This window comes from Ornithinimicrobium sp., assembly GCF_030537745.1.
Classification (GTDB): domain Bacteria; phylum Actinomycetota; class Actinomycetes; order Actinomycetales; family Dermatophilaceae; genus Ornithinicoccus.
On the sequence record NZ_JAUNVI010000009.1, the window covers coordinates 1 to 50,723 of the forward strand.

Annotated in this window: 53 protein-coding genes; 38 read left to right on the forward strand and 15 right to left on the reverse strand. The window is 68.9% G+C overall.

Translation table 11 applies throughout. The features are described from left to right. The 6 genes from ftsH to Q4P07_RS14340 form a co-directional block, all read left to right on the forward strand. Nucleotides 1-1,442: ATP-dependent zinc metalloprotease FtsH (gene ftsH / locus Q4P07_RS03480; RefSeq protein WP_303373504.1), on the forward strand; the 1,442-nt coding region annotated here is incomplete at its 5' end. Nucleotides 1,443-1,481: 39 nt separating this feature from the next. Next, a complete protein-coding gene (folE, locus tag Q4P07_RS03485) occupies nucleotides 1,482-2,069 on the forward strand; it encodes a GTP cyclohydrolase I FolE (RefSeq protein WP_303373505.1) in 588 nt (195 codons plus the stop codon). A gap of 8 nt (nucleotides 2,070-2,077) precedes the next feature. Beyond that, nucleotides 2,078-2,935: a dihydropteroate synthase gene (folP, locus tag Q4P07_RS03490; protein ID WP_303373506.1), complete on the forward strand. Its 858-nt coding sequence runs from the start codon at nucleotides 2,078-2,080 to the stop codon at nucleotides 2,933-2,935. Then, entirely contained in the window at nucleotides 2,925-3,806 is an 882-nt protein-coding gene (gene folK / locus Q4P07_RS03495; protein WP_303373507.1) for a 2-amino-4-hydroxy-6-hydroxymethyldihydropteridine diphosphokinase, read from the forward strand. The genes folP and folK overlap by 11 nt, the downstream gene beginning before the upstream one ends. Beyond that, the gene (locus Q4P07_RS03500; protein ID WP_303373508.1) at nucleotides 3,803-4,303 is read left to right on the forward strand and encodes a DUF3180 domain-containing protein; all 501 of its coding nucleotides are present in this window, start codon (nucleotides 3,803-3,805) and stop codon (nucleotides 4,301-4,303) included. Before folK ends, Q4P07_RS03500 begins: the two co-directional genes overlap by 4 nt. Before the next feature lie 54 nt (nucleotides 4,304-4,357). Further along, entirely contained in the window at nucleotides 4,358-5,494 is a 1,137-nt protein-coding gene (locus tag Q4P07_RS14340) for a methyltransferase domain-containing protein (RefSeq protein ID WP_368660242.1), read from the forward strand. Nucleotides 5,495-5,547: 53 nt separating this feature from the next. Here the strand turns inward: Q4P07_RS14340 and Q4P07_RS03515 are convergent, their stop codons facing one another. Continuing rightward, entirely contained in the window at nucleotides 5,548-6,651 is a 1,104-nt protein-coding gene (locus tag Q4P07_RS03515) for an NADH-quinone oxidoreductase subunit D (RefSeq protein WP_303373565.1), read from the reverse strand. Between the two features lie 72 nt (nucleotides 6,652-6,723). Continuing rightward, nucleotides 6,724-7,791 carry an SAM-dependent methyltransferase gene (locus tag Q4P07_RS03520; protein WP_303373509.1) on the reverse strand — a complete coding sequence of 356 codons (1,068 nt, stop codon included), beginning with the start codon at nucleotides 7,789-7,791 and terminating at the stop codon, nucleotides 6,724-6,726. Nucleotides 7,792-7,916: 125 nt separating this feature from the next. Here Q4P07_RS03520 and Q4P07_RS03525 point away from each other — a divergent pair, with 125 nt between their 5' ends. From Q4P07_RS03525 to Q4P07_RS03545, 5 genes are all read left to right on the forward strand, one after another. Continuing rightward, nucleotides 7,917-9,536, forward strand: coding sequence for a DNA-3-methyladenine glycosylase 2 family protein (locus tag Q4P07_RS03525; RefSeq protein WP_303373510.1), 1,620 nt, complete (start codon nucleotides 7,917-7,919; stop codon nucleotides 9,534-9,536). Beyond that, nucleotides 9,533-10,036 carry a methylated-DNA--[protein]-cysteine S-methyltransferase gene (locus Q4P07_RS03530; protein WP_303373511.1) on the forward strand — a complete coding sequence of 168 codons (504 nt, stop codon included), beginning with the start codon at nucleotides 9,533-9,535 and terminating at the stop codon, nucleotides 10,034-10,036. Before Q4P07_RS03525 ends, Q4P07_RS03530 begins: the two co-directional genes overlap by 4 nt. Before the next feature lie 75 nt (nucleotides 10,037-10,111). Continuing rightward, nucleotides 10,112-11,578, forward strand: coding sequence for a lysine--tRNA ligase (gene lysS, locus Q4P07_RS03535; RefSeq protein WP_303373566.1), 1,467 nt, complete (start codon nucleotides 10,112-10,114; stop codon nucleotides 11,576-11,578). Continuing rightward, nucleotides 11,578-11,784, forward strand: coding sequence for a hypothetical protein (locus tag Q4P07_RS03540; RefSeq protein ID WP_303373512.1), 207 nt, complete (start codon nucleotides 11,578-11,580; stop codon nucleotides 11,782-11,784). The genes lysS and Q4P07_RS03540 overlap by 1 nt, the downstream gene beginning before the upstream one ends. 139 nt (nucleotides 11,785-11,923) lie before the next feature. Next, nucleotides 11,924-12,259 carry an Lsr2 family protein gene (locus Q4P07_RS03545; protein WP_303373513.1) on the forward strand — a complete coding sequence of 112 codons (336 nt, stop codon included), beginning with the start codon at nucleotides 11,924-11,926 and terminating at the stop codon, nucleotides 12,257-12,259. A gap of 96 nt (nucleotides 12,260-12,355) precedes the next feature. Here the strand turns inward: Q4P07_RS03545 and ligD are convergent, their stop codons facing one another. Together ligD and Q4P07_RS03555 are read right to left on the reverse strand one after the other, a co-directional pair. Then, nucleotides 12,356-13,204, reverse strand: coding sequence for a non-homologous end-joining DNA ligase (ligD, locus tag Q4P07_RS03550; RefSeq protein WP_303373514.1), 849 nt, complete (start codon nucleotides 13,202-13,204; stop codon nucleotides 12,356-12,358). Next, entirely contained in the window at nucleotides 13,201-14,184 is a 984-nt protein-coding gene (locus Q4P07_RS03555) for a DNA ligase (RefSeq protein WP_303373515.1), read from the reverse strand. Before Q4P07_RS03555 ends, ligD begins: the two co-directional genes overlap by 4 nt. Before the next feature lie 18 nt (nucleotides 14,185-14,202). Here Q4P07_RS03555 and Q4P07_RS03560 point away from each other — a divergent pair, with 18 nt between their 5' ends. Beyond that, nucleotides 14,203-15,117, forward strand: a complete 915-nt coding sequence (locus tag Q4P07_RS03560) for a Ku protein (protein WP_303373516.1) — start codon at nucleotides 14,203-14,205, stop codon at nucleotides 15,115-15,117. Nucleotides 15,118-15,189: 72 nt separating this feature from the next. On the opposite strand, the gene Q4P07_RS03565 is transcribed toward Q4P07_RS03560, so the two are convergent. Then, nucleotides 15,190-15,852 carry a hypothetical protein gene (locus Q4P07_RS03565; RefSeq protein WP_303373517.1) on the reverse strand — a complete coding sequence of 221 codons (663 nt, stop codon included), beginning with the start codon at nucleotides 15,850-15,852 and terminating at the stop codon, nucleotides 15,190-15,192. A gap of 202 nt (nucleotides 15,853-16,054) precedes the next feature. Here Q4P07_RS03565 and Q4P07_RS03570 point away from each other — a divergent pair, with 202 nt between their 5' ends. Together Q4P07_RS03570 and Q4P07_RS03575 are read left to right on the forward strand one after the other, a co-directional pair. After that, nucleotides 16,055-18,580, forward strand: a complete 2,526-nt coding sequence (locus Q4P07_RS03570) for an ATP-dependent Clp protease ATP-binding subunit (RefSeq protein ID WP_303373518.1) — start codon at nucleotides 16,055-16,057, stop codon at nucleotides 18,578-18,580. Between the two features lie 102 nt (nucleotides 18,581-18,682). Then, nucleotides 18,683-19,732, forward strand: a complete 1,050-nt coding sequence (locus Q4P07_RS03575; protein ID WP_303373519.1) for a peptidoglycan bridge formation glycyltransferase FemA/FemB family protein — start codon at nucleotides 18,683-18,685, stop codon at nucleotides 19,730-19,732. A 62-nt stretch (nucleotides 19,733-19,794) separates the two neighbouring features. Here the strand turns inward: Q4P07_RS03575 and Q4P07_RS03580 are convergent, their stop codons facing one another. Together Q4P07_RS03580 and Q4P07_RS03585 are read right to left on the reverse strand one after the other, a co-directional pair. Next, nucleotides 19,795-20,841: a lipid II:glycine glycyltransferase FemX gene (locus tag Q4P07_RS03580; protein ID WP_303373520.1), complete on the reverse strand. Its 1,047-nt coding sequence runs from the start codon at nucleotides 20,839-20,841 to the stop codon at nucleotides 19,795-19,797. Nucleotides 20,842-20,867: 26 nt separating this feature from the next. Then, nucleotides 20,868-21,917 carry a peptidoglycan bridge formation glycyltransferase FemA/FemB family protein gene (locus Q4P07_RS03585; RefSeq protein WP_303373521.1) on the reverse strand — a complete coding sequence of 350 codons (1,050 nt, stop codon included), beginning with the start codon at nucleotides 21,915-21,917 and terminating at the stop codon, nucleotides 20,868-20,870. 32 nt (nucleotides 21,918-21,949) lie between these two features. Here Q4P07_RS03585 and Q4P07_RS03590 point away from each other — a divergent pair, with 32 nt between their 5' ends. Next, nucleotides 21,950-23,086 (forward strand): peptidoglycan bridge formation glycyltransferase FemA/FemB family protein, encoded by a 1,137-nt coding sequence (locus Q4P07_RS03590; RefSeq protein ID WP_303373522.1) that lies wholly within the window; start codon nucleotides 21,950-21,952, stop codon nucleotides 23,084-23,086. A gap of 10 nt (nucleotides 23,087-23,096) precedes the next feature. Further along, nucleotides 23,097-23,939 (forward strand): prolipoprotein diacylglyceryl transferase, encoded by an 843-nt coding sequence (lgt, locus tag Q4P07_RS03595; RefSeq protein WP_303373523.1) that lies wholly within the window; start codon nucleotides 23,097-23,099, stop codon nucleotides 23,937-23,939. Here lgt and Q4P07_RS03600 read toward each other — a convergent pair. The 4 genes from Q4P07_RS03600 to Q4P07_RS03615 form a co-directional block, all read right to left on the reverse strand. Further along, nucleotides 23,873-24,817: an A/G-specific adenine glycosylase gene (locus tag Q4P07_RS03600; protein WP_303373524.1), complete on the reverse strand. Its 945-nt coding sequence runs from the start codon at nucleotides 24,815-24,817 to the stop codon at nucleotides 23,873-23,875. The genes lgt and Q4P07_RS03600 overlap by 67 nt on opposite strands. Further along, nucleotides 24,817-25,872, reverse strand: a complete 1,056-nt coding sequence (gene disA / locus Q4P07_RS03605; RefSeq protein ID WP_303373567.1) for a DNA integrity scanning diadenylate cyclase DisA — start codon at nucleotides 25,870-25,872, stop codon at nucleotides 24,817-24,819. Before disA ends, Q4P07_RS03600 begins: the two co-directional genes overlap by 1 nt. 220 nt (nucleotides 25,873-26,092) lie before the next feature. After that, nucleotides 26,093-27,523 carry a DNA repair protein RadA gene (gene radA / locus Q4P07_RS03610; RefSeq protein ID WP_303373525.1) on the reverse strand — a complete coding sequence of 477 codons (1,431 nt, stop codon included), beginning with the start codon at nucleotides 27,521-27,523 and terminating at the stop codon, nucleotides 26,093-26,095. Nucleotides 27,524-27,533: 10 nt separating this feature from the next. Further along, on the reverse strand, nucleotides 27,534-28,364 hold the full coding sequence (locus Q4P07_RS03615) for a hypothetical protein (protein WP_303373526.1): 831 nt from the start codon (nucleotides 28,362-28,364) through the stop codon (nucleotides 27,534-27,536). 45 nt (nucleotides 28,365-28,409) lie between these two features. Here Q4P07_RS03615 and Q4P07_RS03620 point away from each other — a divergent pair, with 45 nt between their 5' ends. The 22 genes from Q4P07_RS03620 to Q4P07_RS03725 all read left to right on the forward strand — a co-directional run bounded on the left by Q4P07_RS03620 (nucleotide 28,410) and on the right by Q4P07_RS03725 (nucleotide 47,826). Continuing rightward, on the forward strand, nucleotides 28,410-29,351 hold the full coding sequence (locus Q4P07_RS03620) for a Ppx/GppA phosphatase family protein (RefSeq protein WP_303373527.1): 942 nt from the start codon (nucleotides 28,410-28,412) through the stop codon (nucleotides 29,349-29,351). After that, nucleotides 29,348-30,169, forward strand: coding sequence for a sugar phosphate isomerase/epimerase (locus Q4P07_RS03625; RefSeq protein WP_303373528.1), 822 nt, complete (start codon nucleotides 29,348-29,350; stop codon nucleotides 30,167-30,169). Before Q4P07_RS03620 ends, Q4P07_RS03625 begins: the two co-directional genes overlap by 4 nt. A 58-nt stretch (nucleotides 30,170-30,227) precedes the next feature. After that, nucleotides 30,228-31,193, forward strand: coding sequence for a proline dehydrogenase family protein (locus Q4P07_RS03630; RefSeq protein ID WP_303373529.1), 966 nt, complete (start codon nucleotides 30,228-30,230; stop codon nucleotides 31,191-31,193). 1 nt (nucleotide 31,194) lies between these two features. Next, nucleotides 31,195-32,004: a pyrroline-5-carboxylate reductase gene (gene proC / locus Q4P07_RS03635; RefSeq protein WP_303373530.1), complete on the forward strand. Its 810-nt coding sequence runs from the start codon at nucleotides 31,195-31,197 to the stop codon at nucleotides 32,002-32,004. Nucleotides 32,005-32,110: 106 nt separating this feature from the next. Continuing rightward, nucleotides 32,111-32,650, forward strand: a complete 540-nt coding sequence (locus Q4P07_RS03640; protein WP_303373531.1) for a GNAT family N-acetyltransferase — start codon at nucleotides 32,111-32,113, stop codon at nucleotides 32,648-32,650. 57 nt (nucleotides 32,651-32,707) lie between these two features. Further along, entirely contained in the window at nucleotides 32,708-33,895 is a 1,188-nt protein-coding gene (locus Q4P07_RS03645; RefSeq protein WP_303373532.1) for an acetoin utilization protein AcuC, read from the forward strand. Nucleotides 33,896-34,084: 189 nt separating this feature from the next. After that, a complete protein-coding gene (locus tag Q4P07_RS03650) occupies nucleotides 34,085-34,285 on the forward strand; it encodes a helix-turn-helix domain-containing protein (protein ID WP_303373533.1) in 201 nt (66 codons plus the stop codon). A 152-nt stretch (nucleotides 34,286-34,437) separates the two neighbouring features. Further along, complete coding sequence (locus Q4P07_RS03655; RefSeq protein WP_005504750.1) at nucleotides 34,438-34,536, forward strand: AURKAIP1/COX24 domain-containing protein; 99 nt, start codon at nucleotides 34,438-34,440, stop codon at nucleotides 34,534-34,536. Nucleotides 34,537-34,551: 15 nt separating this feature from the next. After that, nucleotides 34,552-34,923, forward strand: coding sequence for a glutaredoxin family protein (locus Q4P07_RS03660; protein ID WP_303373534.1), 372 nt, complete (start codon nucleotides 34,552-34,554; stop codon nucleotides 34,921-34,923). Nucleotides 34,924-35,078: 155 nt separating this feature from the next. Then, a complete protein-coding gene (locus tag Q4P07_RS03665) occupies nucleotides 35,079-35,738 on the forward strand; it encodes a redox-sensing transcriptional repressor Rex (RefSeq protein WP_303373535.1) in 660 nt (219 codons plus the stop codon). Then, on the forward strand, nucleotides 35,735-37,114 hold the full coding sequence (locus tag Q4P07_RS03670) for a glutamyl-tRNA reductase (protein WP_303373536.1): 1,380 nt from the start codon (nucleotides 35,735-35,737) through the stop codon (nucleotides 37,112-37,114). The genes Q4P07_RS03665 and Q4P07_RS03670 overlap by 4 nt, the downstream gene beginning before the upstream one ends. Further along, nucleotides 37,111-38,067, forward strand: a complete 957-nt coding sequence (hemC, locus tag Q4P07_RS03675; RefSeq protein WP_303373537.1) for a hydroxymethylbilane synthase — start codon at nucleotides 37,111-37,113, stop codon at nucleotides 38,065-38,067. Before Q4P07_RS03670 ends, hemC begins: the two co-directional genes overlap by 4 nt. A gap of 3 nt (nucleotides 38,068-38,070) precedes the next feature. Continuing rightward, entirely contained in the window at nucleotides 38,071-39,735 is a 1,665-nt protein-coding gene (locus Q4P07_RS03680) for a uroporphyrinogen-III synthase (protein ID WP_303373538.1), read from the forward strand. A 71-nt stretch (nucleotides 39,736-39,806) separates the two neighbouring features. Beyond that, on the forward strand, nucleotides 39,807-40,808 hold the full coding sequence (gene hemB, locus Q4P07_RS03685; protein ID WP_303373568.1) for a porphobilinogen synthase: 1,002 nt from the start codon (nucleotides 39,807-39,809) through the stop codon (nucleotides 40,806-40,808). Then, a complete protein-coding gene (gene hemL, locus Q4P07_RS03690; RefSeq protein ID WP_303373539.1) occupies nucleotides 40,808-42,142 on the forward strand; it encodes a glutamate-1-semialdehyde 2,1-aminomutase in 1,335 nt (444 codons plus the stop codon). The genes hemB and hemL overlap by 1 nt, the downstream gene beginning before the upstream one ends. Nucleotides 42,143-42,175: 33 nt before the next feature. Next, the gene (locus Q4P07_RS03695) at nucleotides 42,176-42,643 is read left to right on the forward strand and encodes a universal stress protein (RefSeq protein ID WP_303373540.1); all 468 of its coding nucleotides are present in this window, start codon (nucleotides 42,176-42,178) and stop codon (nucleotides 42,641-42,643) included. 3 nt (nucleotides 42,644-42,646) lie between these two features. Next, nucleotides 42,647-43,384, forward strand: coding sequence for a histidine phosphatase family protein (locus tag Q4P07_RS03700; protein ID WP_303373541.1), 738 nt, complete (start codon nucleotides 42,647-42,649; stop codon nucleotides 43,382-43,384). After that, nucleotides 43,384-44,007 (forward strand): TlpA disulfide reductase family protein, encoded by a 624-nt coding sequence (locus Q4P07_RS03705; RefSeq protein WP_303373542.1) that lies wholly within the window; start codon nucleotides 43,384-43,386, stop codon nucleotides 44,005-44,007. The genes Q4P07_RS03700 and Q4P07_RS03705 overlap by 1 nt, the downstream gene beginning before the upstream one ends. Next, nucleotides 44,004-44,738, forward strand: coding sequence for a cytochrome c biogenesis CcdA family protein (locus tag Q4P07_RS03710; protein WP_303373543.1), 735 nt, complete (start codon nucleotides 44,004-44,006; stop codon nucleotides 44,736-44,738). Before Q4P07_RS03705 ends, Q4P07_RS03710 begins: the two co-directional genes overlap by 4 nt. Next, nucleotides 44,739-46,538 (forward strand): cytochrome c biogenesis protein ResB, encoded by a 1,800-nt coding sequence (locus tag Q4P07_RS03715; protein WP_303373544.1) that lies wholly within the window; start codon nucleotides 44,739-44,741, stop codon nucleotides 46,536-46,538. It begins immediately after the preceding gene. Next, complete coding sequence (ccsB, locus tag Q4P07_RS03720; protein WP_303373545.1) at nucleotides 46,535-47,530, forward strand: c-type cytochrome biogenesis protein CcsB; 996 nt, start codon at nucleotides 46,535-46,537, stop codon at nucleotides 47,528-47,530. The genes Q4P07_RS03715 and ccsB overlap by 4 nt, the downstream gene beginning before the upstream one ends. Further along, on the forward strand, nucleotides 47,527-47,826 hold the full coding sequence (locus Q4P07_RS03725; protein ID WP_303373546.1) for a DUF4229 domain-containing protein: 300 nt from the start codon (nucleotides 47,527-47,529) through the stop codon (nucleotides 47,824-47,826). Before ccsB ends, Q4P07_RS03725 begins: the two co-directional genes overlap by 4 nt. Nucleotides 47,827-47,829: 3 nt before the next feature. Here Q4P07_RS03725 and Q4P07_RS03730 read toward each other — a convergent pair whose 3' ends face one another. The 4 genes from Q4P07_RS03730 to Q4P07_RS03745 all read right to left on the reverse strand — a co-directional run. Next, nucleotides 47,830-48,702, reverse strand: a complete 873-nt coding sequence (locus tag Q4P07_RS03730) for a 1,4-dihydroxy-2-naphthoate polyprenyltransferase (RefSeq protein ID WP_303373547.1) — start codon at nucleotides 48,700-48,702, stop codon at nucleotides 47,830-47,832. 12 nt (nucleotides 48,703-48,714) lie between these two features. After that, nucleotides 48,715-48,990: a PLD nuclease N-terminal domain-containing protein gene (locus tag Q4P07_RS03735; RefSeq protein ID WP_303373548.1), complete on the reverse strand. Its 276-nt coding sequence runs from the start codon at nucleotides 48,988-48,990 to the stop codon at nucleotides 48,715-48,717. Between the two features lie 20 nt (nucleotides 48,991-49,010). Continuing rightward, nucleotides 49,011-50,189 (reverse strand): AMP-binding protein, encoded by a 1,179-nt coding sequence (locus Q4P07_RS03740; protein ID WP_303373549.1) that lies wholly within the window; start codon nucleotides 50,187-50,189, stop codon nucleotides 49,011-49,013. Next, nucleotides 50,186-50,723, reverse strand: a 538-nt coding sequence (locus tag Q4P07_RS03745; protein WP_303373550.1) for a hypothetical protein, incomplete at its 5' end; no start/stop codon positions are given. The genes Q4P07_RS03745 and Q4P07_RS03740, both read right to left, overlap by 4 nt.

The window sequence follows — 50,723 nt, forward strand, 5'->3', positions numbered from 1 at the left end:
AGGTCGGCGCCAAGATCCCCAAGGGCGTGCTGCTCTACGGCCCTCCCGGCACCGGTAAGACCCTGCTGGCACGGGCGGTCGCCGGCGAGGCCGGCGTTCCCTTCTACTCCATCTCCGGATCTGACTTCGTCGAGATGTTCGTGGGGGTGGGTGCCTCGCGCGTCCGCGACCTCTTCGAGCAGGCCAAGGAGAACGCCCCCGCGATCATCTTCGTCGACGAGATCGACGCCGTCGGTCGCCATCGTGGCGCCGGTCTCGGTGGCGGTCACGACGAGCGAGAGCAGACGCTCAACCAGCTGCTCGTCGAGATGGACGGCTTCGACGTCAAGGCCAACGTCATCCTCATCGCGGCCACCAACCGCCCGGACATCCTGGACCCAGCGCTCCTGCGTCCCGGCCGTTTCGACCGGCAGATCGCGGTCGAGGCCCCGGACATGCTTGGCCGTCTGCACATCCTGCAGGTGCACGGCAAGGGCAAGCCGCTGGCGCCGGACGTCGACCTGATGGCGATCGCCCGCCGCACGCCGGGCTTCTCCGGAGCCGACCTGGCCAACGTGCTCAACGAGGCCGCGCTGCTGACCGCCCGGCAGAGCGAGAAGATCATCACCAATCTCGACCTGGACGAGGCGATCGACCGCGTCATGGCCGGCCCGCAGAAGCGGACCCGCGTGATGAGCGCCAAGGAGAAGAAGATCACTGCCTACCACGAGGGCGGCCACGCCCTGGTGGCGGCCGCGATGAACCACACCGACCCGGTGAGCAAGGTCACCATCTTGCCGCGCGGACGGGCGCTGGGTTACACCATGGTGCTGCCCACCGACGACAAATACTCCACGACCCGCAACGAGCTGCTCGACCAACTGGCCTTTGCTCTCGGCGGGCGGGTCGCCGAAGAGCTCGTCTTCCACGACCCCACCACCGGCGCCGCCAACGACATCGAGAAGGCCACCGGACTGGCCCGCAAGATGGTCACGCAGTTTGGCATGAGCGAGCGTGTCGGCGCGGTCAAGCTCGGTTCCGGCAGTTCAGAGGTCTTCCTGGGCCGGGACATGGGCCACGAACGGGACTACTCCGAGAACCTTGCCGGCATCGTCGACCAGGAGGTCCGACGCTTCATCGAAGCCGCGCACGACGAAGCCTGGCAGGCGCTCAATGACAACCGCGACATCCTCGATGCGCTCGTCCTCGAGCTGCTGGAGAAGGAGACGCTCAACCAGGCTGCGCTGGCGGAGATCTTTACGCACATCCGGCGTCGCCCGATCCGCGACGTCTGGCTCTCCTCGGACGAGCGCACCGTGCACACCGAAGGGCCCGTCCTGACCGAGGCCGAGAAGCGCGCCATGTCCAACGGGCACGGCCCCCCCGTCGATGACGAGGAACACCCACCCGCGCAGGTCATTCAGGTCCCGGAGGGCGGGTATGTCGACCCCGGCCACCCGTGATCCGTTGACTTCGCGGCGAGTCGACCTGGCCAGGAACTGATGAGCGTGTCACCCGAGGTCGACCACGCCAGGATCGAGGCGGCCGTCCGGGAGATTCTCATCGCGGTCGGTGAGGACCCCGATCGCGACGGGCTGCTCGACACTCCGGCGAGGGTCGCGCGCTCCTACGCAGAGATCTTCGCGGGACTGCGTCAGGAGCCCTCCGACGTGCTGGGCACCACCTTCGACGTCGACCATGAAGAGATGATCCTGGTCAGGGACATCGAAATGTTCAGTGTCTGCGAGCACCACCTGGTCCCCTTCCACGGAGTAGCGCACGTGGGATACATCCCCGGGCAGGACGGCCGGGTCGTGGGCTTGTCCAAGCTGGCCCGTCTCGTCGACGTCTACGCCCGACGCCCCCAGGTCCAGGAGCGTCTGACCACCCAGATCGCCGACGCGCTGGTGACCCATCTTGCTCCCGCCGGCGCGATCGTGGTCATCGAGGCTGAGCACCTGTGCATGTCGATGCGTGGCATCCGTCGTCCCGGCGCTCGCACGATCACCTCGGCCGTGCGCGGAGGGCTCGCCAACCCGGCCACTCGGGCGGAGGCGATGAGCCTCATGTTCGCCGGCAGGAACGTCTGAGCTTGCCCATGTCCGCCCTCGCCCTGCTGGCTCCGGGTCCGACGCGGATCATGGGGGTCGTCAACGTGACCCCGGACTCCTTCAGCGACGGGGGCCAGTGGTTCGACCGGGGGGCGGCGATCGCGCGCGGACGCGAGCTCGCCGCGGCTGGCGCCGACATCCTCGACGTGGGCGGGGAGTCGACCCGCCCGGGCAGCGCGCGACCCACGACCGAGGAAGAGCTCGAGCGCACGGTCCCCGTCGTCGCCGCGCTGGCGGCGGATGGCCTGACCGTGTCGATCGACACGATGCGTTCCGCGACGGCCCGCGCCTGCCTGGACGCCGGGGCAGCCATGATCAACGATGTCTCCGGTGGTCTGGCTGATCCGCAGATGCCCGGTTTCGTCGCCAGCGTCGGGGTGCCCTACGTCACCATGCACTGGCGTGGGCTCCTCACGAACCCGGATGAGGAGCCGGACTACGACGACGTGACCAACGAGGTGTGCCGCGAGCTCACCGAACGCGTCGACGTGCTTCTCGCGGCCGGCGTCCGAGCGGAGCAGCTGCTCCTCGACCCCGGCTTCGGCTTCTCCAAGAACGCTGACCACAACTGGGAGCTGCTGGCTGACCTGTCTGAGGTGATGTCCCTGGGCTATCCGGTCATCGTCGGCACTTCCCGCAAGCGTTTCCTGGGACGGCTACCCGCCCGCACCGGTGGGCAGCTCGACCACGAGGCGCCGGTGAGCGCGGCCTTCGACCGAGACCATGCCACCGCCGCCACCAGCCTGCTCGCAGCCCAGGCTGGCGCCTGGGCGGTGCGCGTCCATGACGTGCGGTCCACCCGGGAAGCGCTCGCTGTCTGGGAGATGGTCAGCCGTGCTCGCTAGGGGTGATGAGATCCGGTTGCTCGGGGTCGCTGCGCGAGGTCATCACGGCGTCCTCGACTTTGAGAAGCGGGACGGCCAGGACTTCGTCGTCGACGTCGTCATGCGGGTCGACCTGGGTCCCGCCGGGAGGACCGACGCCCTGGACCGGACGGTCAACTATGCCGAGGTCGCCGCTGATGTCGTCGACGTCATCACCGGACCGTCCTTCGACCTCATCGAGAAGGTGGCCTCGGTCATCGCGCAGCGGGTGCTGGCCCGCCCACTCGTCGAGGCGGTCGAGGTGACGGTGCACAAGCCGCAGGCGCCGGTCGGCGTCCCCTTCTCTGATGTCCAGGTCGTCGTCCGCCGGCAACGCGATGTCCCGGTCGTTATCGGGCTCGGGGCCAATCTTGATGATCCTGCGGCGGCCGTCACCGCCGCCGGCCGCCAGCTGCGTCGCATCCGTGGGGTGGCCAGGGTCCGCCTCTCGCCGCTGCACGGGAGTGCCCCGATCGGTGGACCCGATCAGCCGGACTACGTCAACGCGGTCGCGACCGCCCGCACCAGCCTCACCCCGGCCGGGCTGCTGGCGCAGCTGCACCGGATCGAGGCCGACTTCGGTCGGGTGCGCGAGGTCCGGTGGGGGGCCAGGACCCTCGATCTGGACTTGATCCAGTATGGCGATCCGCGCACCGACATGGATGTGCGCAGCGACGACCCAACACTCCTGCTCCCGCACCCCCGGGCCCATGAGCGGGCCTTCGTCCTGCGGCCATGGCTGGCCGCTGACCCGGACGCGATGCTGCGCGTCGGTGAGACAGCGGTCGCGGTGGCTGACCTTCTCCCCGCGCTCGCCGATCAGGATGTTCACCCACTGGAGGGTGCGGAGTGAATCCCACCGAGGGCATCAGGATCTCCACCGGTGTCGGCGTCGCAGTGCTGGCCAGCATGGGCAGCTGGCTGTTGCTCGCGCTGGTGCGCGTCTTTGGCGGGAGCTTTCCGGTCATCTCGTGGCTCGGGCTCGTGCCGCTGCTGGCGATCACCATGCTTGTGCTTGTCATGAGCTGGCAGGTCCGTCGCTATGTGCAGGGCAAGGGAGCGCACCGGCTGACCCCGCAGCGCGCGCGCGGCACCCTGGTCGGCGCGCAGGCTGCCGCGCTGGGAGGGGCCGCGTTGATCGGGTGGTACGTCGCGAACGCCCTCGTCCACCTGCCCGTCTCCTTCGTGCCAAGTCAGCGCGAGCAGCTGATCTGGGGACTTGTCCACGCGGCCGCCGCAGTGCTGCTCGCGATCAGTGGCTATCTCGGTCAGGCCTGGTGCAAGATCCCGCCGACCGATGGCGACGATGAGGATGGTGCGCTGACCGAGGGCGGCCTCGCCTACGGCTGAGCGTGGACGTGGCCCCGCCGGATGCTCGCGGGTCGGACGGCCTACCGTGTGCTCATGACGATGTTGCCGTCCCGCCTGGCCACCCGTTCAGAGAAGGTCGTCTGCTTTATCGTCCGGGACGAGCACCTCCTGGCCTTCGTCCACCTCGACCACCCCCTCGAGCAGACTGGAGTCCAGGTGCCTGCCGGGACCCTCAACCAGGGGGAGGACGCGGCCGGCGGCGCGCTGCGTGAGGCGACCGAGGAGAGCGGGCTTGCCGGGTTGCGGGTAGTGACCTTCCTCGGGGAGGACGATTATGACCTCAGGCCCCAGCGAGAGGAGGTCATGCACCGCAGATTCTTCCTGCTCGAGGTCGAGGAGGGAGCCCCCGTGGACCTGGCTGCGCGATGGGAGCATGCTGATCCCGATCCCACCGGCGGCGGTGCCGCGCCCCGCTGGGAGTGCTTCTGGCTCCCGTTGAGCGACGCGCACGTGCTCTCCTGCGCGCAGAGCCGCTTCGTCGGCACCGCGAGCCAGGTGATGTCAGCCGCAACGCAGAGCCAGCGCGCTCCGGTGGACAGGACCGCCGTCGAGCCGGTTGCGGGTGACCATGCCAGCACCCTCTGGCCAGGCATATCCCATCCCGAGCACAGCCTGAGGTATGTCGAACGCTTCCGCTCGATGTCCGCGCTCGGGGAGGACATCGAAGGGGAGTCGCGCCTGATCGACGTGCTGGCGCCGCGCGGCGCTCGCCTGCTGGACGCAGGGTGCGGATCGGGACGGCACGGAGGGCACCTCGCTCGTCTCGGGCACCGCGTCGTCGGTGTCGACCTGGACCCGGTGCTCATCGAGGCGGCCCGTGCCGACCATCCCAGCGCGACCTGGCTCGTCGCCGACCTAGTGACCCTCGACCTAGAGGCGCTCGGCGAGCCTGAGCCCTTTGACGGGGCGCTCCTGGCCGGCAATGTCATGGACTTCGTGTCCCCATGCCTCCGCGCGGAGGCGCTGCGCAGGATCGCGGCGCACGTAGCGCCCGGCGGCTTCGTCGTCGTCGGCTGCCGAGTGACCCGAGGCTTCACGCCAGCCGAGCTGGATTCGGCGTGCTCCGCAGCCCTGCTGAGCCTTGAGCAGCGGTTCGCCACGTGGGACCTGCAGCCCTGGACCCCCACGGCAGACTTCTGCGTCAGCGTGCTGCGCAAGGACGGCAGCTGAAGGTGGCGCGCGAGGCTGGCAGTTGACCGAGGCGAGGGACGTTAGCGCCCGGCTTACTTGTCGATATCGCCGACGACGAAGAACATCGAACCCAAGATCGCGACCATGTCCGCGACGACTGTGCCCGGCAGCAGGTCCGCCAGCACCTGCACATTGTTAAAGGAGGCGGACCGCAGCTTGAGCCGGTGCGGAGCCTTGTCGCCGCGACTGACCAGGTAGTAGCCGTTGAAGCCCAGCGGGTTTTCCCCCGCGAAGTAGTGCTCGCCCTGGGGGACCTTGAGGATCTTGGGCAGCTTGGTGTCGAAGGGGCCGGGGCCGATCTGGCGCAACCGCTCGGTGCAGGCACGCACGAGGTCGAGGCTCACGTGCACCTGTTCGTCCAGCACTTCGAGCCGCGCCAGGGCGTCGCCCTCCGTCCGAGTCACCACCCGTCCCGGGCCGCCGTCGACAAAGAGCTCTCCGTAGGTCAGGTAAGGCTCGTCGCGCCGCAGGTCGACGTCGAGCCCGGAGGCGCGCGCGATCGGCCCGGAAACGCCATAGGAGAGGACCTGCTCCATCGAGAGCGTCCCGACCCCACGTGCCCTCGCTGTGACGATCTCGTTGCCGAAGAGCATCGACTCCAACTCCGGCATCCGGCTGCGCACCTTCTCCACAGCTGTGTCCACGTTGTCGAGCCAACCGTCGGGGAGGTCGTGCAGCAGGCCGCCGACGCGCGTGCACATGTAGTGCATCCGGCCGCCGCTGAACTCCTCCATCACGGCCTGGAGCTCCTCGCGCTCGCGGAAGCTGTAGAAGATCGGGGTGATCGCGCCAAGCTCGAGCGGATAGGAGCCGAGGAACATCAGGTGGTTGAGCGCCCTGCTCAGCTCGGAGAGCAGGGTGCGGGTCCACGTCGCGCGTTCTGGCACCTCCATCTCCAGCAGGTGCTCGACGGCGAGCGCAACGCCTACCTCGTTGTTGAAGGCCGAAAGCCAATCGTGGCGGTTGGCGAGCACGATGATCTGCCGATAGTCACGGACCTCGAAGAGCTTCTCCGCTCCCCGGTGCATATAGCCGATGATCGGCTCCGCGCGGGTGATGCGCTCGCCGTCGACCGTGATGCGCAGGCGGAGCACACCGTGGGTGGCGGGGTGTTGCGGGCCGATGTTGAGGACCATCTCGGTAGTGCTCAGGCCGCCCACTCCGCCGCCGAGGGCGACGTCTAACTCGCGGGTGCTCACCGCTCCACCCTAGCCACGGACAGCCATCACCCAGTGGAACCCGCCCAGACCGCCCGGGGCGGTCAGGGCCAGAAGCGCGCTGCGTCGGGCCACCGCCTCCAGGTAGGCCGTGGGCCGGGTCCGGGCCAGCTCGTGCGGCACCGGGGACGCGGTCGTGACGTCGAGCAGGTCACGCAAGACATCCCTTTGCAGGAGGACGTGACATTGCCCTGGGTCGGTGGGCAATGTCACGTCTCTGGTGGGGGTGATGGGGGGTCCGGTGGTTGGCATGGGTGGCGTCGTGCGCGGTGCACCGGCGGGGGATAGGCCGGCGGCCAAGGAGTCGACTGCGACGTGTGCGGTCAGGTCGCAGGAGCCGTCGGGAAGGGGGAGGACCTCCCGACCGCGCCGGAAGCCGGTGAACGTGCCGTGGACGGGTCGGTCAGCGAAGGTGTGGCCGTAGTCGATGGCAATCACGAGGCCGGTCTCCACCCGGGAGAGCAGGTCGAGCCAGGCGAGGTCGCGGGGTCGACCGACCTCGGCCCGAATGACCGATGACGGCACCCAGCGCTCCAGCCAGGAGAGGTCCTCGCCCTCGACTCTGACGGCCCTCGCTTCAACGCCGTGGGGATCGACCGTGAGGACTCGCCACACCACCTGGTCCGGGGGCCCGACCAGGTCGCGCTCCACGACCGGAGCGGGGACGACATCTAGCCACTCGTGGGCGATGACGAGCGTCTTCTCGAGTCCGCGCAACTGGTCCGGCAACTGGGCACCGCCGGGAGCCACCAGCCAGCAGTCGACGTCGAGGCCGTCGGGACAAGCCACTACATCGACGCCGGTGAGGTGCAGCCCGGGTGCCTGCTGGCGAAGATGCGCGAGCAGCTCACCACGCCCTGCGGCGACGTCGACGATGCGCTCAGCGCCGTGTCGCGCAGCAAGGATGACCACGGCCTCGGCCAGGATGGCGCCGGCGCCGGGAATGCCCTGGACGGTGGTCGCGAAGTGCTCCGCCGGTGCGTGCTGACGATAGAAGCCACGGGGGCCGTAGAGAGCGTCCGCCCACGCCTCTTCCCACGGTCGTGCAGCCAGGTGCATCCGTGCAGTGTGCCAGCCGCACAGGTATGACTGATGCGCTCGACGTCCGAGTTGGCTGCACCGCCACCGGAGACCATGTCGTTTTCCTGCTAGCCAACGACGCCGGAGTGCCGCAAGATGGACCTATGGCCTCGCTTCCTGCGCACACCGATCACGCCGCCTGCGCGGCGGCGGTACGCAGTCGCGACCCCCGCTTCGACGGCTACTTCTTCACCGCTGTCCGCACGACGGGGATCTATTGCCGACCCAGCTGCCCTGCGATGACGCCTCGGGCTGACCGGATGACGTTCTTCCCGACGGCGGCCGCCGCGCAAGGAGCGGGTTTCCGCGCCTGCAAACGGTGCCGTCCCGATGCGACGCCGGGGTCGCCGGCCTGGCATGTGCGCGGTGACGCGGTGGCCAGGGCGATGCGACTTGTGGACGACGGCGTGGTCGAACGGGAGGGTGTCTCCGGGCTGGCCGCACGCCTGGGCTACTCCACGCGTCAGCTTCAGCGGCTCACGGTCGCCGAGCTCGGGGCGCCGCCCCTGGCCCTCGCGCGGGCGCGGCGCGCGCAGACGGCACGCATCCTGATCGAGACCACCGCGATGGCGATGGCCGACGTTGCCTTCGCCGCAGGCTTTTCCAGCATCCGATCCTTCAACGACACCATCCGGACCGTCTTTGCCACGACTCCGCTGGCCTTGCGGCACAGCGCGACCCGGGGCAGCCAGCGTGCCGAGGCTGGGCCCCGGGCAAAGGGTCGGGCAGACAGCGACAGCGCCCCCATTTCCATCGACCTGCGACTGCCCCTGCGTGGACCTCTCCATGTGCCGAGCCTCTTCGGCCACTTGGTCGCCACTGCCGTTCCAGGTGTCGAATCCTGGTCCGAGGGTCAACTACATCTCGCCCTGCGCCTGCCGCACGGACCCGGCACCGTGCATCTGGCGCCGCCGAGCGCACCGGGCCATGGGACCGTGCTGGCAACGCTGCGGCTGACCGACCTCCGTGACCTGACCGCCGCCATCAGCCGGTGCCGGGCGCTCCTGGACCTCGACGCGGACCCGATCGCCGTCGACGCCCATCTGCGCGAAGACGCGCACCTTGGGCGGCTCGTGGCCGATATGCCAGGCGTGCGGATCCCCGGCTCCGCAGAACCGCAGGCGCTTGCGCTCCGAGTGATTCTGGGCCAGCAGATCTCCACGGCACGGGCCGCCGACCTGGGTGACCGCCTGACCCAGGCCCTCGGCGACCCCCTGCCCCTATCGATGCGCACACACGGACTCACCCACCTCTTCCCCACCGCGGTGGCCGTGGCGGGAGCCGACGACGGGGACTACCCGGGGATGCCAGGGTCGCGCCGACGCGCACTGCGCGCCACCGCCGAGGCGATCGCCGACGGGGACCTCGTCCTCGACGCGGGTGCCGACCGTGAGCAGACGCGGGCCCGGCTGCTGGCACTGCCCGGCGTCGGGCCATGGACGGCCGACATGGTTCTGCTGCGTGGGCTCGGCGATCCCGATGCCTGGCCAAGCACCGACCTTGGTGTCCGCCACGGGGCCCGTGCGGCCGGATTGCCAGCGAAAACCGCGCTGCTGAATCACCACGCGCAGGCCTGGCGGCCCTGGCGCGGCTACGCCGCGGCACTGCTGTGGGCCAGCTCCGACCACGAAGCCGCGGGCACCCGCCTGGGTCTGGCACCCCTGACTGCCCACGCGACGTGCAAGAGTCCAGACGCCATACCCGAAAGAAGGCAAGCGCCATGACCACCTCCCATGTCGTCGTCGACAGCCCCGTAGGTCCACTCCGGCTCGTCACTGACGGAGAGCACCTCACCGGGGTCTACTTCGCCGAGCACAAGCACGCCCCGACGGAGCTTGGCGCCCACGTCGAGGTCAAGGACGCGGTGCCGGTGCTCCGTGCGACGCTCGAGCAGCTCACCGACTACTTCGCGGGTGGCCGGACCGGGTTCGACCTCCCGCTGGCCGCCACGGGCACCGACTTTCAGCGGCAGGTATGGGACCTGCTGACCACGATCCCGTACGGCCAGACCTGGTCCTACGGGCAGTTGGCCGCGGCGTTGGGCAGGCCGTCTGCCTCACGCGCCGTCGGGATGGCCAACGGTCGCAACCCGATCTCGATCGTCGTGCCCTGCCACCGCGTCGTCGGGTCCACCGGCGCGATCACCGGCTACGGCGGAGGGGTGGAACGCAAGCAGGCCCTCCTCGACCTGGAGCGGCGCACGAGCCAGACGGCGCTCTTCTGAGGCGCAAGCGCCGCCAGATACGCTGAAGCAGTGACCCCCGACCGCCAGAGCACAGAGGCCGACGTCCCCGAGCAGATGCGGGTGCGACGCGGCAAGCGCGAGGCGATGCTGGCCGAAGGCATCCCGGCGTATGCCGTGGGCGTCCCGGTGACGCACACCATCCCGCGGGTGCGCGAGCAGTGGTCGCACCTGGCCAGCGGTGAGGAGACCGCCGACCAGGTGGGGGTCGCGGGACGGGTCGTCTTCGTCCGCAACACCGGCAAACTGTGCTTCGCCACGCTCCAGGCGGGCGACGGCACGAGGTTGCAGGCGATGCTGTCACTCGCGGAGGTGGGCGAAGAAGCGCTGGCCCGCTGGAAGTCATGGGTGGACCTCGGTGACCACGTCTTCGTGGAAGGCCGGGTGATCTCCTCCCGCCGCGGTGAGCTGTCCGTCCTGGCGAACAGCTGGCAGATGGTCTCCAAGGCCTTGCGTCCATTGCCTGTCCTGCACCACGAGCTCTCCGAGGAGCAGCGGGTCCGGCAGCGCTACGTCGACCTCATCCTGCGCCAGGAAGCGCGCGACATGGTCCGGACCAAGGCGGCGGTGCTGCGCTCGATCCGAGAAACGCTCGACGGTTTCGGCTTCGTGGAGATCGAAACTCCGATCCTCAACCTCGTGCACGGTGGTGCGGCGGCCCGACCCTTCACTACGCACCTCAACGCCTTTGACCTCGACATGTCCCTGCGTATCGCGACCGAGCTTTACCTCAAGCGTGCGGTGGTGGGTGGGGTGGACAAGGTCTATGAGATCGGGCGGACCTTCCGTAATGAGGGAATCGATTCCACGCACAGCGCGGAGTTCACCATGCTCGAGTTCTATGAGGCGTATGGCGACCAGTTCTCGGCGGCCGACCGGACCAAGTCCCTGATCCTCAATGCTGCCGAAGCGGTCGGAGCGGGCACGACCCTGACTGACTATCGGGGCCAAGAAATTGATCTCTGCACCGAATGGGTGTGGCTACCGATCGTCGATGCGGTCAGCGAGGCGCTAGGACTCGAGGTCGACGCGGACGAGAATCCCGACAATGCGGCCCGCCTCCGTGAGGTCTGCGCACACAGAGAGATTGCCCTGAAGCCCGAGTGGGGTGTCGGGGAGATCATTCTGGAGATCTACGAACAGTTGGTCGAGCACACCCTTGTCCAACCCACCTTTGTCTGTGATTATCCTGAGTCCGTGCGTCCCCTGGCACGTCGGCACCGCAGCCAGCCGGGTGTGGTCGAGGCCTGGGATCTCATCATCGGCGGCGTCGAGTTGGCGCCCAGCTACACCGAGTTGGTGGACCCAGTGATTCAGCGGGAGCGCCTCGCGGCGCAGTCTGCACTGGCCGCGGGCGGAGACCCCGAGGCGATGTCTCTGGACGAGGACTTCCTTCGGGCACTTGAGTACGGCGCGCCGCCCATGGGTGGGACCGGACTCGGCGTCGATCGGCTGATCATGCTGCTGACGGGCTGCGGCATCCGCGAGACCATTCTCTTTCCGCTGCTCAAGCCGGAGGCGTGATGCCCCAGATTCTGCACGAGGGTTGGATGATCCTGGCCGCGGTGCTGCCCTCCATCGGCCTGCTCTTCCTGTTTTGGGTCATCCTCAAGCACATTGTAGAAGGCGACCGACGCGAACGTGCCGCACTTCGGGCTTGGGAGGCTGAGCACCCCAAGGCCGAGCACGACGACCGCCACGATGATGGCGACTCTTTCCCGTCGGCCTAGAATGCGAGAGACCGGACGCTGTGATAAGCCGATGACGGGCTGCAGGCTCTTTATCCACATTGTTTCACTCGGCCGCATGGGCTAGTCTTTCCGATGCCGCCAACCGTGACGGACGCGAAAGACGAAGTGGAGACATTTGATGGTCCAGCGTGTGCAGATTATCTTGGAGGATGACGTCACCGGGGGCCCCGCCGCCGAGACGGTCGAGTTTTCTCTCGACGGAGTGAACTATGAGCTTGACCTCAATGACGATAACGCCGCCAAGCTCCGCGATGAGCTGGCTGGCTGGATCGGCAACGCCCGCAGGGCAGGTGGCCGTCGTCAGACCCGTCGCCGGGCCTCGGGTGGGGCGAGCGGTGCCAAGTCCGACGATCTGGGTCGGATGCGGGAGTGGGGTCGTGCGAACGGCTTCACCGTGAGCTCTCGGGGCCGCGTCTCGCAGGAGCTGCAGGAAGCCTACGCAGCGGCGCACTGACTCTGCGCAACCTCCAGCGTCGACTGACGTGAGGAAACGGGCCGGCCTCCGAGGCCGGCCCGTTTTCGTGTCCCCGCTGGCTCTGCCTGCGCTGGCCTATACCTCGTGCAAGGTGCGCTGGGTCAGTTTCTCCCGACCAGCAGCGGCGGCTTCGACCTGCGCCCAGTCTCGGGGCAGGGCCACCTGGGGGAGGTCCCGGCCGCGCAGCGACCAGGGACAGATCGTGGTCTTGGCGGCGTTGTTCTGACTCCAGTCGAGGAAGACCTTCCCTGGGCGCAAAGATTTGGTCATCTTGGCCGTGACCAGGTCCGGGTGGGAGGTCGCGAGCTGCTCGGCCAGCGACTTGGCCACCATGCTCACCTCGTCCGCGGACCTGGTCGCCTCCAGCTCGCCGTAGAGCTGCATACCCTTGGAGCCGCTCGTCACCGGTCGGGTGGACAGGCCGACGGTCTCCAGCCGCTCGCGCACCAGGAGCGCCACCTGCGCGCACTCCAGGAGCCCGGCGCCGGGACCGGGGTCCAGGTCGATCACGAGCCGGTCGGGGGGCAGCGGGTCGCCGTCCTCACCGATCCGCCACTGCGGCACGTGGAGTTCGAGACTCCCGAGATTGACCAGGTAGACGAGGGCTGCGAGGTCGGTCACCAGGGGAAACGTGAGCGAGTCGCGGCCTCGTGAGGATACGGGCGTCGCCACCGTGACCCGAGGCAACCAGTCGGGTGCGCCAGAGGGCAGGTTCTTCTCGAAGAAGTGCGCCTTGGCCACCCCTTCTGGGAAGCGGATGCGGGTCACCGGTCGGTCTGCCAGCTCCGGGAGAATCTGGTCAGCGTGCTCGACGTAATAGGCGAGGACCTCTCCCTTGGTCGTGCCGCTGGCCGGGTAAAGCACCTTGTCCAGGTTGCTCACCCGAAGGGTGCGTCCGGCGACGCTCACGGCCTGACTGCTCATGGCTGCTCCACGAGATCCAGCGGTGTCAGATCGACGCGCACCCCTTGGTAGGAAGGTTGTCGTAGCCGCCCCACGCCGGGGGTGATCCCTAGCGAGGCGACGTCGATGACGAGCCGCGGCTCCAGCCAGGTCGATCCGAGGGACTCCGCGCGGGAGAGGGGAGCGCTGAACGGGTAGGGCGAGCGCGGCACCTCCGCCAGGCGCGCCGCCAAGGCAGCTCCCGCCGCGCCCGCGAGGCCACTGCCGACCCGCCCAAGGTAGATCAGCCGGAGCCGGCCAGCCGGGTCAAAGGACGGTCTTCCGGCCTCGTCAGTGGCGGGCAGGCCCACGTGCACGGCACCCAGCCGCTCGGTCGTTCCAGTCTGCGGTCTCCAGCCCCCGATCACCACGCTGAGCGTGTCCCGGTGGGGGAACTTCAGCCAGTCGCTGGACCTGACTCCCTCCTGATAGGTGGACGCGCGCCGCTTGCTCACCACCCCCTCGAGGCCCTGATCCGCAGTCGCTGCGAGCAACTCCCTGCCGTCGTCGTAAAAGGGCGGGACCGCCACCCCGGGCACTCCCGCCAGCAGGTCCTCGAGCGCGGACCGACGCGCCGACCAAGGGAGGTCGACCAGCTCCATCCCGTCCAGGCGCAGGAGGTCGAAGGCGACGTAGGTGGCCGGTCGTGCCGTGGCGAGCTGGGCCGCGGCCTTCGCCGAAGAGGTGTGGACGCGGTCCACCACATGACTGAAGCTGGGATGACCCCCGACCATCGCGACGGTCTCACCGTCCAGGAGTAGGTCATCCGCGACCCCCGCCAGCGCCGCCAGCTCGGGGAAGGCCACCGCGATGTCCCGCGCACTGCGCGTCAGCAGGCGAAGCTGGCCGGCGCGCACGTCCGCGAGCAGTCGGATCCCGTCCCACTTGACCTCGTGGACCCACGCCGCGCCGGTCGGCGGGCCGGTGCGAGAATCGCCGGGAGTGGCGAGCATGGGGCGCATAGGTCCATCCTGGGGGGTGTGAAAGCGATCTGGAAGGGTGCCGTCAGCTTCGGCCTCGTCAACGTCCCCGTGCGGCTCTACTCCGCCACCGAGAACCATGACCTGAGCTTCCACCAGGTCCGACGCAGCGACGGCAGCCGCATCCGCTACAAGCGGGTGGCGCAGACAGACGGTGAGGAGGTGCCCTACAAGGACATCGCCAAGGCTTACCAGACCGAGGACGGCAAGACCGTGATCCTCACTGATGAGGACATGGCCTCGCTGCCCAACCGGTCCAGCAAGGAGATCGCGGTCGAGAGTTTCGTGCCGATCGACCAGATCGACCCGATCCTCTACGACAAGGTCTACTACATCGAGCCCGACGCGATGGGCGCCAAGGCGTACGGGCTGCTGCGCGAGGCTCTCAAGGAGTCTGAGCGGGTCGCGGTCGTCACCGTCTCGGTGCGCACCCGGATGACGATGGCGGTGCTCCGGGTCGTCGAGGACGTCATCGTCCTGCAGACCTTGCTGTGGCCGGACGAAGTCAGGGACAGCGCCCAGCTCGACCACCTGGAGGAGGTCAGCGAGCCCAAGAAGGCCGAGGTCGCGATGGCCCGGATGCTCATCGAGTCGATGTCCGGGGACTTCGAGCCGAAGGGTCACGTCGACGACTTCAAGGTGGCCGTGGAGGAGTTGGTGCAGAGCAAGATCGAGGGCGGGCAGGTCACCGAGGCGCCCGACGTCGAAGAGGAGGCGGACTCCGGCGAAGTGGTGGACCTGCTGGCAGCCCTGCAGCGCTCGGTCGACCGGGCCAAGGCGGGCAGGGGCGAGGACACTTCGTCCTCGACCGCCACCACCAAGGCTGGCGCTAAGCCGGCGGCCAAGAAGGCTCCGGCGAAAACCGCCGCCAAGGCGGCCACCAAGCGCGCTCCGGCGAAGAAGAAGGCCGGCTGACCGCGAAGAGCCGCTCAGCTGCCTGCTCAGATCCTGCTCAGGGGCAGGTCGGATCTGCTCAGGTGCGCGTGCTCAGGGGGCGGTGGTCGCCGCCGCTTGGTCCTTGCTCGCCTGCTTCGGAGAGCAACCTAGCGACTTGTCCAGACCCTGCGCCGCGATCGTCAACGCCGAGCGCAGGTCGTCGGTGACCTCGGGCGTCGTGACCTTGAACGCCTCAGCGACCAGCGTGTAGGGGATCTGTTGAGAGCGGTCTGTCGCCTTCGGTGCCGTGCAACTGGTCAGTCCGGTCACCAGGCCGGGGGAGATGAAGGAGCGGCCCAGGTAGTCCGGGCCCGGCTGGACCCCCTGCGCAGCCTCCGCCCGCTGTCCGGCAGTGGCCCGCCCCTCCTCGCCGAGCGCGATGGTGAGGCGGACGATCGGCTCTTGCTCGTCCTTGCCGCCCGAGAGCACCTCGCACACCCAGGCTTTCTCGTCGTCCTGGACGGTCAGGCTGCGGGGCGTGACCGCCTTGCCCCCCGCGGCGGCGTCAACCGCCGACGGGCTGACGTACTCGCAGAGCCAGCCGTTCTGGGGAGACTGGCCCTGGAGACCGTCATCGCTCGTCAGTGCCGCGTCGTCGGCCGTGCCAGCGGTGCCACGAGCAGTGCCGGCGTCCTCCGACGTGCATGCCGAAAGGGTGAGGGCCAGGCCGAGCGTGGTCACCATGAGGCTCAGACCGAGGGGACGAGTGCGCATGAGGCGTCATGCTAGATCCTGTGGCTGAGCGCTCCCTGCGCACGACCTGCGGGTTATGCCGGGGGCGAACACGGCATACCGGCGGAACACGGGGGGTCCCGCGCGACGTTGAGGCCCACAGATGCAACGTAGAGTGGACGCACGCCCGCACCGGGTGATTCGACCACCCATGCGTGCCACGACGAAAGTTGAGGAGTAAGGCATGTTCGAACGTTTCACCGACCGCGCGCGGCGCGTGGTGGTGCTCGCGCAGGAAGAGGCGCGGCTGCTCAACCACAATTACATCGGGACCGAGCACCTGCTGCTCGGCCTGATCCACGAGGGGGAGGGTGTCGCCGCCAAGGCGCTGGAATCCTTGGGGATCTCCCTGGATGCCGTGCGTCAGCAGGTCCAGGAGATCATCGGCCAAGGGCAGCAAAGCCCCACCGGCCACATCCCGTTCACCCCGCGCGCCAAGAAGGTGCTGGAGCTCTCGCTGCGTGAAGGTCTGCAACTGGGCCACAACTACATCGGGACCGAGCACCTGCTGCTCGGTCTGATCCGTGAGGGCGAGGGCGTGGCCGCCCAGGTGCTGGTCAAGCTCGGCGCGGACCTCAACCGGGTGCGTCAGCAGGTCATCCAGCTGCTCTCCGGCTATCAGGGCAAGGAGGCCGCCACCGCAGGTGTCGGCGCCTCTGCTGGCCCGGAGGGCCAACAGGCCGGCTCACTCGTGCTCGACCAGTTCGGGCGCAATCTGACCCAGGCTGCCCGCGAGGGCAAGCTCGACCCGGTCATCGGCCGTGGGCCCGAGATCGAGCGGGTCATGCAGGTGCTCTCCCGACGCACCAAGAACAACCCTGTCCTGATCGGCGAGCCCGGTGTCGGAAAGACTGCGGTCGTCGAGGGCCTAGCCCAGGACATCGTCAAGGGCGAGGTGCCCGAAACCCTCAAGGACAAACAGCTCTATACCCTCGACCTCGGCGCGCTCGTGGCCGGCAGCCGCTACCGCGGCGACTTCGAGGAGCGGCTCAAGAAGGTCCTCAAGGAGATCCGCACCCGCGGCGACATCATCTTGTTCATCGACGAGATCCACACCCTGGTGGGTGCGGGTGCGGCCGAGGGCGCGATCGACGCGGCCAGCATCCTGAAGCCGATGCTGGCCCGTGGCGAGCTGCAGACGATCGGTGCGACGACGCTGGACGAGTATCGAAAGCACATCGAGAAGGACGCTGCGCTCGAGCGCCGCTTCCAGCCGATCCAGGTGGCCGAGCCCACGCTCAAGCACACCATCGAGATCCTCAAGGGCCTGCGTGACCGCTACGAGGCCCACCACCGCGTCTCGATCACCGACGGCGCTCTCGTGGCCGCTGCCACGATGGCCGACCGCTACATCAACGACCGCTACCTGCCGGACAAGGCAATCGACCTCATCGACGAGGCGGGCGCGCGACTACGCATCCGCCGGATGACGGCGCCGCCGGACCTGCGCGAGTTCGACGACAAGATCGCGCACGCCAAGCGCGAGAAGGAGTCGGCGATCGACGCCCAGGACTTCGAGAAGGCGGCCCGGCTGCGCGACGAGGAGCACAAGCTCACCCAGGCGCGCGCCGAGCGGGAGAAGGAATGGAAGAACGGTGACATGGACGTCGTCGCCGAGGTCGACGAGGAGCTGATCGCTGAGGTCCTGGCCATCGCCACCGGCATCCCGGTCTTCAAGCTGACCGAGGAGGAGTCGCACCGCCTGCTCCACATGGAGGATGAGCTGCATAAGCGCATCATCGGCATGGACGACGCGATCGCAGCCCTGTCGCAGGCGATCCGTCGCACCCGCGCGGGTCTGAAGGACCCGCGTCGTCCCGGCGGCTCGTTCATCTTCGCCGGTCCCACGGGTGTCGGCAAGACCGAGCTGGCCAAGGCCCTCGCCGAGTTCCTTTTCGGTGACGAGGACGCGTTGGTCACCCTGGACATGTCGGAGTACTCCGAGAAGCACACCGTCTCGCGGATGTTCGGCTCGCCCCCCGGCTACGTCGGGTATGAAGAAGGCGGCCAGCTGACCGAGAAAGTCCGGCGCAAGCCGTTCTCGGTCGTGCTCTTCGACGAGGTCGAGAAGGCGCACCCGGACATCTTCAACAGCTTGCTGCAGATCCTGGAGGACGGTCGCCTGACCGACAGCCAGGGCCGGGTGGTCGACTTCAAGAACACCGTCATCATCATGACCACCAACCTGGGCACCCGCGACATCAGCAAGGGCGTCTCGCTCGGCTTCTCCGCCGGAGCGGAATCCCACAGCGACTACGAGCGGATGAAGAACAAGGTGCTGGACGAGCTCAAGCTGCACTTCCGCCCGGAGTTCCTCAACCGGGTGGACGACACCATCGTCTTCCCGCAGCTGAAGCAGGACGAGATCGTCCAGATCGTGGACCTGATGATCGCCCGTCTCGACGAGCGGCTCAAGGACAAGGACATGGCGATCGAGCTCACCCAGTCTGCCAAGGACCTGCTCGCCAAGCGCGGCTACGACCCCGTCCTGGGAGCCCGGCCGCTGCGCAGGGCGATCCAGCGCGAGATCGAGGACCAGCTCTCCGAGAAGATTCTGTTCGGCAAGATCGGTCCCGGGCAGATCATTCTCGTCGATGTGGAGGACCCGGTCGGCGAGGACCGCGAGCGGGACAAGGTGTTTACCTTCACCGGCTCGGAGAAGCCGTCGGAGGTCCCGGACACCGTGCCGGTCGAGGAACAGACCAGCTAAAGGCTGCTGCCCACCCGGGCGCAGCCGAAGGGGCGATCACCATTGGTGGTCGCCCCTTCGGCATGTCCGGAGGCGCCGTCAACCGCGACTAGGGTGATGACTATGACTGTGCGTGATGCTTCGGCCGAGGAGAAGGCCCAATGGGATGAGTTGATTTGGGACACGCCGGGGGGCCCGGACCTCATGCAACTGGAGCCATACGCACAGCTCAAGGCCGGTGCCTGGGGGTCCCACCGCCAGCTCATCCACGAGCACCCTGGCAAGCCCGACATCCCGGCGCTCTACCTGATCAAGAAGCTGCCGCCGTTCGGGCAGCTCTGGTACGCGCCCATGGGTCCCCGGGTCACCGATCCCGAGCACCTTCAGCTCATCATCGATGACCTGCGCAGCAACGACGCCTTCGCGGTCATTCTCGAGCCATCGATCCCCGTTGACGGCCCGCAGGCCCGTTCCGAGCTGATTGCCTCGACTCCGGGCCTGGAGGATTTCCTGTCCCTCCAGCAGGGCAATCACACGGTCCTGGTCGACCTGCGACCCAGCGAGGAGGACCTGCTGGCCTCCTTCCGGCAGCGCGCCCGCCGCTCCATCCGTAAGGCCGAGGGCGCCCGTATCGAGCACCGCACGGACGACGAGGCATTCGAGATCTTCTGGGACCTCTACGCCCTCACCGTCGAACGCGCGGGTCTGCCGATGCGACCCAAGCACTACTACCTCAACGCCTGGAAGCACTACCGCGACCTGGGCCAGGGCCACGTCGTGTTTGGTTACTCCTCACCGGAGGTGACCGAGCCGGAGGCGGCCGCCTACATCTGGGCGCACCGCGACCGCGGCTACTATCGCGACGGCGGCTCGGTGCGCACGCCCGCTGCTAACGGACTGCAATATCGCGTGCAGTGGGAGGCCATGAGGTGGTGCAAGGAGCGCGGAGCCACGACCTACGACCTCTTTGGCGTCCCGCCCAGCTGGGAGCTGGAGAACTCGGAGCATCAGCTGCATGGCCTCGTGCAGTTTAAGACGGCCTTCGGGCAGGTCACCGACACTGTCGGCACCATGCGCCTGAACCTCCGGCCGCGGCGCACCGCAGCCTGGGACCGGTTCGGCTTCAAGGTGTATCAGCGGGTCGGACGCAAGAGCAACCCGCTCTTCTACTGAGGCGGTGAGGGCCTGCGGCTCTCGATCACTGCGGACAGGGCAGCTGCCGGTGGGGGAGGGGATCAGTAGAAGGAGGCGCCACGCCGACGGGCCAGGACCTTGGCCACGACTCGGTGCCCGACCCGCTCCCACGCTGCATACCTGCGTGGGCGGAGTGGGAGGTCGAGGGCCCCGACCCAGTCGGTGACCTGTTTGTTGAAGCCCCGCTTGAAGGTGCCGATGCCGTAGAAGGGATCCTCACGGTCCTCGACCTTGGTGGAGTGGGGAGCGCCGCACAGGTCGTAGGAGGTGGCCCCCTGCTCCTGTGCCCAGCACATCGTCTCCCATTGGAGGAGCTGGCTCGCACCGCGGACCTGCCGGTCGCGGACGCTGGCACCGTCCTTGTAGCAGGCGGACTGTCCCACCACGGTCACGAACGCTCCCGCCACGTCTCTGCCCTGGTGGGTGGCGAGAAAGATCCGGCCCAGTCCCGCATCGCAGAAGATGCGCCACATCCCGACCTGGTAGGCATGGTCGCGCGCGGTGATGCCCTGGTCCGCCACCACCTCCATCCACAACCGCCACAACCGCTCGTAGGTCTCCTCGGTGGCCACCTCGCCTGATTCGACGATGACATCGTCCCTGGTCGCGCGGCGAAACATGTTGCGGGTCTTGGACGGGATCCGGGCCATCAGGTCCTCGGGGGTTCCGGAGACATCCACGAGGACAGTCGAGGCGTTGGTCTGGACCCGTCCGTTGCGGATCAGCCCCAGCTCTGCCAGGGCCTGGAGATTGTGCGGCGTCTCGAGCAACTCGGGCTCGATCTTCAGCAGGAAGGCCCCGTCGCGGTGGGCTGCCGCGCCCAGCTGGGGCAGCAACGGTGCCAGTTGCTCGACGCTGGCCACGCACGGACCCTTGGGCACATACCAGACGGCGCCGAAGCCCGGTGCCCTCCGGGACAGCACCGTGACCGGTATGTCGTCCACCACGGCATAGCGGGGTGTCCACCCCGACTGCTTCTTGACCTGGGCGAACTCGTAGGTGGAGAACATGGACGGCCGGCCGGGGGCGGTGAGGAGCTGCGCGTTCCACGCGTGGGCGGACGAGGGGCTCTCCCAGCGCAAGGTCATGAGCGAATGCTAGCCGTGGGCCTCGATCACCAGAAGGCGTCTCCCGGCTCGCGTCGCTGCAGCCGGGTCACGACGCGCTGACCGATCCGCTGCCACACGGCATACCGGCGTGGTCGGAGCACGATGTCGAAGGCACCCACCCAGTCGGTCACATGCTTGTTAAAGCCGCGCTTGAAGATGCCCAGGCCGTGGCGCATGTCAGTCACGTCGTCGAGGCGGGTGGAGTGGGGAGTGCCCACCAGGTCGTAGGTGCGGGCCCCGCGCTCGATGGCCCAGCGCATCCCTTCGTATTGGAGCAGCTGGCTGACGCCAGGCACCGGCCGGTCGCGCACGCTCGCGCCCTCCTTGTAGGCCGCCCCCTCGCCCAGGCTGGTGACGAGCGCCCAAGCGACCATCTGGCCGTCGACGCGTGCCACGACCGGCTGCGCGAGACCGCTGCGCACCATCGTCCGCCACGACTCGACGAAGTAGTCCTGACCTCGGACGCCGAGCGACTGTTCCTGCACGAGCGTGGCCCACACGGCATACATCTGTGCATAGATCTCCGGCCCGGAATCAGCGTCCACGCGTTCGATCTCGACGCCATCGCGCAGCGCTCGCCGGACCATGTTGCGCGTCTTGGACGGATAGGTGGCCAGCAGCTCGTCCTGCGACTGCGGCAGCTCAAAGATCACCGTGGAGGCGTTGGGCTGCACCGGCGTGCTGCGGACCGTGCCCAGCGCCTCGATCGCTGCGACCGCCTCGGATGACTCGAGGATCTCTGGCTCGATCCGGACAAACATGACCCCCTCACGGCGCGCTGCTTCACGCAGCGACTCCACCAGCGGTGCCAGCTCCTCAACGGTGCTGACGCACGGACCCTTGGGCACGTACCACACGGTCCCGAAGCCGGGCGCCCTCTTGGTGTGGATCGTCATCGCCACCCCGTCGGCGACTGCATACCTCGGCTCCCAGTTGGCCATCCGCTTCACCTGGCCAAGGGCGTGACTCTGGAAGATGTTGCCCTTGTTGGGGGTCGCTGCAATCCTGGCGTCCCACTCCGCGGGCGCGGGTGAGGTGACAAAGGTCAAGGGCATGGGGGCCAGTCTAAGCGGGGTAGCGTAGCCCCGTGCCTGTCCTCGACCCCGCCGATGCCGCAGAACTGGAGCGCTACGACCAGTTCGTCCGCTCCCACCCGCACCGCGCCCTCACTCAGGACGTGCGGTGGGGGATCGTCAAGGATGACTGGGGTCAGGAAGCGGTCTACGTCGAGGAGGGCGGCCGTATCGTCTCGGCCATGACCGTCCTGGTCCGTCGGCTGCCGGGCGGTTTTTCGGTGCTCTACGCCCCGAGGGGGCCGCTCGTCGACTGGGACGACGAACACGCCGTGGCATCGATCCTGGCGGAGGCGGCGCCATTGGCGACCAAGCACCGCGCGATCATGACCCGGATGGATCCGGAGATCCGCTTTGACGACGCGCTGGACTCCTGGATGCGGACGCAGCCGGGCTGGGTGGTCAAGAACGTCGGCGCCGGCAAGGACGACCTGATCCAGCCGCGCTACAACATGGTGGTTGCGCTCAAGGATGCCGAGGGCAACCAGTTGACCGAAGAGGAGTTGCTCCGCAAGTACAACTCCACCACCCGGTCACGGGTGCGCGCCGGTCTGCGCAAGGGCGTGGAGATGAGCCTGGGCTCCTCGGAGGAGGACCTGCGCATCTTCTACGACGTCTACTCGCAGATGGCGCGGCGCAAGGAGATCACCGCACGGGACGCGACGTATTTCGAGCGGATGCGCGAGGCCTTCGGTGACCGGATGCACATCGCGGTGGCCCGCCACGAGGGTGACGTGCTCGCTGTCGCGATCCTCATCGACTACTACGGAAAGCTCTCCTACCTCTATGCCGGCTCCAGCGACGTCAAGCGCAACCTTTACGGCAGCAACGTGCTCAACCACGCGCTGATGGCCTTTGGGCTTGACCACGGCGCGGAGTCCTACGACCTGGGCGGGGTCTTTGCCCTGGACAGCTCTGACGGGCTCTACGTCTTCAAGCGCGCCTTCGCCAAGGCCGACGGAGCCACCGAGCTCATCGGCGAGATCGACATCGTCCACCGCAAGCTCGCCTATGCCGCGCTGGCCACCGCGCTGCCCCGCATGCAACACGGCCGCCGCATGGTGGCGGCGCGCCTGTCGCAGGCCAAGAAGCGCAGGGCTGCGGCCAAGAAGGCCGCTCGCGCCCACGCCATCCCACCGGTCGGCGGCTGAGGGACTCGCTATGACTGTGCTCACGGTGCTGCCTTACCCCGACATCTCCCCCTCAATCGACCTCGGACCGCTCACCATCCACTGGTACGGCGTGATGTATGCGGTCGGCATCATGCTTGGCTGGTGGCTGGGCACGCTGCGTGCCCGCCGACCGGGGTCGGGATGGACCAGCGATGAGGTCAGCGACCTGATCATGTGGTCTGCGCTCGGTGTCGTCCTTGGTGGACGCCTGGGCTATGTGCTCTTCTACGGCCTGGACAAGGCCATTGCGGATCCGCTGTGGATCATCAAGTTCAACCAGGGGGGTATGTCGTTCCACGGTGGGCTGCTCGGCGTGCTTCTCGCAGTCTGGATCTTCGGGCGCAAGACCCATCGAGGCTTCTGGCAGGTCGCTGACTTCATCGCGCCGCTGGTCCCGCTCGGCCTGTTCTTCGGTCGGATGGGCAACTTCATCAACGGTGAGCTGTGGGGCAAGCCGACCGACCTGCCCTGGGCCATGGTCTTCCCTTCTGCCGACGATCAGCCGCGCCACCCGACGATGCTCTACGAGGCCGCGCTCGAGGGACTCGTCCTCTTCACGGTCCTGTGGATCTTCTCGCGAAGGTCCCGCCCGACCCGCGCGATCTCGGGAGTCTTCCTGCTCCTCTACGGGTGCTTCCGGTTCTGGGTGGAGTTTTTCCGCATCCCGGACGTCCAGCTGGGTTATCTGGCGTTGGACTGGTTGACGATGGGCCAGATCCTGTCCATCCCGATGATCCTGGGGGGCATCCTCCTGCTCTGGCTGGCCTACCGGGACCGGCCCACCGTCGCAGACCCTGCGCCCGTCGACGGGCAGGTCGGCAGCGAGAAGTAGTCGTCCGTCAGCGGCTCCAGCAGGCCGTCGGCGACGAGACTGTCGAGGCAACGCTCGGACTGGGCCCGGTCGGTCCACCCTGAGTGCAGCGTCTCCGCGTGGACGGGGTCGTCCGCCTCCCGCAGCACCTGCACCATGACTCCGCGACACTGCCGGTCGGTGCCCGCCCAGGTCTGGACGCGACGAGGCGGCCCGTCGTCCACGGGTGAGCCGGCGCGCCGCCAACGGCAGAGGTCGGCGACCGGACACTGCGGACACCGGGGCGAGCGCGCTGTGCAGACCAGGGCTCCCAGCTCCATGACCGCGACGTTCCAGAGTGCAGCGTCGGCACGGTCAGCCGGCAGCAGCGACGCCGCCAGGTCCACCTCTGCCCTCCTCAGGGTGGGCGCGGGCAGCGCGCGGCCGGTGACCGCTCGTGCCTGGACCCTGCGCACGTTGGTGTCGACCACCGTCGTGCGGTGCCCGAAGGCAAAGGCCGCAACGGCGGCGGCCGTGTAGTCACCGATGCCCGGCAGGGTGCGCAGCGTGGCCTCCTGGGACGGGACCTCGCCGGCATGATCGTCACGGATCGCGGTGGCCGTGGCGTGCAGCCGGAGGGCGCGACGCGGATAACCGAGCCGTCCCCAGGCCCGGATCGCCTCGCCGGGGCTGGCTGCCGCCAGGTCCGTCGGGGTGGGCCAGGCTGTCATCCAGCTCTCCCACACGGGGAGGACGCGGGCGACCGGGGTCTGCTGGAGCATCACCTCCGAGACCAGCACCCCCCACGGGGAGCGCCCCACCCGGCGCCACGGGAGATCGCGTTGGTGCACGCCATACCAGGACAGGACGCGGGCGTGCAGGTCGTGGGTGAACGCTGCTGGGGCGCGGGCGGAAGGCACTACGAGTAGCGCTCCAGGATCGAGGCCTCGGCGAGCCGCGACAGGCCTTCGCGCACCGCCCGAGCGCGGGCTTCACCGACACCGTCGACCCGCATCAGGTCCTCCAGGCCGGCGGACAGGAGCGACTGGAAGTTGCCGAAGTGGTCGACGAGCCGGTCCACGACGGCCCCTGGCAGCCGAGGGATGCGGTTGAGCAGGCGGTAGCCCGAGGGGCTGAGTGCCAGGTGGTCCATGCCATCACCGATCACGGTGATGCCCATGCAGCGCGCCACCGCGCCGAGGTCGAGCAACTCGGCGGCGTCGAGCTGCGCCAGCGAGGCGAGCACGGCGCTAGGCTCCCGGATGGCGTCGGCGGTGCCGGCGTAGTCGCGGATCACCAGCTCGCGGTCACGCCCGATGCCGCCGGTCAGTTCTTCCAGCTGCAGACCGACGAGGCGGCCGTCGACGCCGAGCTCGACGACATACTGCTGGATCTCCGAGCTGATCCGAGCGACCATCTCCAGCCGCTGCAGCACCGAGGCGACCTCGCGGATGGTGACCAGGTCCTCGATCTCCAGCGCGGACAACGTGGCGGTGACCTCGTCGAGGCGGGAGCGGTAGCGCTCGAGGGTCTGCAGCGCCTGGTTGGCCTGAGCGAGGATCTGGGTGCGCTCCTCCAGCACGTGACGCAGGTTGCCGATGTAGAGCGCCACGATGGACATCGACTGGCTGACCGAGATGACGGGCATGCGGGTCTGTTTGGCCACGCGCTCGGCGGTGCGGTGCCGCGTGCCGCTCTCGCGGGTCTCGATGGAGGGGTCGGGGACCAGCTGCGTCGCAGCGCGCAGGATGCGCGTGGCCTCACGGTTGAGGATGATCGCCCCGTCCATCTTGGCCAGCTCGCGCAGGCGGGTAGCGGAGAACTCCACGTCGAGCTCGAAGCCGCCGCTGCTGATGGACTCGACAGTCCGGTCGCTGCCCAGCACGATCAGCGCGCCCGTGCGCCCACGCAGGATTCGCTCGAGGCCGTCTCGGAGGTCAGTGCCCGGCGCGGCGGCAGCCAGCGTGCTGCTCATGATGTCTTCGTCGGTGCGCTCGGCCACGTCGTCCGGTGTCCTTCTCCTCAGTGGGCAGGGCTCGATGGCCTCGTCGGAGGACGCGGTCGTGTGGCCGTGCTCGGAGCCCAGCCTCGCCCTGCACGATGCCCGATGTCTCCTGCGCCGATCCTAGTCGTGCGAGGACTCGCGGCAGGCTGACCTGCTTCTTCTTTACTCCATCGTGATGTGGGCAGGGTCCTCAGCGCGAGGTGAGGTCGAAGTGCGCTGGCGGCGCGTCGCCTGGGGCAGCGGCGCTGCTCTGGGCGGCGGTCACGACCAGCGCGACAGCGTCCAGCAGGGTGGCGACCTCATGGACGCGCATCCCCGGCGGCGGGGGTCCCTCGGTGAGGGAGCCGACCGGCACCACCGCCTCCTTGAATCCGATCCGGGCAGCCTCGGCCAGTCGGCGAGGTAGCCCGGTCACCGCGCGGAGGTCGCCGGCCAGACCCACCTCGCCGACGGCGATCGTGCCCATGGGCAGCGGGAGATCGCCCAACGCGCTGGTCAGGGCGAGCGCCAGAGCCAGGTCGGCGGCCGGCTCGGAGAGCCGCACACCACCGACTGTCGCGGCATAGCAGTCGTGCTGGCCGAGCTGGACGCTGGCCCGCTGACCGAGGACCGCCAGGACCATGGCGAGCCGGGAGCTGTCCAGGCCGCTGGTGGTGCGGCGAGGAGAACCACCGTTGGTCTGGCTCACCAGCGCCTGCAGCTCCGCCACCAGCGGGCGACGCCCCTCGAGGGTGACGGTGACGCAGGTGCCGGGCACCGGTCGATCACGGCTGGTCAAGAACAACCCGCTCGGGTCCGCGAGCCCGATGATCCCGGAGTCACCCAAGTCGAAGCAGCCGACCTCGTCGGTCGGTCCGTAGCGGTTCTTCACGGCCCGGACCAGTCGCAGCCGCGAATGCCGCTCCCCCTCGAACTGCACGACGACGTCGACGAGGTGCTCCAGCAGCCGAGGGCCGGCGATCGAGCCGTCCTTGGTGACATGGCCGATGAGGATGGCCGCGGTGTTGCGGGACTTGGCCGCCTGGATCAACGCTCCGGCCACCTCGCGCACCTGGCTGACGTTGCCGGGGGAGCCTTCCACCTCCGCCGACGCGATCGTCTGCACGGAGTCGATGATGACCAGGTCCGGGTCGCTCGACTCGATCTGCCCGAGGACGGTGCCCAGGTCGGTCTCGGAGGCAAGGTAGAGCGCGTCCGCGACCGCCCCGATACGTTCGGCGCGCAGCTTGACCTGGGCGGCCGACTCCTCGCCGGAGATGTAGAGGACGCGGTGCCCGGCGCGCGCGGCGCGGGCGGCCACGTCGAGGGCCAGGGTTGACTTCCCGATGCCGGGCTCGCCGGCCATCAGCACGACCGCCCCGGGCACGAGACCACCGCCCAGCACCCGGTCGAACTCGCCGACACCGGTCGAGCGGGCCCGTGCGGCCTTCGCGTCTACCTCTGCGATCGGGCGGGCCGGGCGTGCCGGGGAGATCGCGCTGGTCCGCGAGGCTGTGGGAGCGCCGACCTCCATGACCGTGCCCCAGGTCTGACACTCGCCACAGCGACCGACCCATTTGATCGTCGTCCACCCGCACTCGGTGCACCGGAACGAAGGCTTGCTGCCTGACTTGGTTGCCACGAACGCCACCCTAGGTGGGCTCACCGACAGACCGGCCGGCACGCGCCGCCTCCGTCGCAGGGTGGACCAGCAGCGGGAGCAGGGTGCGCCCACCGACGGGCGGACGCGCTCCGGCCCTGCGAGCGCGCAGCACATCCTGCGCTTCCTGGTGGTCGCCGCACACCTGCGCGAGCACGTCATACGCCTCGGTCCCGACGAGCTCCACCAGCTCGGCGCGCATCGACACGTAGACAGGGTCAGGAGCCGTGTGCGCCAACGGGTCATTGGTGCAGTACCAGTCGAGGTCGTGGCCACCGGGCCCCCATCCGCGCCGGTCGTATTCGGCGATGGTGATCTCCAGGTAGGAGGTGCCGTCGGGAAGCTCGACGTCGCGATAGGACCGGCGGACGGGAAGCTGCCAGCACACGTCCGGCTTGGTGGTCAGCGGCTGGACGCCCTCGGCGATGGCGTGCTGGTGCAGGGCGCAGCCGACCCCCGCGGGGAAGCCTGCGCGGTTGAAGAAGATGCACGCCCCGTCGACGACCCGCGTCGTGGAGATGTTGTCGACCTCGAGGGCCCAGCCCTCCTCCAGGCCGGGGTCGCGCAGTTGCCACTCGTCGGGCCCGAGCCGGTCCACGACCGCGGCCACCCGGGCGAGGTCGTCCTCGTCGGTGAAGTGGGCCCCGAGCGTGCAGCATCCAGCGTCTGGCTCGGTGGCGTCGATGCCCGGGCAGCCCCTCCCGAAGATGCAGTGCCATCGGGAGGTGAGCCACGTCAGGTCGACCCGCAAGCGCTGGTCCGGCTCGGCCGGGTCGGCGAACTCGGCCCAGGCGCGCGGGGCATCGAGAGGGGTGGAGGTCACAGGCTCAGCGTAGGTGCGGAGGTGCCGGGATGGGATAGTGGCTCAATGCGCTTGGGAGTGATCGACGTCGGCTCCAACTCGGTGCACCTCCTCGTCGTGGACGCCTACCATGCCGGAGCTCACCCGACGCCGGACTACTCGCACAGCATGGTGTTGCGGCTGTCCGAGCACCTCACTCCCGACGGCGAGATCTCTGAGGACGGGGCGCACGCGCTGGCCGGTTTCGTGACCGACTGCGTGGAAGTGGCCGAAGAACGTGGCGTCGGTGCATTGATGGGTTTCGCGACCAGCGCGATCCGGGACGCCAGCAACACCGAGGACGTCCTCCGGCGCGTTCGCGGGGCGAGCGGGGTCAGCCTCGAGGTGCTCTCCGGCGAGGACGAAGCCAGGGCGACCTTTCTGGCGGTGCGCCGTTGGTTCGGCTGGTCGGCGGGGCGGATCCTGTTGTTCGACATCGGCGGTGGTTCGCTGGAGCTGGCGGCCGGGGTGGACGAGCAGCCCGACGTGGCGTTCTCCCTGCCCTTGGGGGCCGGCCGGCTGACGCGGGAGCTCGACGGTGACCCCCCGAGCCGGGCGCAGCTCAAGGCGGTGCGCAAGCGGGTCCGGTCGGAGATCGCCGCCGTCAAGCCGGCGTTGTCCCGGGTCGGGGTGCCGCAGCTCGCGGTGGGCACGAGCAAGACCATCCGATCCCTAGCCCGGGCCATGGGGGCCGCTCCCCGCGGAGAGGGCCCCTACGTGGCGCGTAGCCTGACGTTGGAGGACGTCTCAGATCTCGTGTCCCGGTTGGCCATCATGCCCGCGGCAGCAAGGGCCTCGTTGCCTGGGGTGTCCGTGGCTCGTGCGCCTCAGCTCTTGGCCGGCGCGGTCGTCGCTGAGGCTGCGATGGAACTCCTTGGCGTCGACGCGCTGTCCGTGTGCCCCTGGGCGTTGCGCGAGGGCCTGATCCTGCGCTACCTCGACCGACTTACGGAAGGCCCGATCACATGACCGACGACCACATCCCGGTCCACCTGTCGACGTCCTCCGTCTACCCCGAGAACGCCGCCTATGCCTTTGACCTGGCGGGCCGCCTCGGTTATGACGGCGTGGAGATCATGGTGTGGACCGACCCCGTCACCCAGGAAGCCGGGGCGCTCAACGCGCTCGCTCGCCTGCACGGGCTGTCGATCGGCGCGATCCATGCGCCCACCCTGCTGCTTGCTCAGCGGCTGTGGGGCTGGGAGCCGTGGGGCAAGGTGGAGCGGGCGCTCGATCTGGCCGGCGAGGTCGGCGCCGACTGCGTGGTGGTCCACCCGCCGTTCCGCTGGCAGCGAGGCTATGCGGAGAATTTCGTCGAGGGAGTGGCGCAGCGGCAGGAGAAATGGGGCATCAAGATCGCGGTCGAGAACATGTTCCCGTGGCGCTCCGGAGTCAACTCGATGCAGGCCTACCTCCCCGGTCCGGACCCGCGCGACTTCCCCTATGGGGACGTCACCCTGGACATCTCGCACGCCGCCACTGCCGGGACCGACGCGCTCGAGCTCGCGCGCGGCCTGGGCGAGCGGGTCAGCCACGTGCACCTGGGGGACTCCACGGGCTCGTTCAAGGATGAGCACCTCGTCCCGGGGCGCGGCACGCAGAAGTGCGCTGAGGTGCTCCGTCATCTGGTCGAAACGGACTTCGGGGGCATCGTCAGCCTCGAGGTCGGCACCCGCAAGATGCATCGGGCCAAGCGGGAACGGGCTCTGGCGGAGTCGCTGGCCTTTGCGCGCCAGCACCTGGGCCAGGCTGATCGCCCCGGCGCCGCCTTCCGTCCCGCTTCCTGAACCCGTCGTCGTTGGCCCCGTAGCGGTCCCGCTCACGCAGAAGTCGTAGCCTGTGCCCATGGATCTCGCCGACCTCAACCCGGCCGCAGCGATGCGTGCCACCCTGCTCGGGATGAGCCGTTCTGACCAGCTCCGGCAGGTCATCGAGCGCGCGCCGTTCACCCGCGACGTCGTCCGGCGCTTCGTCGGGGGGGTGAGCGTCGCGGACGCGGTGCAGGTCAGCACGGAGCTGGTCGACACCAGGCGTCAGGTCACCATCGACTATCTCGGCGAGGACACGGTCGACCCGGCGATGGCGGCCCAGACCAAGGAGGCGTATGTCGACCTGCTCGATGCGCTGAGCGAGGCGGGTTTGAGCCAAGGCGGGGGAGCGGAGGTGAGCCTCAAACTCTCTGCCCTAGGACAGGCCCTCGGTCGGGACGGCAACAAGATCGCGCTGGAGAACGCCCGGGTCATCTGTCAGGCCGCCGCCAACGCAGGCACCACGGTGACGCTCGACATGGAGGACCACACCACCACCGACCTCACGCTTTCGGTGCTGCGTGACCTGCGCCAGGACTGGCCGTGGGTCGGCGCAGTGGTGCAGAGCTACCTCTACCGCACCGAGCAGGACTGCCGCGACCTCGCCACGGAGGGCTCGCGAGTGCGACTGTGCAAGGGCACCTACAAGGAGCCGGAGACGGTCGCCTTCGCGGACAAGGCGGACGTAGACCGGTCCTATGTGCGCTGCCTGAAGATCCTCATGGAGGGTCAGGGCTACCCGATGGTCGCCACCCACGACCCCCGCCTGGTCGAGATCGCGACCGTGCTCGCCGACAAGGCCCAGCGCGGGACGGACTCCTTCGAGTATCAGATGCTGCTCGGCATCCGCCCGGAGGAGCAGTTGCGGCTCGCGGCCAGCGGTGCTGCGATGCGTGTCTACCTGCCCTTTGGCCAGGAGTGGTACGGCTACCTCATGCGTCGGATGGCTGAACGTCCCGCCAACCTGGGCTTCTTCCTGCGTGGCCTCGCCACGAGAGGCTGACGTGGGAGACGCCACGATCGCGCTCCTGGGTGCCGGGGTGATGGGCAGCACGCTGCTCGCGGCCCTAGTCCGGTCCGGCCATGACCCCGCCCATCTGCTGGTCAGCGACAAGTCCGCAGACCGGGCGAGGCAGGTCGCCGCGCCCTTCGGCGCGCGGGCCACCTCCGTCCACGAAGCAGTGGCTGTCGCCAACGTCGTGCTGCTGGCCGTCAAGCCTCAGGACATGGCGACGCTGATGGAGGAGATCCGCGAGGAGATCCAGCCCGGCACTTTGGTGATCTCGATCGCCGCTGGGATCAGCACCACCTTCCTCGAGCGCCGGCTGCCCGAGGGAACGGCTGTCGTCAGGGTGATGCCTAACACCGCAGCGTTGGTGGACCAAGGGATGTCGGCGATGAGCCCTGGCCGTGAGTGCACGCCTGCCCAGATCGAGCAGGCGCGGGTGCTGCTCAGCAACGTGGGGCGGGTGATCGTGATCGAAGAGTTGCACCAGGACGCCGTGACGGCGGTCAGCGGCAGCGGACCGGCCTACATCTTCTACGTCGTCGAGGCGATGATCGAGGCGGGCGTCCTCCTAGGGCTGCCGCGGGATACCTCCACGGAGTTGGTCGTGCAGACCCTCTACGGCGCAGCCACCATGATGCGCGAGACCGACCAGCACCCGACCGTGCTGCGCGAGCAGGTCTCCAGCCCGGGCGGGACGACCGTCGCTGCCCTCCGCGCGTTGGAGGACCACAAGGTCCGCGCTGCCTTTCTTACGGCCATCGAGGCCGCGGCTCGTCGCTCGCACGAGCTCTCCCCCCCGGCGTAGCAGTGTCTTCGGTCTGGCCTGCTCCCGGCCTTGACGGGCATCGTCGACGCGGTGGGAGGCACCTAGGCGTCAGCAGCCTCTTGTGGCCGTGTGAAAGAGTAGAGGCATGACTGACATTCGCGTGCGGGTCCTGAATGAGGACGAGTGGCCCAGTTATCGGGACGTCCGTCTGCGTGCCCTGCGCGAGTCGCCCGAGTTCTTCGTGGCTTCCGCTGAGGAGGAGGAGGCGTTCGATGACGCCGTGTGGCAGGAGCGCATGGTGCGGGCGCGTCGCATCCTGGCTGAAGATGGCGAAGCGGTGATCGGTGTCGTCAGTGTCGGCACCGGGCATCGCACCAAGATCCCCGGGGCGGGAGAGCTCTTCGCCCTCTGGGTAGAGGCGTCACGCAGAGGCACCGGCGTGGCCCGCAAGCTCATGGAGAAGGCAGCCGTCGTTGCCCGCGACGAAGGCCTGCGGCAACTGGTCTACTGGGTCGGCACCGACAATGGCCGCGCGGTCGCCTTCGCGTCCAGCTTCGGGTTCCGGCCCACCGATGAGCGGCGACCGATGCGGATCCATGGCGTGAGCGAAGAAGATGCAGACTCGGTCGAGCTGATGATGGTCTACCCACTCGGCAGCTACGGCGGCGTCCCGACCTCCCTCTGAGCATGCCTTCGTCAGGGCCCCTGCCTGCGGTCGTAGGTGTGGACTAGCGTGCACCCCATGAGTAGTTCCTGGGTGCTGTGGGACGAGCGCTACACGGCGTACGACTTTGGTGTGGGGCACCCGATGCACCCGAGTCGCCTGGACCTGACATATCGCCTCGCCCAGTCTCTTGGACTGTTGGACCACTCCGACGTCGAGGTCCGCACGGTCGTGGCAGCCACCGACGAACAGCTTCTCACCGTGCACACCCCGGAGCTGTTGGCGGCCGTCAAGGCCGCTTCAGCTGACCCGGGCAGCGCCACGGGACGGCACGGGGTGGGCACCGACGACACCCCCGCCTTTGCAGGCATGCACCAGGCCTCTGCGCTCGCGGTCGGTGGCACCGTCGCCGCCTGCGAGGCAGTCTGGGACGGCCAGACCCAGCGAGTCGTGAACATCGCCGGCGGCCTGCACCACGCCATGCCTGAGAGGGCCAGCGGATTCTGTGTCTACAACGACATCGCCGTCGGGATCCACCGGCTCCTGCAACTCGGCGCGAAGAAGGTCCTCTACCTTGACCTCGACGTCCATCACGGGGACGGTGTGGAGCGGTGCTTCTGGAACGACCCCCGGGTCATGACGGTGTCCATCCACGAGAGCGGTCGGGCGCTCTTTCCCGGCACCGGTTTTCCCGGGGACACCGGTGGACCGCAGGCTTTGGACACCGCAGTCAACATCGGGCTGCCACCGGGGACCGGGGACGAGGGGTGGCTGCGGGCCTACCAATCGGTGGTGCCGACGGTCGTCGGCGCGTTCGGACCGGACGTCATCGTCAGCCAGCACGGCTGCGACTGTCATTACGCCGACCCGCTAGCCCATCTCACCGTCTCGATGGATGCGCTCGCGGTGGCTTACCGCTGGGTCGAGGACCTTGTCAACACCACAGCAAACGGACGCTGGGTTGCGCTCGGTGGTGGAGGCTACGAACTGGTGGAGGTCGTGCCGCGAGCCTGGGCCCACCTCATCGGGGTAGTTACCGGTCGGCCTGTCGACCCGTCGACCCCCACCCCGCAAGAGTGGCGGGACCACGTCCAACAGGTGTACGGACGCGAGGCTCCGCAACTGATGGGCGACCGGGGTGGGCGCGAGATCCACTACGGTTCCTGGGAGGAGGGCTACCGGCTAGACGACCCTGTCGACTCGGCGATCATGGCGACGCGCAGGGCCGTTTTCCCAGGCTGGGGCCTCGATCCCTACTTCGACTGAGCGCTGCTCCGGATCATCTGTCACATCAGTTCCGTTCGTCACATCCAGCGTGTCACGCTAGACAAATCTGGTGAACGACTTTCGCAGTGACCACTTCTGCCCCTATGGTGGGCCCACGACAGGAACTGGAAGTGGTCCGGAGGGGAAGCCGAACCCGCATCCAGCCAACAAGAGAAGAGGATGCGTCAGATGGCAGAAGAGCGTCAGCTCGCCGGGATGACGTTCATGACCGTGGCCGAGGTGGCTGCGGTGATGCGCGTGTCAAAGATGACTGTGTACCGATTGGTGCACTCCGGCGAACTACCAGCGGTCCGCGTGGGCCGTTCCTTCCGGGTTCCGGAGAAGGCAGTGAACGACTACCTCGAGGATTCCTACCACGGCACCGCGTGAGCCACGCCGGCGTGTGCAGACCGCTCGTTTGGGAGCGTCGCGCCCGTGCGGTTATTGTTGGTGATCCGTCGTGCACGTGAGACGTGGCAGTTTTTGCCGCGCCCGGCCCGACATGCAGGCATGACCCCGACCGACGAGAAGAAGGACAGCCCATGGGCTCTGTGATCAAGAAGCGGCGCAAGCGGATGTCGAAGAAGAAGCACCGCAAGTTGCTGCGCAAGACCCGCCACCAGCGCCGCAACAAGAAGTAGTCGGCACTGCGACGGATGCAATCTGCAGGCCCGACAGATGGCGTCGCCCCGCATGGGGCGACGCCATCTGCCTACCTGGTCCGACTCCTCCGGCGACGTCGCCGGACGCGGGTTCGTCAGCTGGTCATCTGGTCGCGGGCCGGCTGTCATCTGTGCGACGAAATGCAGGAAGTGGTGGAGTCAGTCGCAGCGGAGCGCGCGATGCCCCGCGTCGAGTTGACCGTCCACGACCTCGATCTGGCCGGCAGCGAGGACCCCGAGTTGCTCGCCCGCTACACCTCCAAGGTGCCCGTCCTCGTGCTCGACGGGGTGGAGCTGGCGCACTTCTGGATGGAGCCTGCACAGTTGCGCGCCGCATTGCTGCGGCCGGTGGACGGCCCACCGTAGAGGTCAGCCATGGGCGCGTCCCGGGTCACCACCGCGTTTTGGTCCGGAGAGGTTTCCATGCCTAGAGTGAGGGGTCCGCGCCGACCGCGAGAGCGGGTCTGATATAGGGCCTCCCGTCGGTGCTGTCCGTCCCGTGAGAGGAGCCCGACATCGTGATGGCCGAGTCCGCCCGCCGTGGGGTGCCGGAGGCCACCGTCGGGCGACTTCCTGGCTATCTGCGGGTGCTGACTGAGGTGGACGAATGCGGACGCACCCTCATCTCCAGCGATGAGCTTGCCCAGCTCGCCGGCGTGCGTTCGGCTCAGGTGCGCAAGGACCTGTCCGCGCTGGGCTCCTACGGGGTCCGTGGGGTCGGCTACGACATCACCCGCCTCAGCGACCAGATCGCGGCGGAGCTGGGGCTGAGCAACGACCACCCGCTGGTCATCGTCGGGATGGGCAACCTCGGGCGGGCCCTTGCCTCCTACAGCGGCCTGGCGACTCGCGGGTTCAGGGTCGTTGCCCTCGTCGACAACGATCCCGCGGTCGTGGGGACCGACGTCCACGGCTTGACGGTCCGCTCCTTCGACACCTTCGACCCGCAGCGCACGCCCGTCGCGGTCGGCGTGATCGCAACCCCGCTGGCCGCCGCCCAGTCGGTCGCGGACAAGCTCGTCGAGCTGGGCGTGCACTCCATCCTCAACTTCGCCCCCGCCGTGCTCCGTGTCCCCGCCGGCGTGCACGTCCGGGCGGTCGACCTGGCCACCGAGCTCGCGATCCTGGCTTTCCACGCTCACCAGCAGCGCCTCGCGCAGGTCCGGGAGGACGTCGGATGAGCGTGCTGATCATGGGCGTGAGCCACCACACGGCTCCGATCGAGCTGCTCGAGCGAGCTGTGCTGCGGGCCGGTGACTCCCGGGAGCTGGCCCACCGGGTGCAGCGCTCCGGCCACATCCTCGAGTCCTTGGTGCTCTCGACCTGCAACCGGCTTGAGGTGATCGTCGAGGCCGAGACTTTCCACGGTGCCGTCATCGAGATCGCCGAGGCCCTGGGCGAGGCCACCGGACTGAGCCAGGACGAGCTCATGCCGCACCTCTACGTCCACTACGACGAGCGGGCGGTGGCACACCTCTTCTCCCTCGCCTGCGGACTCGACTCGATGGCGGTCGGCGAGTCTCAGATCCTGGGGCAGCTGCGGGACGCGCTGGTCACCGGCCAACGGGACGGCCGGCTGGGTGGCTCACTCAACCCCCTGGTGCAGCAGGCTTTGCGGGTCGGCAAGCGCGCGCACGCCGAGACGACCATCGACCAGGTTTCCCGTTCGTTGGTCACGCAGGGTCTGGAGCGCGCGCACACCGTGCTCCATGGCCGTGGCCATGACCTTGGCCAAGCACGCGTCGTGGTCGTGGGCGCAGGCGCGATGTCGGGTCTGGTCTTGACAACCCTGGAGCGAGCAGGTGCGAAGGACGTCACCGTCGTCAACCGCACCCGTGCACGGGCCGAGCGCCTCGCCGCGGGCAACGGCGCGCGTGCCGCCGACTGGGCCGAACTCGATCCTCTCGTGGGGCGCGCGGACCTGGTCATCGCCTGCACCGGAGCGCTTGGCTATGTGATCGAGCCTGAGGCGCTGGCGCTGGCGCGGGCGCAGCAGGGCCACACGGAGGCACCCTTGGTCGTCCTCGACCTGGCGCTGCCGCGCGACATCCACCCCGATGTGACCCGCCTCGCCGGGGTCCACCTCTGGGGGTTGGTAGAGCTGAGCGCGGAGCAGCGCGCCCATCAGGTCGAGCCAGAGCGCTCGCCCGGTGCAGGAGCCGGCACGGCGCAGACAGCTGTCTGCGCCGTGCGAGACCTGGTGACCGCAGAGGTCGCTGGCTACCTCACCGAGCGTCGGGCTGCTCGACTGGGACCGACGCTGGCAGCCCTGCGAGCACGAGCCTCGCAGGTCGTGGAGGCCGAGATGCGTAGGCTTGACCAGCGGATTCCGCAGCTGCCGGAGCACGACCGGGCCGAGGTGCGCAGGGCCGTGGAGCGGGTCGTCGACAAGTTGCTCCATACGCCGACGGTGCGCGCCAAGCAGTTGCAGTCCGGCGACTACAGTCAGGTGCTGCGTGAGCTCTTCGACCTCGACCCTCGCGATGTGGCGGTGGTCGCCGCACCACCGCCGACCGGCCCTGCCGCTCGCTCCACGTCGCAGGAGGCCCGCCGATGACTGCGCCTCCCGCCCTGCGCCTGGGCACCCGCGCCAGCGCACTGGCGACCAGCCAGTCCGAGTGGGTCGCCGACCGTCTCCGCGCGACCGGCATCGAGGTGGACCTCGTCCACGTCCACACCGAGGGCGACACCAACCGCGCCAGCCTCAGTGAGATCGGTGGCACCGGTGTCTTTGCCTCGGCGCTGCGCGTGGCGCTGCGCGCCGGTGACATCGATCTGGCGGTGCACTCCCTCAAGGACCTGCCCACCGCTCCCGAGCACGGACTCTTGATCGCTGCCGTCCCCCAGCGCGAGGACCCTCACGATGCCCTGGTCGCGCGCGACGGTCTGCGCCTGCATGCCCTTCCCGGCGGCGCCCGCGTCGGCACCGGCTCGGCCCGACGCGCCGCCCAGCTGCGGCAACTTCGCCCCGACCTGACGATTCAGGACATCCGTGGCAACGTCGGCACCCGCATCGGCTATGTCCGGGACGGTGACCTTGACGCCGTCGTGCTCGCCTGCGCCGGCCTGTCCCGGTTGGGCCGTCTCGACGAGGTCGCGGAGCGACTGCCGATCGAGGGGATGCTTCCCGCTCCCGGTCAGGGGGCTCTTGCCGTCGAGTGCCGGGAAGAGGACGCCGACCTCCGGCAGGTCCTCGCCAGCGTGCTCGAGCACGAACCCACCCGGCGTGCAGTCGACGCCGAACGCGCGGTGCTGCGGCGCCTCGGCGCGGGGTGCACCGCGCCAGTGGCCGCTTGGGCCCGGCTCATCGAGGGCAGCGATGCCCTCACCCTCTCAGTCTTCGTGATGCTGCAGGACCAGCCGCAGCGACACGTCGCGACCGGGTTCGACCCGGCCGCGCTCGGCCATGACGTGGCCGAGCACCTGCTGTCCCGTCTCGATCCCGTCCAGCACTCCGGCACCGGTCCCGCCGCAGCGTTCACTACGAGATCACACACCACCGGAGCGTGAACCATGAGCACTGAAGCCGCATCGCTCACCCCCATCCCTTCGCCCGAGGGCGCCCGCGCCGCACGGGTCGCGTTCGTCGGCGCTGGCCCCGGAGACCCCGGGTTGCTGACCGTCCGGGCCCGCGACTATCTCGCGGCCGCAGACGTGATCCTGCTCGACACCCTGCACCGCGCCGAGCAACTGGCCCCCTGGGCCCGCGACGACGTGGAGTTCGTCCTCGCGGCCTCGCAGGCCCAGGGCGGCAAGCCGCTCACCGAGAAGGCGCGCGCCCGGTTGCTGATCAAGACCGCCAAGCGATTCGCGACACCTGACCACCTGGTCGTCCGCCTGATGGACGGGGATCCGAGCGTGTTCAGCGGCCTGGCGGCCGAGGCGCTCGCGTGCCGTCACGAAGGTGTCGGCTTTGAGATCGTGCCCGGCGTCAGCACGGCGTGGTCAGTGCCCGCCTATGCCGGGGTCCCGCTCTCCGCGCACGACCGCAGCGGCGCGGTCCACATGATCACCGCTGGCGATCCACACATCGACTGGTCTCTCTCGACCGGCGGCGACGTCACCGTGGTCGTCCTGGGCAGCGGCAAGGCCCTGTTGACTGCGCTGCGCGCACTGGTGGGGGCCGGACGGGACGCCACGAGCCCGGTCGCGCTCACCGAGCACGGCACGACGGTGACGCAGCACACCACGGTCCTTTCCCTCCACGACGCCATCGCCGGTATGGAGAACGGCAGCGCTTGCTGCCCGGAGGCTTCCGTCGCGGTGGTCGGCCCGCCGGGCGAACTGCGTGCCGAGCTGAGCTGGTATGAGACCAAGCCCCTCTTCGGCTGGTCCATCCTGGTGCCACGCACCAAGGACCAGGCCGGGCCGATGACCGATCGGATCGCGGCCTATGGAGCCACCTCCTCGGTCGTCCCCACGATCAGCGTCGAGCCGCCCCGCACGCCGCAGCAGATGGACCGCGCCGTTCGCGGCCTGGTCACTGGACGCTACGAGTGGATCGGGTTCACCTCTGTCAACGCCGTCAAGGCGGTGCGGGAGAAGTTCGAGGCGGTCGGCCTGGATGCCCGTGCCTTCTCCGGGCTCAAGCTCGCCGCCGTCGGTGGAGCCACCGCCCAGGCGCTACGCGACTGGGGACTGGAGCCCGACCTGCTGCCCGAGGGTGAGCAGTCGGCCAGGGGCTTGCTCGAGGTCTGGCCTCCCTACGACGACGTGCTCGACCCGATCGACCGCGTCTTCCTGCCCCGCGCCGACATCGCGACCGACACCCTCGTGGCCGGTCTGCGGGAGATCGGCTGGGAGGTCGACGACGTCACCGCCTACCGCACCGTCCGAGCGGCCCCGCCCGCCGCCGCAGTGCGTGAGGCGATCAAGGGCGGATCCTTCGATGCGGTCTGCTTCACCTCCTCCTCCACGGTCCGCAACCTGGTCGGCATCGCGGGCAAGCCGCACCCGACCACCATCGTGGCCTGCATCGGTCCGGCTACGGCCAAGACGGCGGAGGAGCACGGGCTGACGGTCGACGTGATCGCTCCCGAGCCGTCGGGGGTCGCCTTGGTCGACGCGCTCGCACACCACGGTCGGCTGCTCGTCAGCCAGGCGCAGACGGCCGGAGAGCCGGTCCTGCGGCCCAGCCAGAAGCGCGCCACCACCCGCCGCGCCCGCGTCCGGCGGTGAACGGACGGGCGAGGTCGGTGCCAGTGCCAGGTGGGACTCGCACTGGCACCGACAGCTACCAGGCCACTGACGTGGCCTACCCGGGGCCGGTCGACCGCCCCCGGCGCCTGCGCACCACTCCCGCGATGCGCAGGCTGGTCGCACAGACGCGGCTGCACCCTGCCGACCTGGTCCTGCCGGTCTTCGTCCGCGACGGCATCAGCGAGCCAGCGCCGATCTCCTCGATGCCCGGCGTGCTCCAGCACACTCCTGACAGCCTGGTCGAGGCTGCGCGTGAGGCGATCGACCTCGGGGTCGGCGGGATCATGGTCTTTGGCGTCCCACGCGACGTGGACAAGGACGCCGTCGGCAGCGCCGGGCTGGCGCCATACGGCGTCCTCAACGCGGCGCTGCGCCGTCTGCGGGACGAGCTCGGGGACGAGACCGTCCTGATGAGCGACCTCTGCCTGGACGAGTTCACCGACCACGGCCACTGCGGTGTTCTTGACGACGCCGGCCGGGTCGACAACGACGCGACGCTCCAGGTGTATGCGCAGATGGCCGTCGCGCAGGCCCGCGCCGGCGCGCACGTGGTGGGGCCGAGCGGGATGATGGACGGACAGGTCGCGGTGGTGCGTGCCGCCCTCGACGCTGCCGGGCACCAGGACGTTGCCGTGCTGGCCTACACCGCCAAGTACGCCTCGGCCGCCTACGGGCCGTTCCGTGAGGCGGTCGCCTCCACCCTGAAGGGGGACAGGAGCACCTACCAGCAGGACCCTGCCAACCGGACCGAGAGCCTGCGGGAGCTGCGTCTGGATCTGGCGCAGGGCGCCGATCTGGTGATGGTCAAGCCCGCGCTGCCCTACCTCGACGTGCTGGCTGACGTCGCGGCCGTCGCCGACGTCCCCGTCGCCGCCTACCAGGTCAGCGGTGAATACTTGATGATCGAGGCGGCGGCTGCCAACGGTTGGCTGGACCGGGATCGCATGGTCCTGGAGACGCTGACCTCCATCCGACGGGCCGGCGCCCAGCTGATCCTGACCTACTACGCCGTGCACGCCGCGCGGTTGCTCGGTGGCAGGGTAGGGGCATGATGTCGGCCCATCCCGTTGACCACGCCGGGACTCCCGCTGTCCACTCCAACGCTTCGGAGGCACTGCTCGCGAGGGCGCGGGCAGTGATCCCCGGCGGCGTCAACTCACCGGTGCGCGCGTTCGGTTCGGTCGGAGGGACGCCACGGTTCATGGTGCGCGGGACGGGTCCGTGGATCTGGGACGCTGATGGCGAGCGCTATGTCGATCTGGTCTGCTCCTGGGGGCCGATGATCCTGGGGCACGGACACCCCGATGTCCTTGGCGCGGTGACCGCCGCGGCGGCGGCCGGCTTCTCCTTCGGAATGCCGACCGAGCGTGAGGTGCTGCTCGCCGAGGAGATCGTGGGCCGGGTCGGACCGGTCCAACAGGTGCGCCTGGTCAACTCCGGCACCGAGGCCACGATGAGTGCGATCCGACTGGCACGGGGGTTCACCGGCCGCTCGCTCATCGTCAAGTTTGCCGGGTGCTATCACGGGCACGTCGATGCACTCCTGGCCGCTGCTGGCTCCGGTGTCGCGACGTTCGGGCTTCCGGACAGCCCCGGGGTGCCACCGAGCGCAGCCGGCGAGACGATCGTGCTGCCCTACAACGACCTCGCCGCGGTCGAAGCGGTTTTCGCCGAGCGCGGCGACCAGATCGCGGCGCTCATCACCGAGGCTTCCCCCGGCAACATGGGCGTTGTGCCGCCTGCGCCGGGCTTCACGCAGGGCCTGCGGCAGATTACCCAGGCCCACGGCGCGCTGCTGATCAGCGACGAAGTGATGACCGGCTTCCGCTGCTCGCCATCCGGATGGCTCGGGCTCGAGGGAGTCCCGGCCAGCGGGGCGCCAGACCTGTTCACCTTCGGCAAAGTCATGGGAGGTGGCTTCCCGGCCGCCGCCTTCGGCGGCCGCGCCGACGTGATGGCGATGCTGGCCCCGGAAGGGCCGGTCTACCAGGCGGGCACCCTGTCGGGAAACCCGGTCGCGGCAGCGGCCGGACTCGCCACCCTGCGCGCCTGCACCGACGAGGTCTACCAACGGCTGGACGAGGTGTCCGGCACCCTCGCGGGCGTCGTCACCGAATCGTTCACCCGCCACGGCATACCCCACCGGATCCAGTGGGCGGGGTCGATGTTCAGCGTCTTCTTTCGCGAGGGCGAGGTCACCGACTACGCCACCGCCCGTGACCAGGATGCCGAGCGGTTCGGCCGCTTCTTCCACGCGATGCTGCGCCGCGGCGTGCACCTGCCGCCGAGCTGCTTCGAGACGTGGTTCGTCTCCGCCGCGCACGATGACGAGGCAGTCGAGCACACTGCCCGGGCGATCGAGCAGGCCGCCGCGCAGATCGCCTGACCCAGCGTCCCGCCCACAGGAGGGTTTGTCTCGATGCCACGCACCCCGGTCGTGCTGCTGGCGCACGTCCCCCACCGGTCCGCGGCCGCGGCGTTCGAGGCTGCGGTCCGTCAGGCCGCTTTCCGCAGAGCCCGGCTGGTCATCATCAACGCCACCAAGGGGGAGTCGCTCGATGACCCTCAGTTCGCGCCCTACGACCAGTTGAGAGACCTCGTGGAGAGGGCCAGGGAGGCCGGCGTCGCCGCTGAGGCCGAGCAGCCCGTCGGGCCGGAGATCGAGACGATGATCCTCAACCGTGCCCGCACGTTGCCGGTCGAGATCATCGTGCTGGGCACCAGGCGCCGCTCCACCGTGGGCAAGCTCTTCCTGGGCAGCACCGCGCAGCGGGTGCTGATGGAGGCAGAGTGCGAGGTGCTGTTGGTCAAGGGCAGGAGCAAGGGCAAGAGCAGCCGTCCGACCTCGTCGATCAGGGCAGGCACAGCCTCCCGTGGGACACTCTGAGCCATGCCCGACGTCCATCGCAAGGAGCCTCGTCTGTTGCACGACGGCACACCGGTCACGGTCGTGCACGTGGTGCGCCACGGCGAGGTCGCCAACCCCCAGGGAGTCCTCTACGGGCGGCTGCCCGGCTACCACCTCTCCCCTCGTGGGGAGGAGATGGCGCAGGCCACGGCCGACTTCCTGGCAGCGCGGGACGTCAGTTATGTCGTCGCGTCGCCCCTGGAGCGCGCGCAGGAGACCGCTGCGCCGATCGCGGTCGCGCATCCAGCTCGAGATGCAGATGGTGAATCGCGAGCGGGCAAGCTGGTGGTGCAGCTCGACCCGCGACTGACCGAGTCGGCGAACCATTTCGAAGGTCTGACGGTTGGGCGAGGGGAGGGCGCGCTCTGGCGCCCGAAGCACCTACGTGCCTACGTCAATCCGTTCGCGCCGTCGTGGGGCGAGCCCTACACAGAGATCGCCGCCCGCATGCGCAACGCGCTCGAGTCCGCGCGACAGTGTGGCGTGGGTCATGAGGCGGTCATGGTCAGCCACCAGCTCCCGATCTGGATGCTGCGCCGGTCGCTGGAGGGCAGACACCTGTGGCACCACCCGCGCAAGCGTGAGTGCAGCCTCGCCTCTGTCACCAGCATCCTCTTTCACGGAAAGTTTCCCGTGCGGATCACCTACTCCGAGCCCGCAGGGCACCTGCTCAGCGGAGCACTGGATGTCACGGGGACGAGCAGCGCGGTGATGGGGTGATGATGCGGCGACCTTCGGTGCTGGCGCTCATGGCTGCAGCAGGCATCATCGCGCTCACCGGCTGCAGCGATGATGGCACCAGCATCAACGCGCAGATGCGCCAGGGCGACCAGAAGGGCTATGTCGCCGGCACCGGGCTGGTCGAGCAGTTGCCGCCGCAGGAACGGACGACGACGATCGACCTGGACGGCACGACACTCGATGGTCAGAGCTGGTCGACGTCCGAGCACCGCGGCGAGGTGCTGGTCATCAATGTGTGGGGCTCGTGGTGCGGCCCGTGCGTGGCCGAAGTGCCCGACCTGGAGCAGGTGGCCACCGAGAAGGAGGATGCGGGGCAACCGGTCCAGTTCATCGGGGTCAACGTGCGCGACACCGTGCCCAACGCCACAGCGTTCCAGAAGGTCCACGGGGTGAGCTACCCCTCGCTCGTCGATGACGGTGGCCGCACCTTGGCCCAGCTGAAGGGCCTGGCCGTCGCCCGACCCACCACGATGATCCTTGACGGTCAGGGCCGCCTCGCGGCCCGGGTCAACGGACAGGTCAACGCCAGCACGCTGCGGGGTCTGGTCGACGACGTCCTTGCCGACGAGCCCGGCGCCGACCCGGCCGGAGCCACCGGATGAACGACCTCGTCCTGACCGGTCCGCTCCTGCTCGCCATCGGGGTTGCCGCGCTCGCGGGGCTGGTGAGCTTCGCCAGCCCGTGCGTGCTTCCGCTCGTGCCGGGCTACCTGGGCTACCTCGGAGGTATGTCGTCCGCCGGGTCGGCCTCGCGCGGTCGCCTGGCCGTGGGGTCGGTGCTCTTCGTGCTCGGCTTCACCGCGGTCTTCCTCGCGATGAGCGTCGTCATCTCCGGCCTCGGGCTGGCCCTGACCGAGCACCAGGGCTTGCTGCTGCGGGTCGCCGGCCTCGTGGTGACCGCGCTGGGACTGGTCATGATGCTGCAGCCGAGCCTGTCGTGGCAGGTGAAGTGGCGGCCGGCCGCCGGCCTGGCGGGAGCGCCCCTGCTGGGCATCGCCTTCGGGCTTGGGTTTACCGCGTGCACAGGTCCTGCGCTCGTCGCCATCCAGACCTTGGGCACCTCGATCCTGCCCGGGGAGGCGCAGGTCGCTCGGGCGCTGGTGCTGGGGGCCGCCTACAGCCTGGGTCTCGGGGTGCCGTTCTTGCTGGTCGCCGCCGGGCTGGGCGCGGTCACGCGAGCCTCCCGGTGGATGCGCCAGCACTACCTGCTCATCCAGCGCATCGGTGGCGGGCTCCTCGTCGCCGTCGGGTTGCTCATGGTCAGCGGTGTGTGGGCCGGGCTGACCGCCTGGGTCCAGGCCGCGCTGGTCAGCAACTTCGAGACGGTGCTGTAGATGCACACGACCGAGCAGACCCCCTCGGGGCAGGCAGCGACAGACCCGCCACCGCAGCCGGGCGAGAACACAGTGCCCGCCGAGGACCAGCAGCAGATCGAGCCCAGCTATCCCAAGAACCGCGCCACGCTCGGCGGTCCACGCCTAGGCCCGGTCGGCTGGGCCCGGTGGGTCTGGCGCCAGCTAACCAGCATGCGCACCGCGCTCTTCCTGCTGCTGCTGCTCGCGGTCGCCGCGATCCCCGGCTCGATCTTCCCGCAACGTGGCGTCGATGCGGCCCGGGTGCTGTCCTACCTGCGCGAGAACCCCCGGTCCGGGCCGTGGCTGGACCGGATCGGCATGTTCGACGTCTACGCCTCACCGTGGTTCGCCTCGATTTACCTGCTGCTGACCATCAGTCTCATCGGCTGCATCCTCCCGCGCTTCCGCCAGCACCTGACCTCCCTGCGGGCCCAACCGCCCCGCGTCCCGCGGCGACTGACCCATCTGCCCGTGCATCGCCATACCGTCCTGGACGCCACCCCGGCCGAGGTGTTCGCCGCCGCACGGATGGCGCTGAAGGAGAAGCACTTCCGGCTGCGTGCGCAGGACCAGGATCAGCTCGTCGTGTCGGCCGAGAAGGGCTACCTGAAGGAGACCGGCAACCTGCTCTTCCACAGCGCTGTGCTCGGGGTGATCATCTCCGTCGCGGTCGGCCACCTCTTCGGCTGGCGTGGGGAGATCATCGTCAAGGAGGGCGAGACCGTCACGACCGGGGCGGGGAGCTTCGACACCCTCCAGCTCGGACCGCTCGTCGACGCCGGCGACATCCCGGTCTTCTCGCTGCGCCTGGACGACCTGGACGTGCAGTTCGAGAGCGAGGCGAGCGGGGCACAGTTCGGCCAGCCGCGTCTCTTCCAGGGGAAGGCGACGCTTCAGGTCGGCGACCAGCCAGCGACGGGCGAGGAGTTTGCGGTTAACCATCCGTTGCAGGTCGGGGGCACGTCGATCTTCCTGCTCGGCAACGGCTACGCCCCGGTCGTGACGGTCACCGACAAGGCCGGCGACATCGTCTTCCAGGATGCCGTCACCTTCCTCCCGGAGGACAACAATTATTCTTCCAGCGGGGCGATCAAGGTCACCGGCACCGAGCCCAACCTCGGCTTCGTCGGCGGCTTCTTCCCAACTTTCTCCGCTGACCCCGAGCTTGGCATGACCTCGACTTTCCCGGGATTGGCGGACCCCGCGCTGGTCGTGACGGCTTATGAGGGCGACCTCTTCCCCGAGGGGCGCCCGCAGTCCGTCTTCGCTATCGACGTCGACGGTATGCAGCAGCTGATCCGGGACGACGGTGACGCGGGCCTGCTCATCCGGCCGGGGATGACGGTCGACCTGCCCGGAGACCGTGGCACGATCGGCGTGGAGAGCGTGATCCGCTGGGGTGGGCTGCTCATGCGGCACGACCCTGGACGAGTGCCTGCCCTCCTCTTCGCGGGGCTGGCGTTGCTCGGGCTGGTGCTCATGCTCGGCGTCAAGCGCCGGCGGGTGTTCGTGCGGGTCGAGGCGCTGCCGGGACCCGGCGGCGAGTCCGGTGGCTCCGAGGACCACCGGAGCCAGCGTGCGTTGCATACTGGAGTGACCGTCGCCGGTCTGCCTAAGGGCACCGACCCCGGTCTGGAGGACATGGTCGATCGGATGCTGCAGCGGATCGTGGTCGCCTCCGGAGCTAGCGAGATCGTGGACCATGGCGCACGCATGAGCGGCCCGGCAGCGGGATCGACCGAAGTGAGACTCGAGTTGACAGACAAGGACTACAGATGACCAACCAGACCCTGGCGGTCGCTTCGGACTACGCCATCTGGGGCTCGATGATCGCCCTCGCCGTGGCGCTGGTGGCGTTCTCGGTGCACCTGGCGGTGACCGGCGCGTCCAAGGAGCGCTCCGAGCGCGTCGACGCCGAGCGCCGTGAGCTGGTCACCGTCGGTGCCTCGTCGGACCGGTCGGTCGCCGGTGCCACGGCGACGTCGGCCGCCGGCGACGCGTCGTCGCCCACCGCCGCGGCATCCCGCCGCTGGGGCGTCATCGGCCTGCAGCTGACCTGGCTGGCGACGCTCGGCGTCGTGTCCGGCACGGTCCTGCGCGGGTTGTCGGTGTCCCGGCCCCCGCTGGGCAACATGTATGAGTTCGCGCTGATGGCGTCCTCGTTCGCGCTCGTGATCTTCTCCGTCTGGAGCCTGCGCCGGTCCCGGCTCTGGCTCGGCGCCTTCATCGTCCTGCCCGTCCTGGTCATCCTCGGCACGGCCAAGCTGGGGTGGTACACCGAGGCCTCCCAGCTGATGCCGGCGCTCAAGAACGTCTGGCTGGTCATCCACGTGACGATCGCCACCTTGTCCGTGGGCCTGTTCACGATCGGGTTCTCCCTGGCCACGGCCTACCTGCTCAAGGACCGCAGCGAGAAGAGGGGTGCGGTCAAGGGATGGCTGGCGGCGCTGCCGGCGGCCACGACGCTGGAGCGGCTGACCTACAGCGTCCACATCTTCGCCTTCCCGTTGTGGACCTTCGCGGTCATCTCCGGCTCCATCTGGGCCGAGCAGGCGTGGGGACGCTACTGGGGCTGGGACCCCAAGGAGACCTGGACGTTCGTGATCTGGGTGGTCTACGCCGCCTACCTGCACGCGCGTGCGACGACCGGGTGGACCACGCGGAAGGCCACGTGGGTGGCGATCGCCGGCTTTGTCTGCGTCATCCTGAACTTCACAGCCGTCAACCTGCTGATGACTGGCCTCCACAGCTACTCGGGGGTGGCCACGTGATCGCCGTCCGCTACACCATGATGCGGCTGCTCGTCTTCTTCGGCTTCTTCGCGGTGCTGCTGCTCGTGAAGATCCCGTGGATCTATGCCGCCCTCGGTGCGGCGCTCCTGTCGATGGCTGCGTCCTTCTTCCTGCTCGCCCGTGATCGCGAGGCGATCGCGGCGGGACTCGAGCGTCGCGTCGAGGGGCGCGTGGCCCGTCGCAACGAGCGGGCGGACTCCGAGCGCACCCTGGAGGAAGAGGAGGACCTCGAGATAGACGGGGCCGAAGCGCCGGGTGGTCCCGACCGGCCGTGAGGCCTAGGCCAGCGCCAGACCCAGGCTGAGAGCAACGGCATACCCGAGCTGAAGCACCCCGGTCTGGGCCAAGGCGGGGAGCAGGTCGGCGCCGAACTTCTCACTGCGCACCAGCTGGACCGGCTTGATCGCCAACGGCGCCGCGAGCAGACCGATGAGCGCGCTCGGGTGCGCGATGGCCGCGATCAGCACCATCACGAAGGCGCCCCCGACGAGGATCGTGTAGAGCCGGCGGGTCCTGGCGAAGCCGAGGCGCACCGCGACGGTGCGTTTGTCGACGGCACGGTCGCCTTCGAGGTCGCGCAGGTTGTTGGTGACCAAGATCGCGCAGGCCAGGAGCCCGCAGCCGACGGCGCCACCGAGCGTCGCGAGGTCGAGGCGGTGCACCTGGGTCCAGGTGGTGCCCAGCACCGCGAAGAGGCCGAAGAAGATGAAGACCATGACCTCGCCGAGGCCGCGGTAACCATAGGGGCGCTTGCCGCCGGTGTAGTTCCAGGCCGCCCAGACGGCGGCGATGCCGACCAACAGCAACCACCAAGAGGCGGACAGCGCGACCAGCGCCAGGCCGACGACGGAGGCGCCGAAGAAGCAGGCGAAGGCCGCCGTCTTGACGTTGGCCGGGTCGGCAAGACGTTGTCCGACGAGCCGCAACGGCCCCACCCGGTCGTCGTCGCTGCCGCGGATGCCATCGGAGTAGTCGTTGGCGTAGTTGACGCCGACCTGGAAGCCGAGCGCCACTACGAGCGCGAGGAGGGCGAGCCCGAGATCGGCATCACCGATCGCGTGGGCGCAGGCAGTGCCGACCAGGACAGGTGCGACGGCGGCTGGGAGCGTGCGGGGGCGCGCTCCCTCGATCCATTGGGCGAGGGTTGCCAACTGCGTGTTCCTTTACAGGTCCCGGAGGAAGTCAGGATCGTCGTCTGGTCCGACCGGACCGCGGGGTGGTCCTAGCTTCTGACGTGGCCCCAGGATGGTCTCCAGGATGCTGGTCGGCCGTCCGGCGATCAGCCACGCGCCGCCTCCCACGAGGGGAAACAGCAGGATCATCACCAGCCAGAGTGCCTTCGGCAGGCCCCGGACCCGGTCGTCGTCGGTCTGGACCGCGTCGACGACGCAGTAGATCGTGAAGGCGAGCAGCGCGACGGGGATGAGGACGCGTAGCACGTGGTCTCTCCTCCTTCTGCTCAGTGACCGGAAGTTCCATTCTGCCATTCATTTCCGTCGGTCCCGACGAGGGCGCCCTGGTCGGCGAGAGCGGCGAGGGCGGAGCTGCGGTCGGGCTTGCCGGACGGCAGCAAAGGTATGGCGTCGCGCCACAGGATCCGTCGTGGCAACGCGTGCGGGGGAAGGGCATTCGCGAGCGCGTCGCAGAGCGTGGCGAGAGAGGGGGCCGGGACGCGCCCGTGCTCGGAGCGACCTGCCGCCGAGTCCCCTGCTGCAGCTGAGGTGGTGAGAATCGCCGCGACGACCTGGCCCCACTCCCGGTCCGGGACACCGACGACCAGAGCCTGACCGACGCCTGGCAAGGCGCGCAGGGCCGCCTCGACATCGCGCGGCTCGACCTTGTGACCGCCTGTCACGATGAGGTCGTCGACGCGACCGAGCGTCTCGAGGTGACCCTCTCGCCATACCCCCCGGTCGTCGGTGACGAACCAGCGACCACCGACATCGGTGATGAAGCGTGCAGCGGTCAACTCCGGCTGATCGACATAGCCGTCGGCCAGGACAGCACCGCCGAGGTGGATCCGGCCGTCTCTGGGGTCGATGCGCACGGCGACCCCAGGCAGTGGTGCGCCGTCGTAGACGCAGCCGCCGCAGGTCTCGCTCATGCCATAGGTCGTCACGACCCGCGTCACCTCCCGGGCCTGGTGCAGGAGCGCCGGGTCGACGGCCGCGCCCCCGAGCAGGACCGCGTCGACCGCGGCCAGGGCCGCCCGTCCCTCGTGGGAACCCTCACGCAGCAGCCGGTGCAGCTGGGTGGGGACCAAGGAGACGTAGACGGGGTGCTGGCCGCGAGACGCCTCCTCGACGGCGGGAGCGAACGATGCGGCGCCAAAGGGTCTGTCGAAGTCGACGGCGACGGGGGAGGTGCCCGCCAGGACCGACCGCGCGAGGACCTGCAGTCCCGCGACGTGGTGGGTGGGCAGCGCCAGCACCCACCGACCGGCGGCGCCGAGGACAGTCCCGGTCCCGATGCCGGACGCGCGCAGGGCCGAGCCAGAGAGCCGGACACGTTTGGGGGTGCCCGACGAGCCGGAGGTCGCCACCAGGACGCGGTCGGCGTGGCCTTCCTCGAGCACCTCGTGGAGCAGTGGGGCCAGGTCGTCCCAGGTAGCGCCCGCGGGGACCGGCCGGTCGCTCACCGCCCGGAAGCCGGCGTGAAGGAGTTGTCCAGGTCGATGTACCAGGTGTCCCCGAGCTTTTTCAGCGTGATGACCTCGGTGCCCATCGACTCCGCAAACAGTGGGCTGAAGTTGTCTTTGTCGACCACGGCTGTCCGGCCGTCGCTCTGGACGTCCGCCCCCCTGATCTGCATCGCTTCCAGGATCGCGGCACCCTCCGCGTCCAGGCCTTGAGCCTTGACCTCCTCCTCCAGGATCGGCGGGAGCAGGGTCTGGCAGGTCTTGTAGTCCGACGCGATCTCGGTCATCGGGATCTCGACGTCGGTGAAGGACAAGAGGTAGTCGCAGGCCACCGGGTCGGCGGTGACCATCGCCGAGAAGAACTTCTTGGCGATGTCGGCGGCGGCTTGGCCCTCCGCGCCGCCCTGGGCCTCCCCGCCTGGGGACGCGGTGGTGTCGGCGACATCAGTGGTGTCCGGCGCTCCTGTGCTGGCGACCTCATCGACGGGCGAGGAGGTCGCTGCGGAGTCCTCGCCGGGCTCGCTCGACGCGGCG

Coding starts and splice junctions, on each gene's coding strand:
- Q4P07_RS03645 (WP_303373532.1), top strand. CDS start 32,708: ATGAGTAGTTCCTGGGTGCTGTGGGACGAGCGCTACACGGCGTACGAC.
- hemL (WP_303373539.1), top strand. CDS start 40,808: ATGTCGGCCCATCCCGTTGACCACGCCGGGACTCCCGCTGTCCACTCC.
- Q4P07_RS03680 (WP_303373538.1), top strand. CDS start 38,071: ATGAGCACTGAAGCCGCATCGCTCACCCCCATCCCTTCGCCCGAGGGC.
- lgt (WP_303373523.1), top strand. CDS start 23,097: ATGACTGTGCTCACGGTGCTGCCTTACCCCGACATCTCCCCCTCAATC.
- Q4P07_RS03660 (WP_303373534.1), top strand. CDS start 34,552: ATGCAATCTGCAGGCCCGACAGATGGCGTCGCCCCGCATGGGGCGACG.
- Q4P07_RS03655 (WP_005504750.1), top strand. CDS start 34,438: ATGGGCTCTGTGATCAAGAAGCGGCGCAAGCGGATGTCGAAGAAGAAG.
- hemC (WP_303373537.1), top strand. CDS start 37,111: ATGACTGCGCCTCCCGCCCTGCGCCTGGGCACCCGCGCCAGCGCACTG.
- Q4P07_RS03700 (WP_303373541.1), top strand. CDS start 42,647: ATGCCCGACGTCCATCGCAAGGAGCCTCGTCTGTTGCACGACGGCACA.
- Q4P07_RS03515 (WP_303373565.1), bottom strand. CDS start 6,651: ATGGTCCTCAACATCGGCCCGCAACACCCCGCCACCCACGGTGTGCTC.
- Q4P07_RS03580 (WP_303373520.1), bottom strand. CDS start 20,841: ATGACCTTGCGCTGGGAGAGCCCCTCGTCCGCCCACGCGTGGAACGCG.
- folE (WP_303373505.1), top strand. CDS start 1,482: ATGAGCGTGTCACCCGAGGTCGACCACGCCAGGATCGAGGCGGCCGTC.
- Q4P07_RS03555 (WP_303373515.1), bottom strand. CDS start 14,184: ATGCGCCCCATGCTCGCCACTCCCGGCGATTCTCGCACCGGCCCGCCG.
- folP (WP_303373506.1), top strand. CDS start 2,078: ATGTCCGCCCTCGCCCTGCTGGCTCCGGGTCCGACGCGGATCATGGGG.
- Q4P07_RS03670 (WP_303373536.1), top strand. CDS start 35,735: ATGAGCGTGCTGATCATGGGCGTGAGCCACCACACGGCTCCGATCGAG.
- Q4P07_RS14340 (WP_368660242.1), top strand. CDS start 4,358: ATGACGATGTTGCCGTCCCGCCTGGCCACCCGTTCAGAGAAGGTCGTC.
- Q4P07_RS03640 (WP_303373531.1), top strand. CDS start 32,111: ATGACTGACATTCGCGTGCGGGTCCTGAATGAGGACGAGTGGCCCAGT.
- Q4P07_RS03705 (WP_303373542.1), top strand. CDS start 43,384: ATGATGCGGCGACCTTCGGTGCTGGCGCTCATGGCTGCAGCAGGCATC.
- ligD (WP_303373514.1), bottom strand. CDS start 13,204: ATGAGCAGTCAGGCCGTGAGCGTCGCCGGACGCACCCTTCGGGTGAGC.
- Q4P07_RS03585 (WP_303373521.1), bottom strand. CDS start 21,917: ATGCCCTTGACCTTTGTCACCTCACCCGCGCCCGCGGAGTGGGACGCC.
- Q4P07_RS03530 (WP_303373511.1), top strand. CDS start 9,533: ATGACCACCTCCCATGTCGTCGTCGACAGCCCCGTAGGTCCACTCCGG.
- Q4P07_RS03575 (WP_303373519.1), top strand. CDS start 18,683: ATGACTGTGCGTGATGCTTCGGCCGAGGAGAAGGCCCAATGGGATGAG.
- lysS (WP_303373566.1), top strand. CDS start 10,112: ATGCGGGTGCGACGCGGCAAGCGCGAGGCGATGCTGGCCGAAGGCATC.
- Q4P07_RS03710 (WP_303373543.1), top strand. CDS start 44,004: ATGAACGACCTCGTCCTGACCGGTCCGCTCCTGCTCGCCATCGGGGTT.
- disA (WP_303373567.1), bottom strand. CDS start 25,872: ATGAGCAGCACGCTGGCTGCCGCCGCGCCGGGCACTGACCTCCGAGAC.
- Q4P07_RS03525 (WP_303373510.1), top strand. CDS start 7,917: ATGGCCTCGCTTCCTGCGCACACCGATCACGCCGCCTGCGCGGCGGCG.
- Q4P07_RS03665 (WP_303373535.1), top strand. CDS start 35,079: ATGGCCGAGTCCGCCCGCCGTGGGGTGCCGGAGGCCACCGTCGGGCGA.
- Q4P07_RS03695 (WP_303373540.1), top strand. CDS start 42,176: ATGCCACGCACCCCGGTCGTGCTGCTGGCGCACGTCCCCCACCGGTCC.
- Q4P07_RS03625 (WP_303373528.1), top strand. CDS start 29,348: ATGACCGACGACCACATCCCGGTCCACCTGTCGACGTCCTCCGTCTAC.
- Q4P07_RS03520 (WP_303373509.1), bottom strand. CDS start 7,791: ATGCACCTGGCTGCACGACCGTGGGAAGAGGCGTGGGCGGACGCTCTC.
- Q4P07_RS03620 (WP_303373527.1), top strand. CDS start 28,410: ATGCGCTTGGGAGTGATCGACGTCGGCTCCAACTCGGTGCACCTCCTC.
- Q4P07_RS03570 (WP_303373518.1), top strand. CDS start 16,055: ATGTTCGAACGTTTCACCGACCGCGCGCGGCGCGTGGTGGTGCTCGCG.
- Q4P07_RS03715 (WP_303373544.1), top strand. CDS start 44,739: ATGCACACGACCGAGCAGACCCCCTCGGGGCAGGCAGCGACAGACCCG.
- Q4P07_RS03545 (WP_303373513.1), top strand. CDS start 11,924: ATGGTCCAGCGTGTGCAGATTATCTTGGAGGATGACGTCACCGGGGGC.
- Q4P07_RS03565 (WP_303373517.1), bottom strand. CDS start 15,852: ATGCGCACTCGTCCCCTCGGTCTGAGCCTCATGGTGACCACGCTCGGC.
- ccsB (WP_303373545.1), top strand. CDS start 46,535: ATGACCAACCAGACCCTGGCGGTCGCTTCGGACTACGCCATCTGGGGC.
- Q4P07_RS03630 (WP_303373529.1), top strand. CDS start 30,228: ATGGATCTCGCCGACCTCAACCCGGCCGCAGCGATGCGTGCCACCCTG.
- Q4P07_RS03540 (WP_303373512.1), top strand. CDS start 11,578: ATGCCCCAGATTCTGCACGAGGGTTGGATGATCCTGGCCGCGGTGCTG.
- Q4P07_RS03650 (WP_303373533.1), top strand. CDS start 34,085: ATGGCAGAAGAGCGTCAGCTCGCCGGGATGACGTTCATGACCGTGGCC.